The 57671-nt window shown below is 44.2% G+C and carries 59 protein-coding genes, 3 pseudogenes and 1 riboswitch; of the genes and pseudogenes, 14 read left to right on the top strand and 48 right to left on the bottom strand.

All coding sequences use genetic code 11. The annotated features are described in order from the left end of the window. Positions 1–17: 17 nt before the first annotated feature. The gene (locus HPY28_RS00295; protein WP_174229834.1) at positions 18–1964 is read right to left on the bottom strand and encodes a hypothetical protein; all 1947 of its coding nucleotides are present in this window, start codon (positions 1962–1964) and stop codon (positions 18–20) included. 120 nt (positions 1965–2084) lie between these two features. Between HPY28_RS00295 and HPY28_RS00290 the strand changes: the two genes are divergently transcribed. Next, positions 2085–3317 carry a hypothetical protein gene (locus HPY28_RS00290; protein WP_174229833.1) on the top strand — a complete coding sequence of 411 codons (1233 nt, stop codon included), beginning with the start codon at positions 2085–2087 and terminating at the stop codon, positions 3315–3317. Between the two features lie 121 nt (positions 3318–3438). Here HPY28_RS00290 and HPY28_RS00285 read toward each other — a convergent pair whose 3' ends face one another. From HPY28_RS00285 to HPY28_RS00265, 5 genes are read right to left on the bottom strand one after another with little or no spacing between them, the layout of a single operon-like run. Next, entirely contained in the window at positions 3439–4374 is a 936-nt protein-coding gene (locus HPY28_RS00285; RefSeq protein ID WP_017248886.1) for a DUF4261 domain-containing protein, read from the bottom strand. 45 nt (positions 4375–4419) lie between these two features. Beyond that, positions 4420–5061 (bottom strand): hypothetical protein, encoded by a 642-nt coding sequence (locus tag HPY28_RS00280; RefSeq protein ID WP_174229832.1) that lies wholly within the window; start codon positions 5059–5061, stop codon positions 4420–4422. 32 nt (positions 5062–5093) lie between these two features. Beyond that, positions 5094–5495: a hypothetical protein gene (locus HPY28_RS00275; RefSeq protein ID WP_069844923.1), complete on the bottom strand. Its 402-nt coding sequence runs from the start codon at positions 5493–5495 to the stop codon at positions 5094–5096. Between the two features lie 32 nt (positions 5496–5527). After that, positions 5528–5986 (bottom strand): DUF2628 domain-containing protein, encoded by a 459-nt coding sequence (locus HPY28_RS00270; protein ID WP_174224488.1) that lies wholly within the window; start codon positions 5984–5986, stop codon positions 5528–5530. A 16-nt stretch (positions 5987–6002) separates the two neighbouring features. Further along, complete coding sequence (locus tag HPY28_RS00265; protein WP_173621904.1) at positions 6003–6434, bottom strand: hypothetical protein; 432 nt, start codon at positions 6432–6434, stop codon at positions 6003–6005. 150 nt (positions 6435–6584) lie between these two features. Here HPY28_RS00265 and HPY28_RS00260 point away from each other — a divergent pair, with 150 nt between their 5' ends. Next, a complete protein-coding gene (locus HPY28_RS00260) occupies positions 6585–7343 on the top strand; it encodes an SDR family oxidoreductase (RefSeq protein WP_017248891.1) in 759 nt (252 codons plus the stop codon). A gap of 47 nt (positions 7344–7390) precedes the next feature. Here the strand turns inward: HPY28_RS00260 and HPY28_RS00255 are convergent, their stop codons facing one another. From HPY28_RS00255 to HPY28_RS00225, 7 genes are all read right to left on the bottom strand, one after another. After that, positions 7391–7756 (bottom strand): MerR family transcriptional regulator, encoded by a 366-nt coding sequence (locus tag HPY28_RS00255; RefSeq protein ID WP_017248892.1) that lies wholly within the window; start codon positions 7754–7756, stop codon positions 7391–7393. A 76-nt stretch (positions 7757–7832) separates the two neighbouring features. Then, positions 7833–9032 (bottom strand): MFS transporter, encoded by a 1200-nt coding sequence (locus HPY28_RS00250; protein WP_173621906.1) that lies wholly within the window; start codon positions 9030–9032, stop codon positions 7833–7835. Between the two features lie 253 nt (positions 9033–9285). Further along, complete coding sequence (locus HPY28_RS00245) at positions 9286–11799, bottom strand: DUF4097 family beta strand repeat-containing protein (protein WP_174229831.1); 2514 nt, start codon at positions 11797–11799, stop codon at positions 9286–9288. A gap of 558 nt (positions 11800–12357) precedes the next feature. Beyond that, on the bottom strand, positions 12358–13119 hold the full coding sequence (locus tag HPY28_RS00240) for a CsxC family protein (RefSeq protein ID WP_174229830.1): 762 nt from the start codon (positions 13117–13119) through the stop codon (positions 12358–12360). A 98-nt stretch (positions 13120–13217) separates the two neighbouring features. After that, positions 13218–14093, bottom strand: a complete 876-nt coding sequence (locus HPY28_RS00235) for a hypothetical protein (protein WP_173621908.1) — start codon at positions 14091–14093, stop codon at positions 13218–13220. A gap of 218 nt (positions 14094–14311) precedes the next feature. Then, positions 14312–14971 carry a helix-turn-helix transcriptional regulator gene (locus HPY28_RS00230; protein WP_174229829.1) on the bottom strand — a complete coding sequence of 220 codons (660 nt, stop codon included), beginning with the start codon at positions 14969–14971 and terminating at the stop codon, positions 14312–14314. A 13-nt stretch (positions 14972–14984) separates the two neighbouring features. Beyond that, entirely contained in the window at positions 14985–15599 is a 615-nt protein-coding gene (locus HPY28_RS00225) for a superoxide dismutase (protein ID WP_174229828.1), read from the bottom strand. A 224-nt stretch (positions 15600–15823) separates the two neighbouring features. Between HPY28_RS00225 and HPY28_RS00220 the strand changes: the two genes are divergently transcribed. Beyond that, complete coding sequence (locus tag HPY28_RS00220) at positions 15824–16546, top strand: EAL domain-containing protein (RefSeq protein ID WP_174229827.1); 723 nt, start codon at positions 15824–15826, stop codon at positions 16544–16546. Between the two features lie 28 nt (positions 16547–16574). Here the strand turns inward: HPY28_RS00220 and HPY28_RS00215 are convergent, their stop codons facing one another. From HPY28_RS00215 to HPY28_RS00150, 14 genes are all read right to left on the bottom strand, one after another. After that, a complete protein-coding gene (locus HPY28_RS00215) occupies positions 16575–17117 on the bottom strand; it encodes an NAD(P)H-dependent oxidoreductase (RefSeq protein WP_174229826.1) in 543 nt (180 codons plus the stop codon). A 91-nt stretch (positions 17118–17208) separates the two neighbouring features. Next, complete coding sequence (locus tag HPY28_RS00210; protein ID WP_017248902.1) at positions 17209–17646, bottom strand: MarR family winged helix-turn-helix transcriptional regulator; 438 nt, start codon at positions 17644–17646, stop codon at positions 17209–17211. Positions 17647–17764: 118 nt separating this feature from the next. Continuing rightward, complete coding sequence (locus tag HPY28_RS00205) at positions 17765–17953, bottom strand: alpha/beta-type small acid-soluble spore protein (protein WP_017248903.1); 189 nt, start codon at positions 17951–17953, stop codon at positions 17765–17767. 64 nt (positions 17954–18017) lie between these two features. Then, a complete protein-coding gene (locus HPY28_RS00200; protein ID WP_174229825.1) occupies positions 18018–19412 on the bottom strand; it encodes a DNA primase in 1395 nt (464 codons plus the stop codon). Between the two features lie 7 nt (positions 19413–19419). After that, on the bottom strand, positions 19420–19890 hold the full coding sequence (locus HPY28_RS00195; RefSeq protein WP_174229824.1) for a MarR family transcriptional regulator: 471 nt from the start codon (positions 19888–19890) through the stop codon (positions 19420–19422). Between the two features lie 154 nt (positions 19891–20044). Then, positions 20045–20311 (bottom strand): hypothetical protein, encoded by a 267-nt coding sequence (locus tag HPY28_RS00190; protein WP_174229823.1) that lies wholly within the window; start codon positions 20309–20311, stop codon positions 20045–20047. A gap of 116 nt (positions 20312–20427) precedes the next feature. Beyond that, on the bottom strand, positions 20428–20886 hold the full coding sequence (locus HPY28_RS00185) for a GreA/GreB family elongation factor (protein WP_035291094.1): 459 nt from the start codon (positions 20884–20886) through the stop codon (positions 20428–20430). A gap of 221 nt (positions 20887–21107) precedes the next feature. Further along, entirely contained in the window at positions 21108–22265 is a 1158-nt protein-coding gene (locus HPY28_RS00180; RefSeq protein WP_174229822.1) for a diguanylate cyclase domain-containing protein, read from the bottom strand. Positions 22266–22414: 149 nt separating this feature from the next. Beyond that, the gene (locus tag HPY28_RS00175) at positions 22415–24607 is read right to left on the bottom strand and encodes a M56 family metallopeptidase (RefSeq protein ID WP_174229821.1); all 2193 of its coding nucleotides are present in this window, start codon (positions 24605–24607) and stop codon (positions 22415–22417) included. Positions 24608–24621: 14 nt separating this feature from the next. Further along, a complete protein-coding gene (locus HPY28_RS00170; RefSeq protein WP_173621970.1) occupies positions 24622–25005 on the bottom strand; it encodes a BlaI/MecI/CopY family transcriptional regulator in 384 nt (127 codons plus the stop codon). A 165-nt stretch (positions 25006–25170) separates the two neighbouring features. Continuing rightward, positions 25171–27285 carry an RCC1 domain-containing protein gene (locus HPY28_RS00165; RefSeq protein ID WP_174229820.1) on the bottom strand — a complete coding sequence of 705 codons (2115 nt, stop codon included), beginning with the start codon at positions 27283–27285 and terminating at the stop codon, positions 25171–25173. A 78-nt stretch (positions 27286–27363) separates the two neighbouring features. After that, entirely contained in the window at positions 27364–27939 is a 576-nt protein-coding gene (locus tag HPY28_RS00160; RefSeq protein ID WP_174229819.1) for a TetR/AcrR family transcriptional regulator, read from the bottom strand. Positions 27940–28085: 146 nt separating this feature from the next. Next, positions 28086–29675: a catalase gene (locus HPY28_RS00155; RefSeq protein ID WP_174229818.1), complete on the bottom strand. Its 1590-nt coding sequence runs from the start codon at positions 29673–29675 to the stop codon at positions 28086–28088. Between the two features lie 80 nt (positions 29676–29755). Then, the gene (locus HPY28_RS00150; RefSeq protein WP_371813433.1) at positions 29756–30496 is read right to left on the bottom strand and encodes a 2-phosphosulfolactate phosphatase; all 741 of its coding nucleotides are present in this window, start codon (positions 30494–30496) and stop codon (positions 29756–29758) included. A 114-nt stretch (positions 30497–30610) separates the two neighbouring features. On the opposite strand from HPY28_RS00150, the gene HPY28_RS00145 reads away from it, so the two are divergent. From HPY28_RS00145 to HPY28_RS31030, 3 genes are all read left to right on the top strand, one after another. After that, on the top strand, positions 30611–31057 hold the full coding sequence (locus HPY28_RS00145; RefSeq protein ID WP_017248915.1) for a hypothetical protein: 447 nt from the start codon (positions 30611–30613) through the stop codon (positions 31055–31057). A gap of 443 nt (positions 31058–31500) precedes the next feature. Next, positions 31501–31770, top strand: a complete 270-nt coding sequence (locus tag HPY28_RS00140) for a hypothetical protein (RefSeq protein ID WP_020477524.1) — start codon at positions 31501–31503, stop codon at positions 31768–31770. After that, a complete protein-coding gene (locus tag HPY28_RS31030; RefSeq protein WP_354142434.1) occupies positions 31767–31874 on the top strand; it encodes a hypothetical protein in 108 nt (35 codons plus the stop codon). The genes HPY28_RS00140 and HPY28_RS31030 overlap by 4 nt, the downstream gene beginning before the upstream one ends. A gap of 140 nt (positions 31875–32014) precedes the next feature. Here HPY28_RS31030 and HPY28_RS00135 read toward each other — a convergent pair whose 3' ends face one another. Beyond that, positions 32015–32218, bottom strand: a complete 204-nt coding sequence (locus HPY28_RS00135) for a cold-shock protein (RefSeq protein WP_007729289.1) — start codon at positions 32216–32218, stop codon at positions 32015–32017. A gap of 430 nt (positions 32219–32648) precedes the next feature. Here HPY28_RS00135 and HPY28_RS00130 point away from each other — a divergent pair, with 430 nt between their 5' ends. Both HPY28_RS00130 and HPY28_RS00125 read left to right on the top strand, forming a co-directional pair. Next, complete coding sequence (locus HPY28_RS00130) at positions 32649–32993, top strand: rhodanese-like domain-containing protein (RefSeq protein ID WP_254613036.1); 345 nt, start codon at positions 32649–32651, stop codon at positions 32991–32993. A gap of 84 nt (positions 32994–33077) precedes the next feature. After that, positions 33078–33230, top strand: a riboswitch (cyclic di-AMP (ydaO/yuaA leader). 7 nt (positions 33231–33237) lie between these two features. Further along, the gene (locus HPY28_RS00125) at positions 33238–34011 is read left to right on the top strand and encodes a CAP domain-containing protein (RefSeq protein ID WP_173621920.1); all 774 of its coding nucleotides are present in this window, start codon (positions 33238–33240) and stop codon (positions 34009–34011) included. Between the two features lie 64 nt (positions 34012–34075). On the opposite strand, the gene HPY28_RS00120 is transcribed toward HPY28_RS00125, so the two are convergent. The 3 genes from HPY28_RS00120 to def form a co-directional block, all read right to left on the bottom strand. Then, the gene (locus tag HPY28_RS00120) at positions 34076–34231 is read right to left on the bottom strand and encodes a hypothetical protein (RefSeq protein ID WP_017248920.1); all 156 of its coding nucleotides are present in this window, start codon (positions 34229–34231) and stop codon (positions 34076–34078) included. A 100-nt stretch (positions 34232–34331) separates the two neighbouring features. Then, complete coding sequence (locus HPY28_RS00115) at positions 34332–35342, bottom strand: homoserine dehydrogenase (protein WP_174224476.1); 1011 nt, start codon at positions 35340–35342, stop codon at positions 34332–34334. A 19-nt stretch (positions 35343–35361) separates the two neighbouring features. Next, positions 35362–35883, bottom strand: coding sequence for a peptide deformylase (gene def / locus HPY28_RS00110; protein ID WP_017248922.1), 522 nt, complete (start codon positions 35881–35883; stop codon positions 35362–35364). Between the two features lie 178 nt (positions 35884–36061). Between def and HPY28_RS00105 the strand changes: the two genes are divergently transcribed. Continuing rightward, a complete protein-coding gene (locus HPY28_RS00105; protein WP_017248923.1) occupies positions 36062–37369 on the top strand; it encodes an aminotransferase class I/II-fold pyridoxal phosphate-dependent enzyme in 1308 nt (435 codons plus the stop codon). A gap of 505 nt (positions 37370–37874) precedes the next feature. On the opposite strand, the pseudogene HPY28_RS00100 reads toward HPY28_RS00105, so the two are convergent. The 16 genes and pseudogenes from HPY28_RS00100 to HPY28_RS00035 form a co-directional block, all read right to left on the bottom strand. Further along, positions 37875–39041: pseudogene (locus tag HPY28_RS00100) on the bottom strand (NAD-dependent succinate-semialdehyde dehydrogenase). 134 nt (positions 39042–39175) lie between these two features. Then, positions 39176–39964: an enoyl-CoA hydratase/isomerase family protein gene (locus HPY28_RS00095; RefSeq protein ID WP_238144441.1), complete on the bottom strand. Its 789-nt coding sequence runs from the start codon at positions 39962–39964 to the stop codon at positions 39176–39178. Positions 39965–40256: 292 nt separating this feature from the next. Beyond that, on the bottom strand, positions 40257–41585 hold the full coding sequence (locus HPY28_RS00090; protein ID WP_174229816.1) for an ISL3 family transposase: 1329 nt from the start codon (positions 41583–41585) through the stop codon (positions 40257–40259). Positions 41586–41604: 19 nt separating this feature from the next. Continuing rightward, the gene (locus HPY28_RS00085; RefSeq protein ID WP_174229815.1) at positions 41605–42786 is read right to left on the bottom strand and encodes an MFS transporter; all 1182 of its coding nucleotides are present in this window, start codon (positions 42784–42786) and stop codon (positions 41605–41607) included. A gap of 79 nt (positions 42787–42865) precedes the next feature. Next, positions 42866–43114 (bottom strand): ArsR/SmtB family transcription factor, encoded by a 249-nt coding sequence (locus tag HPY28_RS00080; protein WP_371813406.1) that lies wholly within the window; start codon positions 43112–43114, stop codon positions 42866–42868. A gap of 219 nt (positions 43115–43333) precedes the next feature. Continuing rightward, positions 43334–44677, bottom strand: a complete 1344-nt coding sequence (locus HPY28_RS30810) for an enoyl-CoA hydratase-related protein (protein WP_217444683.1) — start codon at positions 44675–44677, stop codon at positions 43334–43336. A 1017-nt stretch (positions 44678–45694) separates the two neighbouring features. Beyond that, positions 45695–46462, bottom strand: coding sequence for an isocitrate lyase/PEP mutase family protein (locus tag HPY28_RS00065; protein ID WP_174229814.1), 768 nt, complete (start codon positions 46460–46462; stop codon positions 45695–45697). Between the two features lie 439 nt (positions 46463–46901). After that, positions 46902–47003: pseudogene (locus HPY28_RS30290) on the bottom strand (class I SAM-dependent RNA methyltransferase); the annotation flags it as partial. 17 nt (positions 47004–47020) lie between these two features. Beyond that, a complete protein-coding gene (locus tag HPY28_RS00060) occupies positions 47021–47503 on the bottom strand; it encodes a GNAT family N-acetyltransferase (protein WP_017248931.1) in 483 nt (160 codons plus the stop codon). Positions 47504–48185: 682 nt separating this feature from the next. Next, entirely contained in the window at positions 48186–49385 is a 1200-nt protein-coding gene (locus HPY28_RS00055; RefSeq protein WP_017248932.1) for an MFS transporter, read from the bottom strand. Between the two features lie 178 nt (positions 49386–49563). Then, on the bottom strand, positions 49564–49692 hold the full coding sequence (locus HPY28_RS30655; RefSeq protein WP_256436619.1) for a hypothetical protein: 129 nt from the start codon (positions 49690–49692) through the stop codon (positions 49564–49566). Positions 49693–49863: 171 nt separating this feature from the next. Further along, positions 49864–50133, bottom strand: a complete 270-nt coding sequence (locus HPY28_RS00050) for a hypothetical protein (RefSeq protein WP_174229813.1) — start codon at positions 50131–50133, stop codon at positions 49864–49866. A gap of 22 nt (positions 50134–50155) precedes the next feature. Next, the gene (locus HPY28_RS00045) at positions 50156–50578 is read right to left on the bottom strand and encodes a GyrI-like domain-containing protein (protein ID WP_254613035.1); all 423 of its coding nucleotides are present in this window, start codon (positions 50576–50578) and stop codon (positions 50156–50158) included. A 136-nt stretch (positions 50579–50714) separates the two neighbouring features. After that, on the bottom strand, positions 50715–50843 hold the full coding sequence (locus tag HPY28_RS30650) for a hypothetical protein (protein ID WP_256437557.1): 129 nt from the start codon (positions 50841–50843) through the stop codon (positions 50715–50717). Positions 50844–50884: 41 nt separating this feature from the next. Beyond that, the gene (locus HPY28_RS00040) at positions 50885–51826 is read right to left on the bottom strand and encodes an alpha/beta fold hydrolase (protein WP_174229812.1); all 942 of its coding nucleotides are present in this window, start codon (positions 51824–51826) and stop codon (positions 50885–50887) included. 131 nt (positions 51827–51957) lie between these two features. Further along, positions 51958–53229, bottom strand: a complete 1272-nt coding sequence (locus HPY28_RS00035; RefSeq protein WP_174229811.1) for an MFS transporter — start codon at positions 53227–53229, stop codon at positions 51958–51960. A 212-nt stretch (positions 53230–53441) separates the two neighbouring features. On the opposite strand from HPY28_RS00035, the gene HPY28_RS00030 reads away from it, so the two are divergent. Both HPY28_RS00030 and HPY28_RS00025 read left to right on the top strand, forming a co-directional pair. Next, positions 53442–54023, top strand: coding sequence for a TetR/AcrR family transcriptional regulator (locus tag HPY28_RS00030; protein WP_174229810.1), 582 nt, complete (start codon positions 53442–53444; stop codon positions 54021–54023). A 483-nt stretch (positions 54024–54506) separates the two neighbouring features. Beyond that, positions 54507–54719, top strand: a complete 213-nt coding sequence (locus HPY28_RS00025; protein ID WP_174229809.1) for a transposase — start codon at positions 54507–54509, stop codon at positions 54717–54719. Between the two features lie 182 nt (positions 54720–54901). Here HPY28_RS00025 and HPY28_RS00020 read toward each other — a convergent pair. After that, a pseudogene (locus HPY28_RS00020) lies at positions 54902–55214 on the bottom strand (DinB family protein); the annotation flags it as partial. A 158-nt stretch (positions 55215–55372) separates the two neighbouring features. On the opposite strand from HPY28_RS00020, the gene HPY28_RS00015 reads away from it, so the two are divergent. The 3 genes from HPY28_RS00015 to HPY28_RS00005 all read left to right on the top strand — a co-directional run bounded on the left by HPY28_RS00015 (position 55373) and on the right by HPY28_RS00005 (position 57291). Beyond that, the gene (locus HPY28_RS00015; protein WP_174229808.1) at positions 55373–56176 is read left to right on the top strand and encodes a MerR family transcriptional regulator; all 804 of its coding nucleotides are present in this window, start codon (positions 55373–55375) and stop codon (positions 56174–56176) included. Between the two features lie 44 nt (positions 56177–56220). Next, the gene (locus HPY28_RS00010) at positions 56221–56811 is read left to right on the top strand and encodes an NAD(P)H oxidoreductase (RefSeq protein ID WP_017248942.1); all 591 of its coding nucleotides are present in this window, start codon (positions 56221–56223) and stop codon (positions 56809–56811) included. Between the two features lie 156 nt (positions 56812–56967). Further along, positions 56968–57291, top strand: coding sequence for a hypothetical protein (locus HPY28_RS00005; RefSeq protein WP_174229807.1), 324 nt, complete (start codon positions 56968–56970; stop codon positions 57289–57291). The last annotated feature ends 380 nt before the right edge of the window (positions 57292–57671 follow it).

The following is a 57671-nucleotide window of genomic DNA, read 5'->3' as shown; positions in this document are numbered from 1 at the left end:
TTTCGCGTTTTCTTATCTCAATCTTTTTGCTTTCGCAGTACTTCCGCGTACTTTTCGATGGATTCCTGTTCCATGAGCCGAATCAAATTCATCGTCTTCCTTTCCCATTTCTCGATTTGTTCCTCTTCATAAAGTATTTCAATAAATGGTTCGTACAAGCACGGGCTTTTGGTTGCGACAGGATGTTTTCGGTCCACTAAATGAGCCCACCCTAGATATCGCTGGCAAATCAAGTATGCGACGGCGCCTTCATCAGTCTGTAGGAGCAGGTAGTCATGGGATAGCTTTGCCAGAATGCGTTCTGTATGATCAGAAGCCAAAGGTGATTCAGAAAGATCTTTTCCTAGACGGCTCTCTAAATGAGTGAATGCAGCTTTCAACGTTTCGTCATTTCTTTTTGCCATACCAAAGCCTCGCTCCACCGTATTCCCGATTTTCTTATCCCATTTCACGCGTTTGATTTGATCAATGGCATACTCTACATTCCGATTTTTCCAGGCTTCAGCTGTTCTGTGATACACATCGAATGGATCTTTACCAGCCCTCGCCTGCCAACTTGAGGGATGAAAGGCGCTGCCACCAACCTCAATAAGTCCATGATCTACACGTATACTTCCTTCGAGTGCATATAGTAAAAGCATAGGTTCATAGATTCGATAGATGTGAGCAGCGATCTCATTCCCTTCTTTGGCACAAGTCATATAGTACAGCGTTAACTTACTAACGGTTTGTGCATGGTTACCCCTCATTCTTGTCACGACTGTATTTTTCTCATCGATATCAAGCTCAGCCGGTACACCTGCTGCACGATAGGGATGAAAGTACAATGGATGCACGTTCATTGGATGAGCTTCGATGAATACGTGGATCCTTCGCAAATATTCATGGAACAGTAAATGATCCACGTTGTTCTCAGCTGAAGTACTTCTATGATGATGGTGATTTGCCAAGCTGGCTATATACGTGATCAGCTTTAGAATCCGTTCATCTCCATTGCACAAAGCAAACTCCAGCAGACTTTGATCAAAATCTTCGATAGGTAGTACAAGCCCAGGAAATTTCAATAAAAAGTCTTCGATTGGTCGCTCTCTTTCGTAGGTTTTCTGCCCCGTGACATACAAATAGATGTCTTTCGCTTCCTTTACCTGGGGAACGGTGATCCTGGAATAATCACAGGTTCTGTATAAACGAGATTGAAAATGAAACATTTCCATCGTATTCTTGACTTCGGCACATTCACGATCATATTGGTAGGAGCAATCAAACGGAAACCCACGCAGAATGGAATAACTGCTAAGACCGAGCTGCGTAAGATCAGCGACTTCCATCGCATACGCCACCGCATATATTCCACTTCCATTTCGAACATGAACATATAACCGGCCATCATGGCTCTTCCACCACTTTTGATATCCCTGACTCGCCTGCTCAATAAGAATAGGTTTCTGTTCTATACTTGAGAGCCAATGCGCAACGTCTGACTGTTCTATCCATTTTACTATCCATTGTTTTTTCTCTCGTAGCAGGCTGTATTTGACACTTTCACTCTCTAACAGTTCCTCGATATTTTCGGCAATTACTTGAAATTTAGTATAGTGTAGCGTATACAATCTGCCGTCCTCATCTATATAACCAGCCTTACTCAACCGATCATCCATCACATGAAAACAAGCTACCACCATTTGTCCTTCATAATTTAAAACCGCTGGTAATCTGCATTCCTCACCATCTCGATGAGCAAAATCCCCCCATATATCTATGCAAAAACTATTGTCGATCTCACCCCCAAATGAATAGCTCAATCCCCCGTACTTTTCCTGCACATCCAACAAAGCGTTAAAGGCTGGAATTCCATGCTGTTGGAGGATTTTTTTTACTTGCTCTCTGTCCGTAATGGTTTCCCTTCTTGTACATTGCCGAATAAAAGCCTTCGCTGTTTCTGACAATTTGTCACCGTCAGGCATATTCGTAGCCTCCTTTCGAGATTTTGGATTTCATTTTTACACGAATGGTAACATTTGTCACAGTTGAAACGTCATAGATTACGGCCCAACTCATCAACCTACTAGAAAGGAATTCCTATCGTGAAATTTTCTACCCTATTAAAAACCATGCTCGTTCTGCTCCTCACCTTCTTCTCTACTTCGCCAATCAAGGCTGAAGAGCAGGAAGACCCATTAAATCCACCGCAATTACCAGTTGTGTATCAAAACCTGCAAATCCCGTCTCATTTGACAGAGCCATTCTTTCTTTTCACGAAGCAACCACTTTACAAGCACGATTCACCTCCAAAGGCTTACACCATGTCATTGGTTTCACCGTCTGGAAAAGTAATAAAAAGCAATTATCTCGCTTATAAAAGTGAAGTGTACCCGCTCCGAAATGGGTACGGTTATTTTTATAATGGCAGCTTTTTTAAGCATGTGGAATATTTGGTCTACGATAAGCAGGGCAACGTTTCACCGATGGGTACCTGTTGCGATGTTGCTTTCAAGCAAATACATGGGGAATGGTTTACGGGCACGGACTATCCGGGAAACCTGCCGTATCTGTACAATGCCAAAACAGGGAAAATTACCAAGAAGTTTTCGGACGCGGATCATCCATTCTACTTAGCCGAACCGACTACGAAAACGTTTGATCCGTATTACTTGCCCTATGGTGAAATGGTAAAAGACGCAAAAGGGGACGAATACTACAAGATGGGCATGCGAACTATTCACGGAAAAATACTGAGCAAGCCATTTTTCGATGAATATTTCGGGTATGGTGAAGGCTGGCATCGAGTGAAAATAAATGGCCAGACACATTTTATCAGCAACGAAGGCAAAATTATGCTGAAGCCGTCTCGTAACTATAAAGTCGAATCGAATATGCACAGTGGAGCATTCATTGTCTCAGGCAAGCTGGGGAACGAAGAATTTTATGTGCTGATGAATAAAAAAGGACTCATTGTTTCCAAAAAGTATGCGTTTATCCACCCAACACCCGATGGTCACTTTCTGGCTGTGACGAAAACCAACAAGCAATATACCTTTGCCGAAATAAATGCAGCAGATAAAGTCGTCTCCCCTCAACAATATGTGCTAAATAAGCCAGAACAAATGAAAGAGCTCAAGCAGACGGGACAATTGTTTCATACTGATTCCCAGATCATTGCGAACACAGCTAACAATCAAAGCTTCAACTTTCCACATCAATTGCTGATCACCCCTACGAATGAGACCGTTGCCATCGAGTACACCATCTCGGGGACCAAAAAGATTGGCGTGTATACGCATGACGGCAAGCTGATCTATGAGGAGATTATCAAATAAGTAGGTACAGTGAGCCTGGCTTCTCTTAAATTCTCATACTAACAAATAAAAGCACGACAATGCCCTGAAACAGGGGGATGGTCGTGCTTTTTCCTATTAAGTTCCTTGTACTACCAAGTGATTATTCCAATCCAGCAGGCTTTTCCCTACCATCCAACGGATACCACCGAAGCACATCACGCGGTGGGCTTGCCAACCCTTCCTCCAGCAAGACACACTTCCAAATTTCTTCACCCGGCCCATCGGTTGTATCTCCGTCATTGATAACAGGACCATTCTCATATACATAGTTCGATATATTCCGCAGGAAACTCGCGACCTCATTCGGATCGTAGGCATCCCCATTAAATACCGCCTCATGATCGATCGCATCCAACTGCTGCATGCCGACGGTATCCATCAAGAGCCATCCTTCTGGAAGATTGAACAACCGGACATTGGACCACAGCTCCAGCGGAAGGAGCTGTATTTGCTCATAGCGTAGATTCAGCTCTTGCATCAGCTCGCCAGACGCGAGGCACTCCCCATTCGGATTAAAAAAGCAAAGGGCTTCTGGCATTTTCATCAGCGACTCAGCAATGGCAGTGACAGTCATCAACTCCGGGAGCGCTTCATAATCCGCAGGCAGTACAGGAGCCTGATCGTTCGACTCTCCCAACACGAAAGAAGAACGAATACGGAGAAACGCTTTGTGCTCGGATGCAGCTTGCCGCCCTTCAGGATATCCCCACGACTGCTGAGCTGCCCGCTCCAGGCTATTCGAGAATGTAAACGGTCCGAAAAAGCCCATCGACCAAGCGCCAAACAGCATCGTATCTTCTGCCGGGTCTCCCATACTATCCGGCCAAGGCTTATCGACGACGTCGACCTGAATATATCCGTTTACTTCTGGACGATACGGAATAAGCAAGCTAGGGCCGCTGAACACCCATTGGTCGAACGTTTCCATGATGTTGGCAATTTCAAATTGATCCTTGAGCATGTCTGCTATTTTGTGAATCGGAACCGCCGTTGACAGCAAGACGGCAACCCCTTGAGAATACATACCTTTTGGCATATCGTCATCTTCTTTCCATTGTATTTTTATCAGTCATGGCGTACTTTACGTAACTGTAAATCCAATCGCTTGAAGCTCCTTCATCGCGAGTTCCAGATCAACTTCCGGATTCAGCTCCGTAATCATTTCTTCGGTAATGGCAGTATTTGAAAACGTGTAACCAACTACATCAAGCGAAACCTTCACCTCGTAGTAAGCCTCTGCCCACTCTACATAGTCTTCTGGAATATCATATATCATCCCAAGTAAAAAATCTGATCCGTCATCCAGCCCTTGCGGATTATGTACGTCTCCCGTTTTCCACACGTGATCAGTAGATTCTCGCCATAAGCAAAACGTAACATCCTCTTTGGTAAGCGCTTCGTCATCGAGTCGATGAAGCAAAGCGGGAGGGACTTGCTCATAGATGCCAGGCCAAACCTCGTATTCTTCCCTGGCATGAGGACTCATTTCCGATTCATGATCAAACCCTTTTACAATAACGCCCTCGGGGGTGAACAGGATGTAAAGATCGTCGCCTGCTCCGTTGTTAATGCTCGCGAATGCTGTGTTTTCATCCCATTGTGGATCGAACTGATATCTGCGCAGCCATTCCTCTTGACACATTAGAATATCCAGAGCACTCAAGACGAGCATGCGCTGTTTTAATACTTCAGGTTGTAGGAAAGTATTTGGCCAACTTTTCATTTGCATCCACCTTTACGATTTAGATACTCCCCCTAATCCCAATCCAAAAAACCTTCCACGGACAACTTTTCCTCCCCGCATTCGGGACAAGTCGGCGAATACCCGTGATCCAGCTCCTTGTCAATCGGTATAGATGGCATTTTCTCTGAACACCGTGGACAATCATAGCTTTGTAAATACGAATCAGTGTCCGACTGCAAGTGCAAATAGTGGGCATTTAGCAGGTATTTGCATTTTTCGCAAACATATAGACCATGGAAGCAGTTATACTTTGTACGATCGTCCTTCATAAATTCTCGGATTCGCTCCTTGCCAGCTGGATCCTCGAACCATTCTTCGATTTCGCTCAAATAACCATATCTGAATCCAACGCCCATGTACACATTTTGGTTGTATGAGCAACGTTCACAATGCAGCTTATAAGCTACACCCATGCTATCTCCCTCCCCATGTGAGAAAATTCTCTTCACGATGTGAGTAGTACATCTAGCAGACTAAAGCCAATATTGACCAACACAACCACAACTACACCGCGAACACTAACGCCACCAAGCTTTCGTGTATCTTCTATATCAAGCATGGCGTTTTTACTGTGCGCTTTTTTTATTTTCCGAACAGCCGACACATAGTATAAAAAATTGCTGGTTAGTCCAAATATCGCTCGTTGAAATAATGCAAAGAGTATGTACACTTCATTAAAGGTAGCATCATCGAGTGCCATTGCACCTAAGGCAAAACCCACAAAGAGGTTCACCAAATAAATAACGGTCGCCCATCCATACATCTTCCGATAGGCAAACCATGCTACGCCAAAAAGTGCTGCTCCCCAATTCCATGAGAGTCCTTTCGCCCGCCAAGCCTCCAGATAGTACTTATGATGGTGGACATAGGCGGACAAGAAATTCAAGGTAAGATGTGTCTCCAAGCTTTCTCCTCCAAAGCTATTTATCTTTATCTCGATCCTCTTTTAATTGACTTATCCATTTTTCTATTTGTTCCTCATCGAAAATGATGATTTGGCTTCCATTCTGAGGTCTGTCCACCCAACATTCTCCGATCTCAATTGCTGTATCGATTGTCTCCTCGTCTGTTTTCGTAAATAAATCTTCTTCATCTGAGCGCCATCTAGACCAAAACAGCCAACACCATTTTGCCATTTCTTCATGGGAAAGTTTACTTGTTCTTGATTTTTCAAGTAGTCGAAGAAGACTCTCTTTGTTGTGAGGAAAATCCTCCAGGTTGATCATGAACACGACAGCCACTTCCATTTCAAATTTGAATCCAAGCCGCAACGCCCACTCATTATACCAAAAATAGCCAAGCCATTCGACTGCAACCCAATTGTTGATGGGATCGTGATATGCATTTTCCATCTACGCAAACAGACACTCGTTGGACGAGCCTAGTGTCTTTTTATGTCTACCTTCTAAATACTGATGCCAAATCTCACTTGACCTTCACATTAGCGTGAACGTTTAGACTACATGCAGAAAGATAACTCATTCACTAAAGGAGGAACAAAAATGAACAACTATACAGGGAAAAAAGCAGTCGTAACTGGAGGTACACATGGCATGGGCTTGGCCGTGGCAAAAGCATTGCTGGCAGGCGGCGCCGAGGTCATCGTCTCTGGTCGCAATCCGAAAAATGCCGAAGAAGCAAAACGTGAGCTGGGCGAACGGGCACATGTTGTGGTGTCTGATGTATCGAACATGAAGGATGTGCAAGCATTCGGAGACGATGTGGAAAAGCATTTTGGCAAGATCGATTTTCTCCATGTGAATGCAGGCACTTCCATTCTGGAACCGTTTTTGGAAGTCACTGAGGAGACCTACGATCGGATTTTTGAGGTAAATACGAAAGGGGCATTTTTTACCGTCCAACGCTTGGCGCCGCTTATTCATGAAGGAGGTGCGATCGTTTTTACATCTTCTGTAGCAGATGAAGGCGGCTACCCCGGCATGAGCGTTTACAGTGCATCCAAAGCGGCATTGCGTTCCTTGGCCTCCGGGTTTGCGGTGGAGCTGCTAGACAAGGGTATTCGCGTCAATGTCGTGAGTCCCGGTTTCATTGATACGCCTTCCATGGGAGTTGCCGGATTCACAGATGCAGAACGCGCTACCTTCCAGGAGCTTGGCGATAAGGTTACACCAATGAAACGTCATGGTTCATCAGAAGAAGTGGCGAAAGCCGTGCTTTTCCTCGCCTTTGACGCTACCTTTACGACTGGTGCGAGGTTAACTGTGGATGGTGGTATCGGGCAAAACCTACATTCGTTGTAATAAGACGGCCCCGAAGCAGCTGATCACTTCGGGGCCGTGACTATGAACTAGCTCGTAACCTTTTTTCCACGGGTAATGGATATTTGCCTCTCGAGCGTTTTCTTCCACTCCTGGAGTGCCTCAATCTGTTCGTTCACTTTTCTGAGCTTTTGTTCGTAAATCGCCAGCATTTCCTCGCAATATTCGTAATCATCGGGAGATGCTGCTTCCCCTCTGAACAACGTTCTGATTTCATCCGCCGTTAACCCCAGCTTCAAGTAAAGTTGAATCATCTTGACGCGCTTGACTGCCGATTCATTGAAATGGCGGTAATCATTTTCTAATCGCTCTGCCTGTAGCAAGCCCTTTTCTTCATAATGACGGATCGACCGGGTACTGACATTGGTTAATTGGGATAACTCGCTTATTTTCACGGAGCAAAGGACCTCCTCGTATGAGTATGCTATCCCCATTATATGCCAGAATGTCAGGTATCCATATCGTTTTTGATTACGAATCTATCATTGTATTTTCGTTGATTTTTGACCTGCTTTTGACGAAAAGCAATGTCGCTCCCATCAGCATCACAACTAATGCTACTACGGCAAAAGGCAGGTGCTTATTCAGCTGGTACAGGCTTGTGCTGAGAATCGGTGCGATGACAGCGGAAATTCCTTGGACCGATGCCACAAGTCCCGCTACGCCTCCTTGCTGTTCACGAGCAACAGCAAGGGAAGCCCCTGCCATAAACCCTGGCATCATAAGCCCAGCTCCAACACCAAACAAGAAAAATGCTACGTAATAGACGATCACATTGATAAAGAAAAGAAAGAGAGCCAAGCTGATTAGTAAGAGCACTGCCCCAAAAAGAATGAGCGATCTTGGTTGCCATTTTGGATTTTTCATTTGCAGTCCTTGTGTGACAATCATCGCTACACCAGAAATCATAAGGCCTACTGATAACATTCTGGCGGTTTCCTTTGTTGTCAAAGACAACTGATCCTGAAAATAAAATCCTCCAACGACTTGTAAGGTGATAATGCTGAGCATCGTTGCCAAACCGGCAAACAAATATAAGGGGAGACCTTTCTGAAAAGGTTTCACCTTGGGAGGTTTTTCGTGAATAATGGGTTTTTGAGCTGGAATCAAGAAGCACACGATACCTAATGCGACAATCGGCAACACTGCACCAATGTATAACGGCCAAATCAGACCGATTAGCGCAAAGGCGGCAGCAATCGCTGGACCAAGAACGAGACCCATCCCATTGGCTGCACCGATTAAGGCCATTCCTGCCGCTCGACCATTTTCGCTCGTGACATCCGCTATATACGCCTGCGCTGCAGATGGAACCGCTGGGATAAACATACCGATCAATCCGCGTGCCACAATAAGCAATACAACGAGTAGCCCGCCACTTATTACCTGCGATAATCCTGCGTACATGGTCGCTGTGAACAAGACATAACTCACAAACATTCCGAGGAAACCAATGACAATGACCGCTTTCCTTCCTTTGAGATCGCTTAACCGCCCCCAGACAGGTGCCATCACCGCCATTGCAATAGAACCGAGTGAAATAATGAGGCCAGAGTGAATTTCACTGAGGCCTAATTCACGTATAAGCGGCGGCATTACGGGGGCAATAATCATCAACCCCACCATCGCCACAAATACACTCAAAAATATACTAAAACGGATTCGAAACATCGCACATCCTTCTCCTTCCAAAGCGCACGCTTTTTAATAAAAATGGTAAAAGAAATGCGTGACCGCTACTACCTAAGAACGGAGAGTTTATGCCCCGAAACGGATTTTGTTTGTGGTTAGTCTTGGGAAATAATAAAAATCCATCACGAAGTTCTGAAAAAAAGATAGCCTTCACCTAATTTGCTTTTGCAAGGTGTAGGACTATCTTTTAAATGGTGCTCTTCTCCAGAAAACATAAGCTAGAAGAAAAAGTTTATATGTGAACTCCAGAATTTTTTACATGATAAATAATATTTGATCGTTCTATAGAGTCAATATCAATAGGCGGGAGTAAAATACTATCACCTAGAAGGGTTAACGAAGGAGTTTTTGCGTTAGCTGAATTGGTAGCATTGATATGAAGTGCACTTACCCCGACATAAGTTCCATCAACTATTTCATCCATTAATTGGCTGTCTGTAAGGATAACTTTATCAGAAGTGACATTTCCTGTTGATTCAATATTTACATTTCCACTCGACATAGAAATAGATTCACTTACATCTAAAATTTCATCCATTAATTCACCATCTTTTATGAGAACCTCGCTTAGTTGAGACCCCTTTTTGTCGAAATTTCCTGTATCATTGATAGAAACATTAACGCTACTTCGTATACCATTAGCTGCATCTACTATCTCATCAACTAATTCACCACCAATAATTTCAAGTTTATTTCCAGAAACTTTAGCCGATGAGGTCATGGTAAGATCCATAACCGTATTGGTAAAATCATCCTCAATATCCACAGTTTCATCAATAAGTTCACCTTCGATAATTTTTACTTCTTCACAATCTATATTACTAGTATTGTTCAGATTTATTTTTATGGTAGACGCATTAGAAATTTCACTATCAATTACCTCGTCAACTAATTCACCTTCTTCAATAAACAACTGTTTCCCATAAAAATTGGAAGAATCATTAAAATTTATTTGAATATTCGAAGTATAATACCCCTCACCGTCTAAGGTTTCATCAATTAACTCACCTTCATAAACAGATAATAGGGGACTAGTAACATTTGAAGTCCTTAATAAATTTACATGTACAGTTGAAGTATACATATTTTCCATATCAAGCATTTCATCAATAAGTTCACCATCTTTTACTTCTACCTTAGTCAGTGCATTAACGTTTCCAGTATCAACAAATTTCACTTCAATTTCACAAGAATTAATGTCTTCAGAGTCAATTAATTCATCGATTAATTCACCATCCATAATGGTAATTGATTTTGATGATACGTTGCTAGAATTTTCAATATTAAGATTTATTTTGCTATTCGAGATGACTCTACCATCTACAATTTCATTAATTAATTGCCCTCTATATATTCTAAGTCTTCCCATATTTTCCCCTGGTTTCGATTTAATATTAGCGCTATTGTTAATATTCACATTAATATCTTCAGAGTTAATAGTTGTGGAACCTGAATCAGAAAGTACGTTTATAACACTTTCAATCAAACTTCCACCCCCAATATGTAATGTAGAGTCATTATTAGCTAAAGTAACATTTGCTGAATTATTGATATTTACGTTTACACTACTTTTAGAAGCAATCGTCCCAATTATTAAATCTTTAATGAAAGCAGGCTCTATAGAAGATGTATCTTCAAGAAGATTATCATTTTCATCGTAGTTTTTTTCTCCTACAATAAGAGTATTGAAAAGTTCTACATTGGCGCTATTATCAATATTTATCGTAACTGAGGCGCCTTCCCCTATATTTCTAATTAAACTAGGGATAAGTGAACTTGAGTCTGTATCAAAATGAAAATTATCAAATGTTGAATTTTTATAGTTTGAAATAGAAATGACTATATTTGAATTTGGTTCTATATCAATTGGTGTTGGTGAATGAAATGGAGTTTTTTCGCCACCATCTTTTTGTATATAAATGCCCTCATACCTATTACTCATTGAACTGAGTCTAAGCGAGGGAGAAGGGATAGGCAGTTCTTTATCATAGGTTACGTTTCCAGAGCCAGTTTCTTTAAGAATTAAGTCCCCGACTCTTTCAACATTTATATCACCGGATCCATCATCAATAATAACTTTTTGTGTAACATTTTTAACAGTAATAGTACCAGCATCATTTGTAATATCAACATGACCATGGACTCTGCTAACATAAACATCGCCGGATCTATCTACTATTTTTATGGAACTATTCACATTTCTTAAGTCAATACTACCAGAGCCATCCTCTATATCTAATGTTTGATTTGAGCTTGGAGCATCCAAAAGGTTACGATTATTGACTTTTATATTCCCTGATTTGTCTTTTATTGATAAATTACTAGTATTTTCAATATAAATGTCTTCTTCATTATCCATAATAGATACTTCTCCAGAAAGATCATATAATTCAAGGATGCTTTTATTATCAACAATTTCGATATTTAAGTAGGGTGGCAAAGTAATTAATAAATCGATTATTTCTTTTTTTTCAACCTTTCGATTTATTGATAAATATGCTATATCCTTATCTTGCGTTAAATTAAAGTCTATATTATCAGGATTATTGATAGTTGTTAAATGAGCATCTATAGAACTAGCATTAGGAGTGCCTCGAATCGTAAGTTTGTTGATTGAAGAATGAATAACCAATTTTGTTATATTGTTTTGAGATATAGGCAATTGTTTGGCATAGGTAAGATCTGGAGTGATAAAGATAGAAGTCAAAAATAAGATAATAAGAAGAAAAAATGAGATTTTTTTCATAAAGCCCCTCCTGGTAAAATTTGGTTTTTAAGTAATTATATAATTAAATGTGTAAGGTGAGGGGTATAAAAATGTTAATTTTAAGAATAATCACTCTTTAGACAAAGAAACATCCCTGCTGAGACGGCAAACTTCAACCCATGCAGCGTGATGGAGCGGACCATTGCTTTCGATGTTACGACTTGATCATTCAGCCTGTTTTCAAGCAACCATGACTGCTGCTGGACAGGCTTGACACCAACTGCACCAACTGTAATCAGGTAGCCTACTTCATTCTGTGATTGTGATGCCGCTAATGAGGCTACCCTTGCCCCGTTTCGGCTTCTTGTCGATACTTTTCCCGTTCAGAAGAGTTGGACCCGTGTACCAACACAATTGCAGGATGTTTACCTGAAGCATTCGGAATCAGAAGCGTACCTTCCAATACCATTGTTCCGCTGGCATTCTAACGTACTGAAGTGCTTTGTTCATTGGGTCGCCCTTCCTTTCCATAAAAAAAGAGACTGCCCAGTGCCATTATCGCTTCTGGATAGTCTCATAGGTTCTATGTTGTTTGTACTACCATTTTTTCTTAGGAGGACAAGGTGGCGGAAATGTCGGTTTTGGTGGGGGTGTTGTTGGAATAGGAACTTGTTGATCTTGCAAAACCTTCAGACCAATACGCAGGACGATTTTTTCACGAACGGTCGAGAATGTTCTGGTTGTGTCTTTGCAACGCTTACTTTCCAAACCGATGTCTAATTCGGTGAATTCCGTGAATAACAGATCACAAAACGGTCTCTCGTTGTAAACTTTTCGATTGCCGAACAAACCTACGTTAATCTTTGCCGCATGACCCGATTTATTCAAATATTCGCCGTGTGACTCAAAATCTGGTGCCAGTTGCAAAGTCGGTCCTGTAGCCGGAAAGGTCAGATCCGTACAGAAATCGAATGGAATCAGCGCCGTTGTATGCCGTACATCACCGCATACAGCAGTTCCCGTTGCTTGATCGACTGTGGTGTACTCGATATGTTTGCGAATAAAACCACTGACAAACAACTTTGCAGACAACGGGCTGAATGTGGGAACTAGCTCACATTGCTCTAGAATGACACTCTTTAATACCCGAACGATCTCCAGTGCAGGCTTCTCCAAATGGACATTAGCCTCCACACATACGACAGCAGCCGTTTCTGCCAACGTTACAGGTACTTTAATCGTTTTAGGAAAAGTGGTTTCGGTTGAAGCCATTCCAAACATACGGGCGTTTTCCACCCTGCAGCTATTTTGCGTTACTTCAGTTTGGCCACATTTGCAGCCATCACCATGTATACCCATTTTTACTCACTCCTTTATTAGCCACCTACTCTCTTTATATTATATGGACTAGATTCAACATGGATTTGGCTAATGCCAAGCGTTATCGGCCCTTTTTTCTAGAACAGACTGTTTACCTTCTTCGTTATGTATGGGGGCGGAACGGGAACCAACTGCTTCCGATACCACCATACACGACCGCTAATGGTTGCCAAGCCGCTGAACCCCTTCCATCCTGATTGCGAATGGGTGAGCGGATCTGCCGTGATGTTGATTTGCCAGTCCCCCGTTTCTACCCATCTATTGGTCGGACAAGCTGGTGCTGTAAGGAGAATGGCACTTGTTCCTACATTTTCTTTGGGCAAGGAAGGTCGTAATACTGTCGAGGTAAAGGGAATGCGAATCGTTTCATGCTCTACTTTTTGCGAATGGACAGTGAACCCCAAACCCTTGATTTCCACCTCACCTGACAGCCAGACAATCTTTTTGCTATCATCGTGGCGAACGTGTTGGACATCGATCTTACTTTGACATTCCATCTCTTTCCAATCAAGCTTCCAGGGCACGCGTAAGGAATGGACCCATTCTACGTCCCAAATTTCTTCTAGGAAAGCAACCTGCATGAACGATTGACCCGCCTTTTCCACGTAGACTACCTTTGCTTGAATCAGTTCTTGCTGAGGTCTGTTGTTTTCTTGCATAAGATCCTTGGCATCCATGGAGGTGGGAGAAGTGGACTGTGGTGTGACTTGTTCAGTAGCTGTCTGATTGACCGGAGTCCGGGGCGCGTGGTTTCGTTTGCCCTTCGGTTTCTTGGAGCGATACAATTTCTGCTTATCCATGGCACCTACCTGACGCTGCATCTGTTCCTTCGGTGCGACAAAGAGGAGCGGGAGTGATGCACTCGACTTTTTCAAGGTGCCTCGATGGTTAAGAATTGGCTTTCTATTCTTAGGATTTTTCTTGTCAATCGGCATGTCCTCACTCCTTTCCATCCAAATACTCCTCCCTTTATCCATACGTGATCGCCCGTCAGGTTGTATAGACACTTGCCCTTTCGGTAAACAATTCGTCTTCCCATGACAAAAAAGAACAACCCTCTCCCTAAAACCCGAGAAAGACGTTGCCCCGCCTTGCCAAAATGATGAATTACCGACCGCCCCCCTTGCTTACAAGAAAAAGACATCCGCCCATGTAACGGATGTCTTGCTCACTACGATTCTTCATGGCTGAGCTTATCTTTTATCAGGTAACGGCATTTCACTTGTCCTTCCGCCATACACGAAGTGCGTTCTACATGCGCGTCTACTAGCGACTCAAACAAGGAGATCTCGCATTGACATGCTTGGCGATAGCCAATGGCTACTTGTAGGAGAGGACAATTTGCTTCTTCGAGCGTATACAAACCATCTCTGATTTTTTCCAAGTGAGGCATGTATCCTTCTTCCTTTTGTATGCTCGCCAACGTTTTCACTCGCTGGTCAAAACCTTGACCTCTCATTATCTCTCGATAGGTTTGCAGCATCCGCGCCTTTCGCTTCTCAAATAATTGATCGACGAAAGTTTCCCCATACAAATCCTGAATACCCGCCACCATCTCTGTAGCTAAATCGCTGTAGTGACGCGGAAATAATTGTTCAGCAGTATTCGTTAGATGATACACATAGGCTGGTCTGCCTGTTCGTTGGCGAACGATTCGAGATTCGATATACCGTTCCCTATGCAAAACCTCTAAATGCTTACGCACCGCGACTTTAGTTATGCCGAGATGCTTTGACAGTTCCTGTACACTAACCGAACGGCGCTTCTTAAGCAACACCAAAATTTCTCGACGTTTTTCCTGTTCTTGAAAATAGACCGCATGTCTGTTCATGGCTGGACCTGCCTTAGCGGATTGCTTCGTTATACAAACGATTGACTTCCTCCCAGTTGACCACATTCCACCACGACGAGACAAAATCAGGGCGTTTACTTTGATACTGCAAGTAATAAGCATGCTCCCACACATCTACGACCAATATCGGCGTTTTCTTCTCCATAAAAGGAGTATCCTGATTGGGCGTGCTCGTCACTTCCAACTTGTCTCGGTTGACAACGAGCCATCCCCATCCTGAACCGAAACGACTGACAGCTGCTTTTGTCAATTCATCCTTCATTTCCTCAAAACTTCCGAAATACTTGTCGATTCCTTTCGCAATATCCCCTGTTGGTTTCCCTCCGCCAGTCGGACTCATGATCGACCAATACAAGCTGTGTCCATAATGCCCACCCCCATGATTTCGAACTGCCATGCGAATGTCTTCCGGGATATCCTCCAAGTTACTGATTAGTTCTTCGACCGAAGCATTCCTGAACGGCGAGTAGTTTTCTAGCGCCTTGTTTAAGTTGGCCACATACGTTGCATGATGCTTTCCGTGATGAATTTCCATCGTTCTCGCATCGAGGTAAGGTTCCAGCTCATCATAGCGATATGGCAGTTCCGGTAACGTAAAGGCTTCCATTTCCTATTTCCTCCAATCTTGATTGTCGGTTACAAGCCTAGTTTACAAGATGAAAAATATTTTGTACACATCCAATTTTGTTTCCTTAATGCAAAACTCAATTGCGCATGAAGCTTGCATTGCAAACAACACCGCTATATTGTAAAATATCGACAACTTATCTTTCCTTAAGGAAACAATTTTTCTTCAAGTCAAATCTTTGGTGCAGGAAGGAATATGATTCCATGAACGTTGTATTGGCAAAGGAACCGCCATATCCTGTTTTTCAGCCCCTGGTGCATCTGACGACAGGGCAATTTTTCGGGTACGAAGCACTTCTTCGATCCTCTACACGCCACTCACCAGCATTCCTTTTTCGAAAGGCTCGTGCAGAAGGACACTTGTATGAATTGGATACGTTGTCGATGAAAACAGCAATTGAATCATACTTTACGAGTGTGACTATTCACGATCATGTCCCGCTCTTGTTCATCAATGTGTTTCCTTCTACGTTGTTGAATCCTGCTTTCCTATCGTTTATTACCGAGGGCTTGTTTGGGTCGTGGAACAGTCGAATTGTCTTGGAGATTAACGAGGCCAATGAAGAAGACAAGATGTGGGAGATAAGATTGTTGGGACAAAAAATACGTGAGCTGCGTCAGCATGGATTCCTGATCGCATTAGATGATATCGGCTCGGGTGCCGCGTCATTAAAAAAGATTGTGGAGTATGAACCAGATATCGTTAAGCTCGACAGGTACTTCGGCAAGCAATTGTCCTCCATGCCGAATAAGCAAAAGCTCGTCTCGCTTTTCGTCCATTACTGCCAAGATCAAACGCAGCTGGTACTGGAAGGAATCGAGGAGCCGGAAGACTTATCTGTCGCTTTGGCACTTGGCGTACCTGTTGGTCAAGGGTTTTTGCTGGGGCACCCAGAACCACATCAAGCCATACAAAAAAGACGATGAAAACTTTCTCATCGTCTCTCGTGTCTGATTATTTTCCTACCGGCTCCATGGAAGCGTTCAGTGCATGAGCCACATATTCTTCTGCACTGTGCTGAATTTGTTCATCCGAAGCCCCCAATACCCCTTGGAACAAGAATGGTTTCAAGAATTTCATTCCCGTTAAATTCGCCATCGCATGCAGCGGTTTGATCAGTTCGCTGATGGAATAGTAGTTGTATCCTTCACGTTGATAAGCGTCCCCAGGTCCGCCCGTAGAAATCGCGAGGAGAAGCTCTTTTCCATGCAGCTTGTCTCCGTCAGATCCGTAAGCCCAACCATACGTCAACACAGCATCCTGCCACTGTTTCAAAAGGGCTGGTGTGCTGTACCAGTAAAGCGGAAATTGAAAGATGATACGGTCGTGCTCTTGCATCAGCTTTTGCTCTTGTTCAACATCGATCTGGAAATCTGGATAAGCAGCGTATAAATCGTGAACCGTTACGCTTTCTTCTTTTTGCATTCTTTCCCTCCATGCTTTATTGATACGAGATTGAGACATGGTAGGGTGTACTGCGATGACGAGAGTTTTCATGGATATCCTCCAAACGTTATTTGTTTGTACATACAAATTACCAGAAGGGGCAGGACACTGTCAACGCTCCTGCTCCTTACAAATGCTGGAATCAAGAATCAGACTCGTTCGTTTCCAGCATTTCGACTGTTTCGTGAATCATCTGTGTGACTGATTTTGCCTGAGCTTCTCCAAGCAATGCCACATAGCTTTTGTACATATCTGTAATGGCTTCCTCTATGTTCACTTGAGCTTCCCGCCCTTTTTTCGTAGGCAAAACGAAGATGTTTTTCCCCTCTACTTCTCGCTCCAGAAATCCTTTTCCAACGAGTTTATCTACAAAACGAGTAATCGTTGATGGTGTCATATGAAGAATTTGCGCCAATTGGGTCGGGGTCACTTTCTCCTTTTCGTTTACAGCCAACATGAGATACGCATGAGTAGGAGAAAACCCATAACGCTGGAAGGATTCCTCCGCCATTTTCGTGATCACACGGGATAAACGATTGGAAGTGAAAAACAAACAGTGATGCAAATTGTCGCTATTCAAGCCAAGAATCCCCCTATTGCTGTTCTTCGGTCCATGCGACTATCTCGTCGCTCCCCCCTAACTATACGCGATATTTCGGACAAATGTAAGCGAAAGAAAAATCCCTCACAAGGAGGGATTACAGACGAAACATTTGTTGTTCCGCGTATTGTACTAAACGCTTTGTCATTTCTCCGCCGACAGAGCCATTTTGGCGTGCCGACGTATCTGCGCCCAACTCGACTCCAAATTCAGCAGCGATCTCGTACTTTAATTGATCAAGTGCTGCGCGAGCTTGTCCAGAAACTAAGGAATTCGAACGTGCCATTGCTGTTCACCTCTGGTTGTGATTGATGGAGTGATGGTAGTATATGCAGATTATGGGAGTGTATTCAAACATGCTCCGAGCTTAATCTTTGTTCTTTAGAAACCACGCCACTCACCATGTAAACTGGCACGCCTTCCTCCGGATACACTTTTCTCGCAATGTTCGTTTGCTCCCATTTTTCTAATACCTTCGCCGCTTCATCCATGGTGATTCTGGCATTGTAAGCCAACTCGTAAACAGCTAAAGCACCGCCCTTCTTCGTAGCTACTTGCAGTGCGATTCGCTCCATTCTCTCTAGCTCCGGTTTTTGTGTGAAGACAAAATGACCGTAGATCCCTCCTATGATGGTACAAGCGAGAATGAAAATAAGGCTGTTCCAATGTACAAGAGCATAGCCGCCTACAAAGCTGAATAAAAATGCTAAACAGCTAAACAGCAGAAATCTCGACCTTTTATCGATCCATTCAGGGATCGGATCATACTCTTCGTCATATTCGCACACTTCCGACTCATCCGTATAATTCGGAAAGAGATAAATGATTCCCCCGTCTTCTTGATGCGTAATCGAGCAGTAGTTTCTTTTGTGCCATTTATCGATCATGGGCTCCATCGATTGATAGCTTTCATGCGTATAATAAGGAATCTCTTTCGGATTGAGTTCCCCTTCCTTATCCATGACATACCTCAAAACATCGTGTTCCGAATGGCGTTGATCCGCTTTTCGATGGGAGGACAATAGGTAACGTCCGATAAAAACGAGAAAGATAAGTGCAGTAATTGCAGCATAGAGATACTCGCTCACGTTTAGTAAGATCTGTTCTTCGGAGATCACAATCAATGTGCCGATAACTGTAATTAATACAGCACGAACGATTCTTTTTTTGCGTATGCGCTGCGATTGTTCCAGCTCTTGTGTTTCCTCATCATCATATTCTGTGTCCTCCTCATCATACTCTGAGTCCTCATCATCATACTCTGAGTCCTCATCATCATACTCTGAGTCCTCATCATCAGCCTCCTCGTTGTCGTCACTTTCATAAGGCATTTGTCCATATACGTGATCATCCAACTGATAGACGGCCATATTGCCAAGTAAGGAGGAAGTCCTCAGAACCTTTCGGTGTTCCATCTCTTTTAGAATTTTCTCACACTGCGATAGCGGCAACTGCGATTCCAGAGCAAACGATGCAACAGAGACGACTCCATGATTACGATTGGCGACCGTCATTGCAACAGCTTGCTGTGTTCGTTGCATTTGCTTTTTTTCCAGCCTTTTTCCTTCCATGTAAAACAACGCGTAACCAATGGAAATGAGACTCATAAAGATTGCTAAGAAGATTGTGTTGTCTAAGACTCGATAGATTCCATCAATGACAAAAAAACCAGTAAGCAAAGCAAGGATGAGAAAAAAGCCAACAACATAAAAAAGAATCACTAACCTACCAAAAAATTTAATCATTCGCCGCTCATTCCTCACCTTCAGTAAAGCCCGCGAAATAATAGAGAATGTCACCCTTTTCAGTTACACTTAGCTCAGCGAAACCGTCTTTTTGAAGCTTACTTAAAATATTTTGGGCTTTTTCTATCGTAAGAGTAGATTGGGACGCGATATCCATTGGCGTCACATAGCCCTGCTGATCACGCGCAAGAGAAAGAATAAACAGGATATTCTCGGACTCGAGGCTGTCAAAAAACTTGAGCTTCTTGAGACATTTTGACTTTGCCCTTTTGTATTTAATTTCAAGTGGCAGTCCCAGGATGAAACCAAGTGCCATGGCATATACCCCATAATGTAAGGCTGTCATTTTATAAGGAATGTACGTTTCATATCTGTCCCCATATAATGAGAGCAGAAAGGCTTCCACATAAGGTTGTAGGATCGGCTGTAGCCAGAGAGATAACAACCAAATGAAAATCATTATCCCAAGAACAATCATGAAATCCCTTCTTTTCACTCTATTTTTCCGAAATATCGTTCGACTAAATTTTACCTGAATAAATATAAAAAGACACTAACAAATTGCTAGCGTCTAGGGACCCATTTTTCCATGTTTCTCGAAGTATAATGAAAGCCTGCAATCAGTCCTACTCTCACTTGCTTTTTTTGATTTCTCCAAAACAAACCCTAGAAGGGAGATTCTTTACATCCTCATTGTGATAAGCATGGATGATATCCGGTACATACTCTTCCGTCAAGCGGATGCCTGCCAGAATCATTTCCTTTTCTTCTTCTGACACGCTGAATAACGAGTCACCACATTTTTCGCAAACCATCACCCACCGCGCCTTCAGCTTCTGCAGGTGATTCATATCCCATTGCACGTCCTGATCACATGTTGGACAGGCAATTGTTTTCATCGTCTTTTCCTCCTGTACGCACAGCATGCTTTTCTTGCATTTTACTTAAATGGACAAGAAAAGACACTAACATCGTGTTAGTGTCTTTTTACATGATCGATGCGATGGGTAGATTTCTAAGGTGACGAGAATCCCCCCATATATGTAAAGCTTATCTCCCGTACCTGCACCTGTTGCCTGCCAACCGGACTTTCCAGCACAACAGAATCGTGTGGAGCCGCTAGCAGCAGCTGCCTGCCTATGGGCGATAAGAATGAAATTCTGTTGTTATCCGGGTCAATGTCTGTGGGATACACCACAGTAAATGACTCCTCAAAATGATCTTCTTCAAATAGCACTTTTACGCTGCTGCCTAATAAAGTAATTGCTTTAAGCGATTGAAAGAGTGCACTGTCTTCTTTTGCCAAAAGGCTTTCGAGTGTTTGCTTGTAACGCTCGACAATCTCATCGATGGATTGCTTTTCTTTTCCGTAGTTCCGTACATATTGATCGTAAAAGAGTGAATACTGCTCGTCAAAAAAGACAAGCTGGTTGATCAGATGATTTCTGGTGCCATTCAAAATACTAGGGTTCATAGTAGATTTCACCCCCCAGTTGAGTTTCATAGACATGTTTGATAAACGTAATGTTCTTCATCGGAAAAACCCTCCTTAAAAAAATAGCCCCCGAAGGGACTCTCATCATTGTATCAATAATTTCAAAATGATTCCATCGACTGTTTAGAAATCTCTACTTCCGTTGCGGGTAATGGGCGTTTGAATCTGTGGCTGGTAGTACAAAACCAGCTCGTCATTCTTTACCGCTTTCTCAAATCCCTCTCCAGTTCGATACGCATCAACACTTGGTCATCGAGCTCATTGGTAAAAAGCTGAAATCCGTTTTTGCCGTTTTTCTTCACTCCGTACATGGCAGCATCAGCATTTTTGAGCAATTGCTCTTCACTACTTCCGTGATCGGGATACACGGCTACTCCAATACTCGCCGAGACGTAATAATCTTTTCCTTGCAAGCGATAGGGGATCTCGATTTCCTTGACCACTCGATCAGCCAACGTCGAAAACTCGTGATCATCTTCAACATTTTGGCAGATCAGTGCGAATTCATCACCACCCATACGAGCAATCATCACATCGAATCCTTCCGCGCTTTTTTTGATCCGATCACTCACTTCTTGCAAAAAATGATCCCCATACATATGGCCCAGAGAGTCATTGATCATTTTAAAACAATCGATGTCCAATACCAGCACAGCAAATCGCGTATCCTGTTCGCTATTGTTAACAATCGCCTCCTGCAAGGCTTGATGGAGCTTCCTTCTGTTCGGCAAGCCGGTTAAATCATCGTGAAACGCCTGATATTCCATCATCGATTTCGCGCGATGCTCCAGCGTACGTATCTGGTCTTCGTACGCCTCCAGGACCAATTGCTGCTCAAAGCTGAGCAGCTTCGTAATGGCTTGAGCCAGTTTTTTCGAATCAGGATAATCGTCTTTCCGATCATCTATCATTCGCATGAGTGTGCCTAACAGGTTTTGAAAAGAACCCATGTACCACTTGGGAGGAAGCCCGATTTTTTGATGAACCATCGCTATCTTCAATCGTTTTTCAATGAAGGCAGGATCGATCCGGCCGTCAAACATCTCGATTAAATGATTCATTAAGGTTTGACGTAAACGTTCAGCGGTTGTGTGCTCCATCACGATTTGTTTCAAAGAGTCCACATGGAGAATCGATTCATAAAAAGAAGAAGTAATCTGCTCAATTTCAGTCTCAATGACAGGACGAAACGCTGCGATTAATTGCAAATCCTCTTCCGTCAAGTTAATCATGTTCATTTGTGCGATAACTTCGGTGTTTCCTTCTATTAATATCCGTGCAGAATCGTCTGCCGGCGAAATCGACGGTTGGCAGCATGCAGCGCTGTTTTCCTTGGACGAATTTGATGACTTCTGCATTTACATAGATTCTCCCTTTCCATAGAACCAACGTACTTATAGGCTCATGCTTATTCATAAATATTCATTCGACATAATTCTACATTGTCCTCTCATCGGGGAAAAGGAAAGAGTCTGCACGATTTATGTACAGACTCTACATGTTCCCGCTACTTTTTCAGATCAATCGCCTTTTCCTTTACCAGAGCTGCTACCAATTGCTGTTGCACGTCCGCTTCTACTTCTTTGAACGTCACTTTCAAGCAGACATCTTCTTTTAACCAAAAATAAGTGTGGTTGTCCTTATCCTTTGGGCTACTAAGTGTATCATCGACTTTATACGGCGCTGTGCGAAATACTTCTTGGCCACTGATGTTCAAAGAAGTGACAGGAACTTCAAATTTTGCACCGTCTATTCTCTCAAAAGGGACCTTTTTTGTTTTTCTTATGTTTTCCACAATGGATTTGTCCTTGATTTGGGCAAACAACACGATCGTTTTTGGTTTTTCAGGATTTTCAAACGTGAGATGAATGGTGCGCTTGTGTTTATCCTCTTCGTTTTCAGGGTAACTAAAATTGAGCTTTTTGTTAACATATGCTCCTGTTGCCTTGTATCCTCCAGGCAGCTCCAACGGAAAGACTGGTGCAAAACCGATCATTCCTGAGAAGTACTCCAGATCCTCTAAATCATAGATATCACTATTCAGAAAGTCGTAGTTTACGTATGTTTTTCTCAATTCTGCATTTGGAGCTTGAAACGATTCAATTATTTTTGCGATCTCCTTATTTTCTAATGGAGCTTCCCCCTTTATATAATAATAGAGACCCTCATCGCTCCAGAGATAGACAACGTCTTTAAAAACTGAGCCCTCTTTAGTTGTTGCCGTTCTTGTATTAACCTTTACAGATTTTCCTTTCAGGGATATCTGTTCTTGTGAGAGTGTGGAGTCGACGCTACTCTTCGAAGTTCCATCATCCGATATCACTTTAAAAGATTCCATCGTGTTCTCGACTGTGCTCACTCCGATCATGAGAGAGATGTTCTCACTTTGGAACAAGTGTATCACTGTATTTTCCGAAGGTTCTGATTCGCTCGAGTGAAGGATATTGCTGTTTTTGTACGAAACCTCCGACGGCAAATAAGATGGAACTTTGAAAGAAAAACCAGCCAGCCTTTCAGCCTTTTCCAGCCTATTGGTCACCTTGCTGGATGTATTGCCAAACAAAGGACGCAATTTTTCGTCTTGGTTTACAGCCACCTGGAGTGGAGTAGGCTCTGCTGCGTTGGTTAACGTCACTACACTAATGGCTAACCCGCAAGCCACCGCTAAAGCCGATAACGGGTAGGAACCTTTTTTGAACTTTGAAATCATTTGAATTCTCCTTTTCATCTGATCAGAATGATGGGAATGGTGAAAATAAAGTGGATACGACAGGGGGCGTCTCTCCGAAATCCGTCGCGCAAAAGAAAGCAGTGTCATGCCATAGGAAATCGCTTCTTTCTCCCCCAATACCTCCAAAACGTATTCATCACACGCAAGTTCCATATCTGCTTTCATTTTGCGAATCCATAACCAGACGAGCGGATTCATCCAATGGATAGCGAGTGCGAGAGAACCTAGGAAGCTCCACAACAAATCTTTGCGTTTGTGATGAGCGAGCTCATGCGAGAAGACGTGGTACAACTCGGCGTCTGACAACGATTGATATACGTCCCGCGGACAATAAACCCAAGGTGAAAACAGATTAGAGATTAACGGGCCCTTTGCCAGTGTCCCTGTATAGACGTGTATTTTCCTTTTTACCCCAAACTTCTTTCTGCAATCATCCATGATGGAAAACACTCTCTCATCCGTCACTCGCATTAAAAAGCGTTCTTTGTTGTGTATCTTGTACAGATAGGCGAATAGCCTCGCCAACAAAAAGACTACTCCGACAAGCCACACTACTGTGAGAACTTGGATATAGATTGGATGCGAGGAAACTGCATTCATCCCTTCATCCTTAGCTGCTTCGGTTTGTATCTGATTTTTCTCGTTGTCTTTTAATTCGTGGGAGACTTCTGAGATGACGACAGGAAGTTGTGTGTTTGGCATTAGTTGTGGTTCTGCGGAGAAAGAAAGCGGCTGGGCAGCCGACATGCTGTTACTTGCCCAGAAAACCCAGGTAAAGAGGCTGAATGAACTCTCCGGTAGCACGGGGATCATTAGGCGTGCCAAAACGATGAACCATAACAAATGATGCATGCGCCAGCTAATCGCTTGGCTAACTCCTTTTTTTATGGCTACCAACAAAATAGCTACCAGGCTTGCCCCCAACGAGGCGTAGCACATCCACAAAAAAATACTCCCTAGAATATCCATTTACAGGTCCCTCATCATTGCTTTTTCTTTTGTTTTTCCGTCAATATTTTTTGCAGCTTGTCTATTTCTTCGTTGGATAACTGCACATCTTCGAGAAAATTGGTCATCATCGTGCCTACAGCCCCATTAAAAACACGTTTCAAAAAGGATTCGCTTTCAGCCCGTTTGCATTCAGCTTCTTGGACGAGTGGGAAATATCGGTAGCTACGGCCAGATTTTTCATAGCTGATTGCTTTCTTTTTGAGCAACCTGTTCAAAAACGTGCGCACCGTCTGCTCTGTCCATTCGATATCGGCTGGTAAACGCTCAATGATTTGCTCTGCTGTTGCTGGATGATCTCTCCAGATCACCTTCATGATTTCCCACTCGGCCTCCGATATTTTCGGAATGTTGTTCATCACGTCATCACCTCTTAGATTTACAAATGTAAATTTAACCTCTGCTAAGATATTACAATTGTAAATTTAAACTGTCAACCATCTTTTTCCATATCTTCTAAAAACGGCAAAATAAAAAGCACAGTGGAAAATGAATGCTCCCACTGTGCCGATTCTTCCCGTCTGTTATTGTCTGACCATATCTGGTTGAAGCTCACCTTTTCCGTATGGATTATCGCCAATCAATACGATCTTATCATCTTCAGTGACCAGTACATGATAATGCGAGCCTGGTCCTTCGATCGCATAGTCGTACGAAGAGGAAATCAGTCTAACAGGCGCAGCCACTTTTTGTTTTTTTAGCGGTTCCCATTCGTGTTCAAAGATTTGCCCATCCTTCGTAATCCGCAAACGTCCGCTCATCATGGCAATGTCTTCTTCCGTTTTGGGTTCCAACTTCACTTTGATAGCTCCTGCGTCATTTCCTTCGCTCTCAGGGTAAACCTGCATTTCCTGAACCTTACCTGCTTCGTTGATCGCCCAAACTGATGCGATATCCTTTGTATAACGGACAAAATACTCTGGTGCAAGCTCACGAATTCCTTCCAAACCAGCTATCTGTTCAAATGAAGTGAACGGTTCATCATTCTTCCGTTCTGCGTACAATACCTGACCATTTTTCGTCACAGCAAAAAACGTATAAAGATTGGTATAAAGCTTGGTCACATCCGCTGCCAATTTTGAATCGATCTTGAGGGTTTCCACTTTTTGTGGGCGCAAGTTCGTGATGACATATACCCCTCCGCGTTCAGCGGAATCAAAACTGAATTCCACCGTCAGGAATTGGTCATCTTCCGTACGTAACAAGAGATGCTCCTCTCCACCAACGAAATCCTTGATCCGAGAAGGCAGTGCCAATGTTTCACAGCTGCTAAATTCACTGGTCCACAACTGGATTTGTCCGTTCTCATTTAAGGTAACCGGAGAATCCATGATGCTATCCAATGTTTTTACTTTCGTAGGTCCTTTCACTTCATATGGCACTCGATCCGCGCCAAAACTCCATACAGAACCATCCTTTCGGACGAAGTACGGTCGATTCAGCTCAGTTACTACTTGTTTTACATCACGTAATTCGCCCAATTCTGTCCATTTGTCAAAGGTAACAGGGATTCGTCCCAGCTGTCCTGTCATATTGCTGCCAAATGAATAGACGTTTCCTTTTTTATCGAGAGCAATCACATGGTCGGTTCCTGCTTGTACGTCTGTCATATCAGAAAGACCCGCTATTTTGACAGGCTCCTCGAGCTCATTTTCCAGATTCGCACCGAGCATTCCAAGTGTATTATCTCCCCAGCCCCAGACAGTTCCGTCCGCTTTTACGATCAAGTACAATCCTTCTCCGCCAACTGCCATCCGTGTGGCACCATCTGCATGAGCGGCACGCACTACTTTTTCATTTTCTTTTGTATTGTAGCTATACACTTCGCCTTTTTCTGTTTGGATTAAAGCGCGATCCGTGTAATCGACGGCTATTTGTTTGACTTTCCCTGGGATATCCATTACCTGCAGGTTTTCTGTGTTCAGCTCTCCGGATTTGCCATCGAGATAAAGAAGCTTCCCTTGGTCATCTATGGCAAACAAGGAAAAGGCTGAGCTATACATGTCACGGATATTCGAAAGCTTCGTCACCTTTTCTGTTGCTTTCGCTCCTTCTTCCCATTTCAGTACGGTACCGTCTTCTTTCAGTAAAAAGAGTACGCCTTCATGAAGATCGAGCTGCTGAATGTTCTTGATTTTATCCAGACCGGCCAGTTTTTCTGGTGCTTTCTTTTCATCGATCTGCCATACATCACCGGCGCCCGTCAGGACATAATCCGTCGTGACTTGCTTGGCATTTTTGAACCCTGCTAGCTTGTGCGGTTCATACTTCTTGTCAGATTGATAGCCCCATTTCCACACTTGCCCATCCTCGGTGAAGGCATACGAAATACCTGGCCTCCACCCATAGCCTGCTTCATCAAAAATGACGCCTGTTGCAATGGCAGTAATCCCTTCCAGCACCGGCTTATTCTCCAATGATTTCCAAGACTTCGCAGTTATGTCCGAAACATCCGCTTTCGTGTCATCTTGACTGCAAGCCTGTAGCTTCACCTCGGTATTGCCTATCGTGCCAGCCGATGTTTCTACTTTAGTGGAACCTGCCTTCGCAGGGGATGCAGCAACGACCCCACCCGTCGTCAATAAGGAGAGTACCGCGGCATAGCTCAACAGTACTACCCATTTCTCTCTTCGTATCATTATGAATCTCCTCGCCATCGTCTAATGTAAACATTTGTAAGACGCTGGCAACTCGAATTGCGTCACTGTTTTTTTCAATTACTTTAGCACGCTTCTCACTGTTTCAGTCCAGATATCCCTCTGATCTAGCTCAATCCCCATCAGCATGTAATTACTGATATTATCAACGACGAGTGCTAGAATATGAGCTTTTGCTACGACACGATCAGGCGTGACGACACCTAACTCTATCCCTCGCTCTAATAAGGAGGTAAAGCCCTGCAAAAAATCTTCTTGCATCATACGTAGCTTGTCACGGTACTTCTCTTTTTGACTGACAGACAGCAGAAATTGATTGAAGACACGTAAAAAGGCATAATCCTCTTCCTCGCTCGGCAATAGCTTCAACCCAGATTCGATAAGAAGTTCCGTGAAATTGTCAGCTGTAAAATCTGTAACCGTAAAAAAATGAGAGAATGTATAATTTCCAAACAGTTGTTCAAACAAATAATCGAGAAGTGCGTCCTTTGATGCAAAGTGGTAGTAGATCGCCGGCTTCGTGATCCCTACTTCTGTAGCGATCATCGTCAGGCTCGTCTTTTCAATCCCATGCTCCGCGAATAATTGATAGGCTGCTTCTACAATATGTTGATGTGTTTTATTATCTTTTGACATGAAATAACGTCTCCTTTGGCAAATCGATCCCATACGTTTTAGCCTACTGATTGTTAAGTCAAATTGCAACCGGATACAAAAAAGAGCTTTACCATGGCTTCGGCAAAGCTCCGCTGTTCATTCAGTCTTATTGTTGACTCGGGTCATCAGTAAGGCTTGGACGGACGGGACTTCTGTTCGGCTTCCTTGACAGCCGCCCCGGGATTCGTTGCGCCCATCGGTCCGCCCATCTCTTTGCTATTTCCGCCATTGCCCTGTGCGACTCCAGCTTTCAAACGCTGACCGTACTCTTCGTCACATTGCGAGAAGAATCCAAGCATTTTTTCTTGAATGCGAGGATCACAGGAGAGGAGTGCATCCGTCAGATTGGCAATGAGATCTTCTCTTTCCCAGTCTTCCATGAGGCGATAACGTTCTCCCGCCTGTTTGAAATCGTTGGTGCGATCAATTTTTTGACGAACGACCTTCCCTTCTACTTCTGGCTGATGATCAGGAGCGGCTTGCTTGGCTTCCTGCAATCCGCCAATCGTCGATGGCTCATAGTTAATATGCCGCTGCGCTCGATCTACATGGTACAGCATTTGACCGCCTTCCTGGTTGGTAGCGACATGCTTTTTGGGAGCGTTGACCGGAAGCTGCAAGTAGTTGGCGCCAACCCGATAACGCTGCGTATCGGAGTAGGAGAAGGTCCTTCCTTGCAGTAGCTTGTCATCAGAAAAATCAAGTCCATCCACTAAAACACCTGTCCCAAATGCTGCTTGCTCGACCTCTGCAAAATAGTTGTCCGGATTTTTATCCAGTACCATTTTGCCGACAGGAAGAAACGGGAATTGATCTTCGGGCCATATTTTCGTTGGATCAAGTGGATCAAAATCGAGCTCAGGGTGATCGTCATCACTCATGATCTGGACGCACATTTCCCACTCCGGATATTCTCCTCGCTCAATCGCTTCGTACAAGTCCTGTGTGGCATGATTAAAGTTTTTCCCTTGAATCTCTTCCGCCTGTTTTTGTGTCAAATTTTTAATCCCTTGCGTTAACGGCTGCCAATGGTATTTGACCAGGACCGCTGTTCCTTCATGGTTTACCCACTTGTACGTGTTTACGCCAGAGCCTTGCATTTGCCGATAGTTCGCTGGTATTCCCCACGGGGAGAACAAAAACGTGATCATATGCATGGCCTCAGGCGTGTTCGAGATAAAGTCAAAGATCCGTTCCACGTCTTGTATGTTTGTGACAGGATCAGGCTTGAACGCATGTACAAGATCAGGAAACTTCATCGCATCCCGAATGAAAAAAACTTTGAGGTTATTGCCAACCAGATCCCAGTTCCCGTCCTCTGTATAAAACTTCACCGCAAACCCACGTGGATCGCGCAATGTTTCGGGAGAATGTGTGCCATGAATAACCGTAGAAAACCGTACAAACACAGGCGTTTTTTTCCCCTGCTCCGAAAACAGCTTTGCTCTCGTGTACGTAGAAATCGGCTCATCACCAGCGGTTCCATATGCTTCAAAATAGCCACGCGCTCCTGCTCCTCGGCTATGCACGACACGCTCAGGTGTTTTCTCCCGATCAAAATGTGTGATTTTTTCCAGAAAGTCGTAATTCTCCAGAACCGTTGGCCCGCGATTTCCAACGGTCCGCAGGTTCTGGTTGTCTGTAATCGGATGGCCTTGGCGATTCGTCAGGATATTTTCTTCTGACTGGTTGATGGACTTGCTGTTGTCATCCATATGAATCCTCCCTGTCCAGTTTTTCTCATGTATGGTTCATAACCATGGTTACCGAATGAGGGATTCTTTATGCGAAAAGACTAATTAGCTTCGTAAGCAAAATCATCGTTAAGCACTGGAACCGTGAAACTCTGATTCCATTCCGCTGCAAGTGCGACATCTTCCGGGTATCCCTTGCTGATCAGTTCTTGGCCAGAAGCACATTTCTGCAAATAAGCAAGAAGATGATCTTGGGCTGATCGGAAAGCTGCCACCGCCATTTTGGCCTCTGGTGACAATCGATATTCCTCCAATTCGTGAAGCAGCGCACCTGCCGCAATCATATCCTCAATAGCGGGTCGCAATGCTCCATTTCCCCATCGTTCACCGCAAGCAATAACCGTCACAGTTCCTTTCTGCTGTTGTATGTATCTGGCGACGGATGATGCATTTCGCAAGCACGCAGCGATTACCTTCGCACCTGTTTTCTTTGCCAGCAAGGTACAGGTCGATCCATTTTGCGAGGGCAACACCATTCTACTTCCCATCGGAACCGTTTTCAGACAGGCGGGTGAAAGGGAGATTGGTTCTCCACGTTTTCCAGCAAGAAGCGCTACTTTTTGTTTAGCGAATGCTACGGCTGACTCATCCTTCACCTGATAAGGATAGACGATCCCTCCACGTCCCGTTACGATATCGACACACGTGCTGAAGGAGAGCACATCGATAATGACGATCATATCCGATGCTGCCCCGACCTGTTCCACCCCTTCGTATCCCCAATCAAATCGAGCCGTATAGTTTAGTTGTTTGCATACAGGCGTTTCTCCCAAAACCTCCACCATCCTCTATCAAAAATAGTTACTCGTCCCCTTACGTTCGCCGTTACAAATCAAGGCAAGAAACAATATCGTATTATTGTCCCACTAGAATACTCAAGAATGGAGTGAACATGGATGTCTGAAATCGAATACGACGACGATCAAGGTGTTACGGAAAAAAGAAGTCACAGACGCCCACGAAGAAATACTGTGAGAACAACTGGTATTTTGCAAAATAACCTCGCTGTTGCTCTCACCGCTCACCTCGACCTCGTAAATCTGAACACAGAAGAGGTTGAAGTACGTGTGCAAGTATTGAACTGGGGTAATGCAGTTACGCAAACGAATCCAGTTAGCACCTTGCTTGACATCACGCAATTTATCCCTGCGAATACTCGCACTGCTTTCAATGCGCTGGTCCCCGCTTCTTTCCACTATGAAGTGCGCCTTACCGTAGCAGAAAACAACAGAAATGTCCTTCTCACCACTTATGGCCGTACTTCTATCGGTGGCGGTCAAGTTGTTGGTCTTTCAGTTCTTGACAGTCAATTCCAAACTGTCGAAATCGAAACTTGTATTTAACTACTTTGTAGGAAGAAAATGAGGAATTATGGTGGGACGCCATAGTTCCTTTTTTTATCCATTCGCATGCAGGAACAGGCGCTGAGGACGATCCCAACGCCTTTTATAATGCTCCCATAGACTGAGACACGGGAGGTTAAAAAATAAGTTATAATAAGAGCATGGAAAAACGGAACCAATATACCTCAGAGTTTAAAACAAAGGTTGTCCTGGAGGTCCTCCGGAAGGAGCAGACCGTGAACGAAATTGCTGGCAAGTACGAAATGAGTCTCTAAATGAAGCAAAACCCGATCAATTTTACGCCCATACTATCGAAAAAATCGCATCCTAAAAACAAATAACGAATTCAATCGTCGATATATCGTACTTGAGGGTAATAATAATGTGCTTTATGACTTAACTTCTGATGTAATGAAAAGATAATTTTAAGGGGGAAGAAAGTGGTGAATAATCAATGTAATTTAAAATGGGCTGATTTAAGCGATCCAGTTAAAACGATAATAGAACACATTGATATCAATTGTTGTGATGAAGATTTTCAAGTTGGAACTAAACTAAATATACCGTATTTTAAGGGGAGATTCACTCAAGAAATGGCAGATGCAATTCTCGAATATCAATATTCAACTGAAAATTTAAACGAAAATTGTTATTCTGCCGAACTGCAAGATGGTGTATTGATGATAAAATTCGTTAAGAGTTCAGAGAGATAGCTCGTTATGTCCAATTTTATAACCAGGAGCGCCCTCATCAATCTCTAAATGAAGCAAAACCCGATCAATTTTACGCCCATACTATCGAAAAAATCGCATCCTAAACACTAGGACTACGAAAAGGAGGACATAACTTATTCCTCAAAAAATCGTGTCTTGACAACGGGGAGCATTACATTTTGCTTCTACGACCACGACAAAAAAGAAACTGCCCTCGAATGGACAGTTTCTTTTAAAAGGAGACTTACAGTTTTACTACGTTCTCAGCTTGTGGGCCACGGTTGCCTTGAACGATGTTGAATTGAACTTTTTGACCTTCGTCCAAAGTTTTGAAACCGTCACCTTGGATTGCGCTGAAGTGTACGAATACATCGTCTCCGCCTTCTACTTGAATGAAACCGAAACCTTTTTCTGCGTTAAACCATTTTACTGTTCCGTTCGTTTGCATTTAAAAAAACCTCCAAAAATTCAATTTGAATATGCTAGTCATATTTACCGAAGCAAATAAAGCTCACATATCATGAAGGAATACCAGATCATGTGCTATGATACGCCTTCATGATACGTGAATTTTACCTACTCAGCAAATATACAAATGTCATGGGACGGAACTGCAAAATTAAAAACTAAACCTTTTGAAAACCTAAAACAATGAAAGCCCTTCCTCTCTTCCATCCTTGCGGCTCCGATGACCGCGCCAGTGTGAATCGGGGATTCAAAAATGTTATCCATCAGCATACAAACACCTCGATGAATGATTAGGTATCAATTTTTCAAGTAGCAATCTCATTCTACCATGGTTGTCCAAAAAAAGCAACCGTTCACCCTTATAATGGGAAGGCGATACTCTGTTACAATAGCATTGGGAGGGATTTCATTTGCAAAATCATACTTTGACAACCATTCAATTATCAGAAATGCTTGAAAAGAAAGTGCCTGTACTATTAGTGGACGTACGCGACGTCGAAAAATTTATCACCGGCAGCCTCGTTCACGAAAATGCATCGACCCGAAACGCACCCTATCTTCTAATGAAAGAACAGGACAAGCCGTTCGATGAAGAAACCGAAAAACTTGCGCAAAATGTGCAGATTGTTACTGTATGTACAACCGGTAACAAAGCTCAAAAAGCTGCCGCTCTTCTTCGTGAGCATGGTTTTCAAGCAAATGCATTGGAAGGCGGCTTAACCGCATGGAAGGAACAATCAAACGGAGCGAAATGAGCCTAATTTATCAACGATTCTAGCTTTTTGCCATATATTACTCCTTTATTTCGATTGGGATTGTCTGATATCGTTGTTCATGCCAAACGAAATAAGCCGAGACTTTCTGAAAAGGAAGTGCGGGGGACTTTTTAGTGGATGAGCAATTCCACATGGGGTGAATCGCCGAATTGGCGTAGGGTTGTTTCCTCAACCCGAATCCGACAACTAACCTCGTAGGCAAAAAAAAGGAGAGATTTGTTTAATGAAACGTTTTGGTTCTGTTACAATCGCGATGACTCTTGGTCTAGGCTTGGCTTTGACAGGGTTTGCTTCTTCTGCTTCCGCAGCATCTAACTGCCCATTGAAGAACGGACAATTCCAATTCAATGTGGGTCAAAATATGGGACAATTCCAAAAAGCACCAAATGCACAACAGTTCTTTAACTTTTATCAAAAGCAAGGCTTTGTTCCTGGCCAGTCACAAGCAGTACAGCCGATGCAACCTGTTAAGCAAGGACAAGCTACACCTGTACAACCATACCCAATTCAACCAGGATCTTTTCAATCAGCACCAGTTCAACAAACACCAGTTCAACCAGCACCAGCGCAACCTAGAAATAACGTCACTCAGCCTGCCGCTCCAGTAAATCAAGCGGAACAAGGAAAAACTGGTGATTTTGCGAAACAAGTCGCGGATTTGGTGAACCAAGAACGTGCAAAAGCAGGTCTCAAACCAGTTCAAATGGATGCAGCATTGTCCAAAGTAGCTTTGGCAAAAGCACAAGATATGTCTGCTAACAACTATTTTGACCACAACAGTCCAACGTACGGTTCCCCATTTGACATGATGAAGCAGTATGGTATTCAGTACTCGACTGCAGGTGAGAATATCGCCATGGGTCAACAGAGTCCACAAGAAGTTATGCAACAATGGATGAACAGTGAAGGTCACCGCCAAAACATTATGAACCCTGCGTTCACAAAAATTGGTGTAGGCGTCACAAATGGCTACTGGGTACAAGAATTTATCGGATAAAACGCATTGTACGAAACGAAAAGCCGGTGTCTCTTAATCGAGACCCGGCTTTTTCGTGTAGGCATCATTCCTGCTGTGCTTCGGATGCCTGCTTTTTGGGGGTACAGCAGCAGCTATCCTGCTCATTTACCAAAGCGACGTTCTTTTGATTCATTTTTTGCTTGGTTGGGTAAGCAGATACTTGCTGCAGCTCGGCATTGACATCAGACGATTGGTTCATCCGTATGGCCCCCTTGCCGTTTTTTGTGGTGCATCCTTAGTATGCTCGCGGTTGTAAAGGACTCATTCCTAAGGAACACTGGAAGCACATGCAAATGAACCTATCTGCTAATGATATGTTCAAGGTCTTTTAAGGCAGCCGCTGCTGCCGCGACAGGATCTGACTTTCCTCCAACGACCAATAAATCCCCCATGACATCTGTTTCTACCCGTATGGCTTTTGTCGTACCTGATACAGATGCAAATGGATGGGTAAGATCCACTGCACAAAGCTCCACTGCTATAGAAAATGTGCCATTTGCTTCCTTTTGGATGGTTCCGATCAGCTTGGGAATCTTCGTATGCTTTTTCCATTTCTCGATTTGTAACGAGGTTATTTCGCGAATACTTGCGCGTGCGATATCAGTCAGATTTACTTGCGCACCAAAAGCGGCGTTTGCCAAGATCGTGAGCTTTGAAGCTGTATCCCAACCATCGATGTCGTAAGAAGGGTCCGGTTCGGCAATCCCCAACTTCTGAGCGAGCTCGACTGCTTCCGCACAGGTGAGCCCCTCTTCCATCATTTTTGTGAGCACGAAGTTAGTCGTTCCCGTAAAAATGCCTTCGACTCGTTTCACTTCACAGCCTGCCAAGTTATACTGCAATAGATCGATCGTCGGCAGGGCTGCTGCTGTAGCTCCACTCACTTTCAACGCGACGCCATGTTTTTTGGCTAGAGCGGCTAAGCCAGCATAATCGACAACAAGCGCACCTTTTGAAATCGCGATTGCATGTATAGCATTTTCCAATGCATAACGAATAAAAGTAAGACCGGGTCCTCCCTCTTTTTCAGAAGGACCAGCCTCGATGAGCACATCCGCTTGAACCGATTGGATAAATTCCAGCGCGTTCCATGATGGGTTCTTTGCTTGTTTTGTATGTGCATAGTCTTCCCATTTTCCTGAATCAATTCCGTTCTCATCATAGAGACCGGAAGCCGAACGAACGACTCCCACGAGTCTGACATCCGCTTGATATAGCTCGCGGTATCGGTCCCGTCGCTGCTCCAGCAGTCTGGCTACCTGCTGTCCTACTGTTCCAAAGCCTGTTAACATAATATTCCAACGCTTCATGAGTCAATCTCCTTGCTATTTATGCTCTGTTTCTACTTTTAGCCTGTATCCGGTGCAAGTCCTTGCGATTCAGTTTCTTTCCTGTTTTTGCTGAGTAGAGCTCTTCTGTATGATCAATAAACAAAATTCCTTCCAAATGGTCCATCTCGTGCTGAATACACCGAGCGAGAAAATCTTCGGCTTCGATTGTCTTTGTTTCTCCTTGGCGGTTCAGCGTCTGAACTTTGACATAATTCGCCCGACGAACGATTCCAAACACACCCGGTATCGAAAGACAAGCTTCTTGCCCTTCCTGCTCACCTGATTTTTTCATCCATACCGGATTGATCAGTTCAATCAAGCCGCTACCACAATCCATCACAACTAAACGCTTCGGGATGCCAATCTGTATCGCGGACAAGCCTGCTCGACCTTTCCCAGCGTAAATCGTTTGGGCCATATCATCCAAAATCTTTTCAACCTGTGGAGTAATGGACGGTACTCTTTTTGAAGTTTCACGCAAGATAGGGTCCCCCAGGCGAACGATCCTGCGTTCAGCCATTTCCTTCTCCCTCCCGCATTACTCAGTTTTCGATTTCAAGGTAGCAAATCCGTTCCTCGCTGTCAAAAGGAACCTCGCAAAATCTGAAATATCCCGCTGGGCAAGGGTGACAAATGCATGTAGATACGCTATCTTTATTGGTAAACATAGATGTTTTCAAATGAAGAGGGAGGCTATCATGCATTCATTGGCATCAACGCTGAACCAAACCATCCAGCGGGAAAACCCGCACGTGTATGAAATGCTGTCTGACATCGCGAAACTGATTTATTTCCCAAAAGAAGGGATTCTCAGCCAGTCGGCAGAAGCGAAAGCAAAAGCGAAAAAGTACAACGCGACCATCGGGATTGCACTGGAAAACGGTCAACCGATGCACCTTAAGGTCATCCAGGATAACCTGTCTGCTTACCAACCAAAAGACATTTACGAGTATGCTCCCCCAGCGGGAAAGCCTGAGCTGCGTGCAGCATGGCGTAAAAAAATGATTGAGGAACAGCCTTCACTGGCTACCCATACGTTTAGTAACCCAATCGTTACAAACGCATTGACGCATGGCCTGAGCATCGTATCTGACTTGTTCGCTGACAGCGGCGACAGTGTCATCATCCCGGACAAAAACTGGGAAAACTACGAGCTTACTTTTTCGATCCGCCGCGGTGCGGAAATGGTCTACTATCCATTATATAACGACGAGATGAAATTTAATGCTGCTGCTTTGCGTGATGCGATTCTCGCACAAAAAGACAAAGGCAAAGCCATCGTCGTACTCAACTTCCCGAATAACCCAACTGGCTATACACCAGGTCCAGAGGAAGGAAAACAAATCGTCGCTGCACTCAAAGAAGGCGCCGAGGCTGGAATCAACATTGTCGCAGTGACAGATGACGCGTATTTCGGCTTGTTCTTCGAGGACTCGATGCACGAATCTCTCTTCGCTAGCCTGTGCGACGTTCACCCGCGCATTCTGCCTGTAAAAGTAGATGGGGCTACCAAAGAGGATTACGTATGGGGCTTCCGTGTTGGCTTCATTACGTATGCATCTCCATCCAGCGACTTGCTCAGCGCTTTGGAGCAAAAGACAATGGGAATCATCCGCGCGACTCTTTCCAGCGGATCTCATCCTTCCCAAACGTTCGTACTGCATGCAATCACAGCTCCGGAGTACAAAGCACAGAAGCAGGAGAAATTCGATATCATGAAAGGCCGTGCCAACCGCGTCAAGGAAGTGCTCGACAGCGGAAAATACGCTGACGTGTGGACTTACTATCCATTCAACTCTGGCTACTTCATGTGCCTCAAGCTAAAGACTGTCGAAGCGGAAACATTGCGCCAGCACTTGCTGGAACAGTATGGCGTCGGTACGATCGCTCTTGGTCAAACTGATTTGCGGATCGCCTTCTCTTGCATCGAAGAAGAAAACATTGCGGACTTGTTCGATTTAGTCTATAGCGGTGTGAAAGATTTGGAAAATGCAGTAACCAAATAACAAGCTCTATTGCAAATGCGTCTTGATCTCGTGTCAGGGCGCTTTTCGTTTTCTTCCAAAAAAGACCCCGATACCCAAGGAAGTATACTTGCGAGGGTTTCCGAGACCTTTCCATCATGCTATTTCCATTCGCTTTCAATCGACGAACGTATACTGTTCACAGAAAATAAAGTGTTAGACTGATGTTGTTGATCTAATCAGTTTTTTTCGTTGCAAAATCTACTGCCTTCGTAAAATTAGTTTTAGACTATCCTTGTTAAATGAGCCAGAGGCAGTCCAGGACACGATCATAAAGTCCTAGAATGCCTCTGTATCATTGACCTAACGAGCCCGTTCGTTTAATGTTCCGTGGTGGGTTGCTTCACTACCCAAAAGGAGCCTGTAGAAGATCAAGAGATTCAATAATACGTTGTTTCACCCATACATGTGTAAACTCTCAACTGCTAAACAACAAGTAGAAATAGAGAGGAAGGAAGAAAAACGTGAAATGTTAATTCTTACTCTTTTATACTCCATAAGAAACTAATTTTGTTTCGAGGAATCCTTCAATCCCCCATTTTCCGCCTTCACGTCCGAGACCACTATTTTTTATTCCGCCAAATGGTGCTTGTGTTTGCGGAGGAACAGAATCATTGACACCAATAATCCATATTCTAATTTTTCTGGAAAGGTTAAGCATCGTTTAACATTTTGTGAAAAAATATACGCTGCTAACCCATAATCACTGTTATTTGCCATGTTAATAATTTCTTCATCATCTGTAAACGTAACAATTGGAACGACAGGACCAAATGTTTCTTCGGTAAAAATTTTCATATTTGGGCTTACGTCCGCTAGAACAGTAGGGGCGCAAAAGTAGCCCTCATCATAATCCTCACCTGTTAAACGGTGTCCACCCATTATGATGGAAGCTCCTTTTTGCTTTGCGTCTTCGATTTGATTTAATACTTTATTTAATCCGGCTTCGTTTACTAAAGGTCCAATTTCCGTTTCAGCATTACAACCATCCCCAACAACGATCCTCTCCATTCGTGTAACCAGTTTTTTCGTGAACTCATCAGCAATACTCTCATGAACATAAAGTCGATTTGTACTGATACAAGTTTGTCCTGCATTGAGGAATTTGCTTTCTACTAAACCTTTTACGGCTAAATCAATATTTGCATCCTCAAAAACGATAAATGGTGCATGACCACCGAGCTCTAAAGAAACGCGTTTAACTTCATTAGCAGCTTGTTGATATAGCAACTTTCCGACTCTTGTAGATCCGGTAAAGTAATCTTTTTTACCATTTTGTTTTCCATAAATTCTTTTCCAACCTCTGTTGGTTCACCTAGTACAACGTTTGCAACACCTCTTGGAAATCCGGCTTCCTCTATGAGCTCAAATATGCGAATTGCAGTTAATGGTGATAGCTCAGAAGGTTTTAAAATGACAGTACATCCTGAGCAAGAGCCGGTGCAAGTTTTCTTGCAACCATACTAATTGGAAAATTCCAAGGAGTTATAGCAGCTGTAACACCAACTGGAGCCTTACCCACATGTAACCTTTTGTTTGCGAAGGTGGAAGGGATTGTTTCACCATACACCCTCTTTGCTTCTTCAGCATACCAATTGAAATTGTCTGCAGCACTTAATACTTCGACGACTCCTTCTTTAATAGGCTTACCCATTTCGTTAATGTACATTCTTTTTACTCTTGGCATCCAATTCTCTCCTTTTAGACGAATCGTTATTATCATGAAGAAAACACTCACTGATGAGTGTTTTCTTCTCAATTTTCTAACTTTTATGATTCGTTACTATTCTATCTCCCTTTATATTCCGGTTTGGTTTTTTCAATAAAAGCTTTGGTTCCCGTTCTATAGTCTTCTGTTGATGCAATTAATCCAAAAAAATCGGCCCCGAGGTGTGCAGATTCTTCTAGTGTTACATTTAGCCCGCGGTGAAGGGCTTCCCACGTTAGTGTAACGGCTATTGGTGATTGAGCTAAGATTTCTTGTAATAAGTTCTCGGCTTCAGGTAATAAATTCTCAGGCTCCACCACCCTATTTATAAGACCAAACGTATATGCCTCTTCTGCACTTATAGAGTTTCCTGTTAGTAATAACTCAGCAGCACGACCTTTTCCCACTAATCTTGGTAATCGAGTAGTTCCGCCAAATCCAGCTACCGCACCAATACGAACTTCTGGATGACCAATTCTAGCATGATTGACAGCAATTCTAAGCATACAAGATTCGGCTATTTCAAGACCGCCACCTAATGCAGATCCGTTAAGGGCAGCTACTACTACCTTACCTAAGGATTCAATTTTACTAGTGACTTCAACAGCTAGTTTTGCAAAATCTCTTACCTCAAGAGGGGTAGCGGAATTAAGGAATTTAATATCAGCACCAGCAGAAAATACTTTTTCTCCAGTACCTGTTATAATAACCGCCTTTACTTCTTGGTCTTTTTTTGCTTTTTCTAATGCAACTGAAAGCTGTTCAAGTACTTCTCGGTTTAAAGCATTTAATGATTCAGGTCTATTTAGCGCAATGGTTGCAATACGATTTTTAATCGAATAAAGAACGACATCATTATGTGACATCATACATCTCTCCATTCTTTTGTAAGGTTATAGGAACTAAATGGTACTAATTTAATCTCGAAAATAAAATCACCTCTTATTATAAAATTTTTTCACTTGATAAGTATTGAGAACTCTCTGTGTTTTAGAAACGTTTAGTACTACTTAAGGCTATAAAAAATGAGTCATGGATAATCCTGGTGTATGATTAGAAATATATAGTACTAACATTCCAGAGTCAATACCCCTTTACACAAAAAATTCGTACTACTTCATTTACCTTTGAGGAGAATTTCTCTCAGAAGCGGAAAAGGGCTTAGAATTCGCCCTTCTCTAATTTTTCAATCAAGGTGGAAATGTAGATACCACGAAGCTGTTCGCCACGCTCACGAACCACACCGACGGGAGGCGCATTATCGAACATCGGGAAGTTGTAATCTCGGTGTTCGTAGTCATCCATACGCTTTTGATATTTACGATCCTTTGCAAGCCCCTCTGTAAAGAGAATTTTGGCTCGCAGGGCCTCGAATGAATAGCCCCTACCCAAACGGTTAATGACAGGGATAAGGCTGTTCAGAGATTCCGTATAAGCGTTAGTAATGCGGTGGTCGAAGTAAGCGAATATCTCTTCGTCCCAATTCATCATGGCCTTTGTAAGAGGCTCAAAAGCGGATTGGAGTTCCTTCGGTATTTTGGCTTTCCAATCGTTATATTTGATAAATGCCTTTTGTCTTGAATCGCAATCCCAAATATCGAAGAATGATTCCTTCAAGCTATACGCAATACCGAGAGTGGGGTGATTCTTCGTCCATAGTTCAAGCGTTATTTTATCCATCTCTGTAAGCTCTTTATGGCGTTTCAGAAGGATAAATCGGTCGTGCATGAGCCCACGCCGTTCCGTTGGTGATAAACCACCTCTAATCTGTTTGCGGATGGTTTCTAACACTTGGTTCGCCATACGGACAACGTGAAACTTATCGACGATGATAGTAGCCTTTGGCATAACAGCCTTCACAGCGTCTTTATACGGTTTCCACATATCCATCGTGAAATACTGTATTCGCCCTTTGTTCGGAAGACGTGAGAGGTATCCAACAACTGTTTCCTTATTTCGATTAGGTAGAATGTCCAGTAATGTTCGTTCTTCAATGTTGGTTAATACGCAACGAGGCTTGATTATTTGAATTTCATCTATGCCAAGCCAATTAGGTGTTACAAACCGAAATGTTTCTTCGAGGTGGTTAATGTAATCGCGAAAGATATTGCGGATCGTCTTTTCGTTAAGCCCCACTTCTTCTGAAATACTGACGAATGTACGCCTAAGGCTTTGCTTCTCTACGTAGGACAACAAACGCTTTGTACAGTTCCGCGTTGCGTCAATGGTGTGGTCCAAGCGTTCCCAAAAGGTCTGAGAACATTCACGACAACGATACCTCTGACGCTTTATGAGTAGCCCTACATGCTTACCGTGAATAGGTAAGTCCATACAAACATGTTCCCTGTTACTGTGCTTGTAGAGGTTCGCTTTGCATCCACAATGAGGGCAAGCTGAAGGTGGAGAGTTCGTCACCACTTGTATTAGAAAATCATATTTATTCTCACTAATACTTAGGATGTTGAATTTAGGAAGATTTAGAATATCCATTTGAATTTCTTCTATGCATTTATGATGCATAGTCCTTTTTTGTTTTAGCGTGATTAGTCAAAATACCACTTGCTATAAAAGAGAACAACGAACCGGCAAAGCATATTGCCGCAAATATGCCTACGGCGGAAAAACCGTTAAATGTCGCATAAATCAAGCCGGCGAACCAAGAGCCGAGCGTTGTCGCAGCGTACATGATCGAATTGGCCAAGCTAGAGATCGTGCCACGAATTGTCGGATTTAATGAATTCAGCATTCCCATTATGAGCGGAAAGACGATTCCCATGTTTACGAATATGAAAAAGTATACCCCTTCGAAAGACGCAACCGATGGCAGGTGAGGCAAAGCAATAAAACATGCAATAGAGACGAGAATGCCCACAACCATCGTATTGAAACGATTCAACATTTTGATCACATAAGCACCGCTAAAGCTTCCGACTAAGTTCCCTAGCCCAAGAAAAAACATTACGTACCCCACTTGATCAACCGAAAGATGATAGCGGTCCGTCATCCATTTTCCAATGAAAGAAAAGGCAGCAAAAAATCCACATTGAAATAAGAAATGAGCCAGGAAAGATCTTCTCGCGATTCGGCTTGTCAATAACGGGACGTATCTTTTAAATATCGGAAGCTTGGTTCTTTGGTCTTGATTCGGTTGCATTTCGGGCAAAGCATAGGGGATGAATATCGCCACCAACAACGAGCACGCACCGATTGTAAAAAAAGGATAAGACCAATGGGTTGCAGCAAGCATGCCTCCAATCGGTATGCCGAACGCTTGGGAAGCAGCCAAGCCTGCCATTACGATTCCTGATACTTTGGCGGTCTTTGCCGCAGGGAACAGAGCAGGAATAGAGGCCCAGACTTGCGGCGCTGTGAATGCTGCGCTGATTCCGGCTAAAAAACGGAATAAAAACATCGTCCAAAATCCTGTCGCAAAGCCGCATAAAATGGTTGAAACCGCGAAGCAAACCATGCCGGAAAACATTACTTTTTTGCGATCCCATCCATCGGAAAGCGGTCCAGCTATCAGAGCAAATATGGCATATCCCAACGCATATGCCCCGACCATCCAACCGGCATATTCGGTCGGGATATGAAACAATTTCTGAAGAGTGGGGATGAGCGGAGAAATCAAAAATGTATCTGTACCGATAACAAACATGATGAGAAAAAATAATGCTGTTAACTTAATCATGCGATTCACCTTCTCCTATCGATCCTAGTTTTGTTGTACAAGAACTTTTGAACTAATGAAGAAAAAAAAGAATTTCTTTCTACAACGTATCAAGAAATCCCGGCAAGTAAGATTCAAAGGTCTCCATGTCGATACTCGTATACTTCGCTTGAGCTTCTTTTCGTACCTTAATCAATTTCGCCTCCCTTAAAGTACGCAAATGATACGAAGTATTCGACTTCGAAGTATTGCAAATGTCCCCAACTTCTCCGCAATTCATCTCCTTCTTCTTGGCGTATAGAACTCGTATGATTTCCAATCTTGTTTCATCAGCTAATGCTTGAAACATTTTGACCCTGTGCTCATTATTCAATGATTTTTGAGTAGTCATAAAACCATTGTACTAAGATATTGCTACAAATCAAGTCTTTAGCAAAATACCACCATATTCTCCGATTTATAAGTGAGATGTTTTGAGTTTGTCTCCACTAAAAAATCCGAATACCCCAAAAAAAACAGACTGGATTGCCTGTTTTTTATATATAGAGGTGAGCGGATGAGAAATATGTTAATCAAGAAGAAGAAAGAAGTTGTCTATTGTTTGTTTAATAAGTAAAGGGTCCTTCATCATTTCTCCGAGAATAAGAGAACCTTCTAATGTGCTTAAGAATAATAATGCCATCTGTCTAGGGTGAACAGTTTTATTGAATTCATTATTATCCTTCCCTTGTTTAAATATTTTTATGACGATCGGTTCAATTTCACGGAAAAAAAGAGTGATAGCATCCTTTACATCAGAAGATTGTTCGGAAGACTGGATGTACAAAGAAATGAATGGACAATTCCCACCTCCATTTCTTTCTATCAAGCCACCTAAAAGCAATTCAGTAAAATCACTTAAACGCTCTCTGACAGGTCGATGATCTTGCTTTGAGGCTTCTATCAGACAGGATTCATATAAACTAGTCCAATACTTTACAACAGCTAATTGAAGATCTTCTTTGCTTTTGAAGTGATAGTAAATATTGGATTTTGAAACTTTACTTATTTTCATCACTTCATCCATTGATGTATTGCCATTTTTCAAAAATAATTGTGCAGCGACTTGGATCACGTGTTCTTTATTTGTGATTTTACTATACACCGGTGTTGTCTTATCTATGAAGGATTTCGTACCGATTTTGAAGTCTTCAGTGGAAGCGACTAAACCAAAGTAATTCGCATCGAGTTGGGCAGACTCTTCTAATGTTAAATTAAGGCCGTGGTGCAGAGCCTCCCAAGTTAATTTTACTGCCATAGGTGATTGGGATAAAATTCCTCGAATCATATTTTCGGCTTCTATAAGTAATTTCCCAGGTTCAACTACTTTATTTACTAGTCCCATATTATATGCTTGTTTCGCGTTGATAGAATTTCCAGTTAGTAAAAGTTCTGCTGCTCGGCCCTTTCCGATTAATCGTGGGAGGCGAGTGGTACCACCGAAACCAGCTACTGCACCAATCCGAACTTCAGGATGTCCTAGTTGCGCATGTGATGCTGCAATACGCAGCATACAGGCTTCTGCAATCTCAAGTCCTCCTCCTAATGCTGTGCCGTTTATAGCAGCAACTACTACTTTACCCAAGGATTCTATTTTATGAGTAATCTCGACAGCAAGTTTCGCTAGATCTCTTACCTCAAGGGGAGTTAAAGAGTGTAATAGCTTAATATCCGCACCTGTAGAAAATATTTTTTCTCCAGCTCCAGTTATAATTACAGCTTTTACATTCTGATCTACCTTAACTTTATCTAAGGTTTCAGATAGGCTTAGAAGTAATTCTAAGTTCAAAGCATTTAAGGATTCAGGACGATTTAAAGTGATTTTTGCTATTCCTTCATCTTGGGAATAAAGAATGAGATCTTTCATGTTCATCGAAACACTCCGTTATCTCAATATTTACACTTCTATCAAGACTCAACTGTATGATGTTACTAAAGTATATATCAGATAGTTTACATCTTGATCATTATTTTAGAACTATATAGTTCCACTTGTGAAAAGTCAATCATAATAAGCTGTTTTTACCCTCACTTACTCGACTATTCAGTCAAAAAATTCAAACACGTATGAAATGATAATACCACATTTAAGAAGATAATTTATCCTCTGATCGAACGCTAATGGGGACAGCAAAAGACCATAACCTGAAGCCTGAACCCTGACCTCTAAACCCTTATCTGAAGGGAATACGCTCTCAAAGTGTGCGGACTAAAACCCAGAATGCTTTTAGCGGCCTCATACAACAAAACCCCTCCCAAGGCTAATTTTTATTAGCTTCACTATGTTTGGAAGGGATTCAATTGACGCTTATTTAGTTCTTTAGAAAAATTCAGTATAATTGAATTGTTTATTTGAAAGATGAACCGAAGCACTGCTTGGATTCACGTAAGCATAAATCCAAGGCGATACTACAAAATAACCAATCCTTGAAAGAAGAAGCCCCTTTTTCGGGGCTTCTTCTACCATATAGAGCCTGTCCCGCCCAGGCTGTTATTGTATAATGCATTCCCCCGACGATGATGTGCACCTTACTTACACCTTTCCCGATACAGACTGTTGAAAACATCGCCAAGCGAGTTCACACCTGTGTTACCACACTGCCACAAGACTTTGGTTCTCGTCAAATACACTGCAATCAATGAATCCAACGGTTTGTCCTTTCTTCATTACCTTTGCTTCCGCCCTGACCGTACGACTCCATACCAGTTTCAAATTTCTTCGGGATAGGAGTGGCTCTCGGTCGCATCATCTCAAACAGGAATTGATCACGGGGCAATTGCTACAGATTTTATGCCTAGCAGTTGTTTTACAGTTGATGATTGTATTCCACCTGTTATCGCATTTCGATGGCATATTAGAAGCTCGTTCATTTAGCTATCCTTTCTGCATTCAATCGAATAGCAAAGACGTATCCTGAGATTCATAAATATGAGCCGCGCACGTGTCCAATAACGTTTCAAGCTTGCGATATAAGGCGCCCCCGAGACTTAGACGCTTTACTCCAAGCTCCTGGAGCTTTTTGCATCTTGTAAGCCCTGGCGCAGACATAAGGTTTAGAGGAGCGGCAATTTGCACTGCAGCCGCTTTGATTTCGTTATCATCCCTCAATCCAGGAACAAAAATTCCGCTTGCGCCACTTTCCACATAGGCTTGCGCCCGGGCCATCGTTTCGTTTCTCGGATCTATATTCAGCAAATAGGTATCTGTCCTTGCATTAATATAAAAATCTTTATAGCCGCTCTTCTCTAGTGACATTCTTATTTTCGATAAAAGCTCGCATTGTTCGTTCAATGGTTTGAGACCTGCTTGATCCTTGTAAGAATCCTCTATATTGATCCCCGCAACCCCTATATCCGCAAGTTTCAATACATTCTCGACTATCGTTTTCTCATCTTTTCCATAACCCGTCTCTATATCGGCAGAAACAGGGATGTTAACATGATCCAATATCGTTTTTATGCGATTTAGTATTGTGTCAAATTCAATTGTTTCACCATCCGGATAACCCAAGCTTTTCGCTATTCCCCAACTCGTTGTACCGATAGCTTTGAATCCGGCTTTCTCCAGAGACAATGCAGAAAACAAGTCCCAAGCGTTACCTAACAATAAAAGCTCGTCTGATTCATGTAATACTTTAAACTCCTGAATTTTGCTCATACCTTTATCCCCTCTGCACCACTGAAATTCTTTGTAGTAAGTCCGAACGTGACAATACCAAAATGATACTGATCAGTCAGATTCAGTTTTGCAATAATTTCTATATTCTATCAGACGGATTTAATAAGCGCCGTGTTTCAAAAAAATGAATCGGCAATATAGTTGCAAAGCTTAGTGGAGATGTTATTCGAATTTTGTCGCATGAAAGAAAACAGATTCCCCTGTAAAACTTTGCTGACTCTCTTTCATCCTAAACCTCGTTCAAATAACACTTAAAGCTCATCTTCCAACTGCTTCCTTCCGGTATCAGGCGATTCGATCCTGTCGCACCCATCTAACGAATCTTCTCGAAAGGAATTTCCCGACACGGGAACCTGATCATCCTTTATAAGTGTATTTCATGAAATTCCCATTTCCATCCATGCTTTTGCAAGTCGTATCAGCTACGTTGGTACATACCCACCGGTTGCACCTTTTCTGTACGATAGCCTCCATATTCCAGCACGCGGAGATCTCGTGCTAACACTGACGGATTCGTCGATAATCTTGTCTCCATATTCATTTTAGTTTCAACTCCATAAACACATCCGCTCTTACATAGGGCATGGGCCCGATCTGCTCAACAGGAACGTGCTTGAACCCAACCGATTCGTAAAGATGAACAGCGTTCGGTAGCTTGGTGCTACTGCCCAAAAAGAGCGATGTTGCGCCAAGCCCGCGTGCGCGGTTAATGGCGGCATGGATGATTCTCCGTCCGTATCCGCGCCCCCGCACCTCGGGTGTAACGCTCATCTTCGAGAGCTCGAACACACCGGCTCCAGTCGGAACGAGTGCAACGCATCCGACGATCGAATCGCCATCGCGTGCGATGAGTACGTCTCCTCCTTTGTTCACGATGTTCTCCACTGGGTTATTGAGGATAATCTGGTCTTCCTCTTCGATGGCAAAGAGGAGGGCGATCCATTCCTCGTTAAGTGTTTTGAAGGCCTGAGCCTCTTCGGGGGTCTGCATCGAAGTGATCGTGAGCACTGTTTCAAGCATGCTATGTTTCCTCCTCTTGTATGTATAACTTCCACTAAAGAATTAACCAAACGACTGATCAATGTCAACAATTCAATTTTGACCATATATAATCTCTATGATTGGACGGTGGCAGCCCAATGGAACATCGATTTTTCGCTTCTTTCTTAATGGTCTGCGAAGAGCTTCATAGGGAAAGCAGCACAGTGTGACCCTGATGAGTAAGTGATTTGGCAAGCGTAGTAAACAGAATTCCGCCCCACACGATTCCCCCGTACCGGAGATAGCAATCAGCCAGCCTCCTACGGACTACCGATTTTGACACCAAGATTTGAGAAGGAGACGAACAGACTGTTTGCAAATTCCGGTGCTTCGGGTGCTGTCGCTGTCATCCAGATTTGACTGACGATAAGCCCACTTGTATGCACGGCTCCCATAGTACAACAATACCGACGAGCCATATGAGTGACGCCCCTGCATTTTGAAAAAGAATGTAGCACACCGTCAAATCGATCAGATAAAGTAGCGCCGTTCTCGATAAATGCTTGCCGAACAACTTGCCCGCATACCGGCTACCCTGCACACCATTGGTACAGAAGACGACAAATAAAAGACTGACTATCTTCCCGCTCATTTGTACATTTGCAAACACCCTTCTCTTATGTCTTAGTTCAATCGGGGGATCACTGCATCCTGCCCAGCGTTATGATGTCTTCCTCACCCCACGATCCAATACTACGATAGTAAAAGCCATGACGATAACCAGACCGGCTGAGGTCATAATGGCAGACAAACCGGCATTGTTAAGGACGAATGCACCGAGTACAGCTCCCGCTCCAGAAGAGGAATTGAACACGGTCGTATACACGGCAGACGCCGGTATGGCCTCCTTCCCACCAGTTCGCAATACCCATGTCTGGATACCGATAAAAAGTACCGAGATTGCGGCACCCCAGACAACGAGCAGCGCCAGCACTGGCCCAACCCCGGAACTTAGCCCGATCGTGCCCAGACCAATGAGCGATGCGAACATAAGCAACAGTGATACGGCGATGACCGGCTTCATAAAGCGGTCGATCAGCCCCCCGGTAAGCACATTTCCGAGCAAGCCGGCGGCCCCGAAGCCAAAGAGCAGAGCGGCGATCATAGCGGGGTCAATGCCAGGGACGTTTCTCAGAAACGGTTCGATGTATGTGAACGCTGCGAAATGCGCAGCTACCGTGAAGATTGCCACCGTATAGACGCGCCACAGCTTGCTGCTACGCAGCACACTGGCCAAGGTGGCGAATCCAACCGATCCTTCGGCCTTTATTTGCGGCAGTACGATGGCCATTAACAGCGCCGTGAGCATGCAGGCCGCGACGAGGATGCCAAATGCCAAACGCCAGCCCCATGTCTGTCCGATCAGGTTGAGCAGCGGAACACCCAGCACGTTCGCAATCGACATGCCGCCGAAAACGATCGAAGTCGCAAGTCCCATCCGGTTCGGAGGAGCCATCTGTGTCGCAAGCGCGGCCACCATTGCCCAGAAAACGCCATGCGATAGCGCTCCGATAACCCGCGCCAGCATCAGAACCGGGAACGAATGGGCGATCATCGCAAGTCCATTCCCGGCAGCCAGCACTACCATTAGCCCGATGAGTAGCGGCTTGCGCGGAAATCGGTTCGGCAGTACGGCGGATAGTAGCGCGCTGCCTGCGCCAATCAGCGCATAGGCCGTCACGATGAGTCCTACCGTTCCGGGACTGCGCCCAAGATCGGAAGCGATAGACGATAACAGTCCGATCGGAGCGAATTCGGTGGCAACAACAGTAAACATGGCAATGCCGAGAACAACGATCGCCAGCCAACTGCGAATGCTAGTTTTCGACGGTTCGGCTTGATTCAAAGCAACCTTAGACATAGTATCCCTCCGTATTGATCAGCCATATTAAATACCAATTGGTACATAATCTAGATAAAAAAAAGCAACGGGCAGCTGCTCTTATATCCGATGCAAAAGTCTTGCAAATAGTGGGCTGAGTGCCGTTACGAGTAGGCATTCGGACTGACTGCCGATTGCTGCCCTGGAGACGTTCCATTCACGAAAACTTTCTGTCCCTCATGGCTTTGCGGTCGAGACGATAGCTGACTACTGCCAGCAAGGACGCGGCAACTGCCACGATGCCTCCGGACCAGGATACATCGATCAGCCTGATGTTCGTTGTCACCCATCCTCCGAGCGCCGACCCGACCGCAATGCCGACATTGACGGATACGGGTGTAAGAGACGAGGCTAAATCCCGAGCAGTCGGAAAATGCTGGTTGGCCAAATCGATGAAATATAATTGTATCGTGGAATTCCTCGGCATAGAGGACCAGGGCAATAAAGGAGATGCTGATCAATCCCCTAACCAGCTACCAGCGTATTCGCGGAAACATACAGCGATGCGAGAATGACACCCTGAATCAGGAACACATACCGAAGCTTGCTGCTCCCATCCCGTGCGGCCAATTTCCCACCAATCAACGTACTGAAGATGGACACAGCCCCATAGAGTAGAAACACTAAGCTGATATACCGTTGCGGAACTCCGCGCCCCTTTCAGCCCCTTGGGAATGGTCACCGAGCTGGAAATCAAGGAAATAGCGCCCAACAAGGCGGTGAACACCTCTCCCCCTCCCACGAGTAAACTAAGCTCTCTTGACGGCAATCTGCACCTCAGCGACATAAGCTTCCGGATCGCCTGTCTGTTCATGAGGGATGCAAATTTCGCGCCGCGGCTCGTTTTCGATCATTCGATAACCATTTCGCTCAATCCACAGCGCCAGTTCCGTGCTTGCAGTGCAGCGGCTCGTCGTCCGACAATGATGGATCAGTGTGGCCATCAGCGGAACACCCAGTAACCGTTGGACCACAAAGGGCGGCTGGCTTACCATTTTATCGGTCAGTAGCCGGGCTGCTTCAATGTCCATATCGTCATCGCTTTCCAAGCAGTCATGCCACAAAACGATCTGCGACAAGGACGGCCGACCGGCATTGCCCAAATAATCGTCCAGCTGCCGAAACATCTCCGGAATTTGCCGAAAAGAAGTTCTTTGCCGATAAGACACCACCAATTGCGGTTCCACTTCTTTCAGCACGACATTATGCGTCACCTCCTGTTTTCCCTCATTCTCGATGGCATGTAGCCGGTCTTTGATGCGAACCAAACCGGTGCGAAAATGAGAAATTGATCGGAAAGTCGCTCGGTCAGATCGCGAAACATAAAGGAGAAGCGGGAAAGCAATGCGTAAAAGCAGAACCCGGCCGGTTGTTGTCTCCGGCTTCGCGATAGAAAATGTTCAGTCCGTCGATCTCTGTCGTACGATAATGAGTCACAAGAATCCTCTTTTGAGAGTCGGTTCCTTCGAGACCACGTTTCAGTTACGGTAGATGAAGTCTGCAATGAGACGTCCAACTTCATTCGGTGCATCTTCCAGGCAATAATGACCCACGCCTGCAAGCCGATGAACGGGAGCGTCGGGGAACAACTCCGTGAACAGCGGCAGAAAATGTTCAGCGTGCAGAGTGCGATCAGACTTTCCCCAAATGGCCATTGCTGGCTTGGTACGAATCATGCGGATGGCTTCGGCATTAGGTACTTCAAACTGGTGCGCGCCTGTAGCATACCCTTTTGCCCAGCCGATCGCGCCTAGACAATCCGACGGATCGGCAAAGTGCGAGCCGTAAGCCGCCAGCCAGGTGTCGGTAATCAGGGCATGGTTCTCAAAACCGTTCAGTTTGAGCGTGCTGAGAATATTAAAACCGAGTTGGCCCAACACGGCCTCGAGACTCCCGTCCTTCTCCGCTTGAACAACCCATTGGAACCAAGGCGAGACGACGACATTGGCGCTCAACCGGTCTCCGAGGCTGGACTGGCCAAACGGTGTCGGCCCATTGGTCGTGATCACCCTGCGGATGCGATCAGGATGGCGGGCGGCGAGTCCCATCCCCACTGGCCCGCCAAAATCGTGCATAATTAACGTGATTTCCCGCAGGTCGAGCGCAAGCACGAACCGTTCGAGATTGTCGATATGATCTTGCAACCAGTAGCTACGATTCAGAGGAGTCGCACTTTTGCCGAACCCCATATGATCAGGGACAATGACACGACAATCCGAGCTCAGGACTGGGATGAGGTGCCGAAACAGATAGCCCCAGGTTGGCTCGCCATGAAGACAAAGCACGGTCTCACCTCCGTGCGGCCCTTCGTCAACATAGTGCATGGCAAACCCGGGAGCGTCGGTGAAGTGCGGTGTGAATGGGTAGGTACCTTCGCAATCCGCAAACGGATCGCGGTTGAGGTTATAAGAATACGTCATGAGAAATGTTCCCTCCTTTGAATTGCCTCGGAAAATCTAGCTGGATGAAACAGTATAAAATCTTCCTACAGTCATAATTGACGAGCAGCATGATGGCGGTCAGTGGCATGTGCCAGTTCTCCGTTTGATGTCTAAGCGGTGGGCGTCAACTGACGGGTAAACGCCCAGAATAATAGTGCCAGAAAGCTGATGGCTGAGCCTAATAGGCATACACCACTCCAACCAGCCCACGCATAAACGACCGTCGAGATGAAAGAACCGACAGCGCTGCCGAGGGAATAGAAAATCATATATCCGGCCGTAAGCCGGCTATGAGCCTCGGGGCGCACACTGTAAATCATGCTTTGATTCGTGACATGTACGGCCTGTAACCCAAGATCGAAGACGATTACGCCGGCAATCAAAGCCCACAGGGAATGAATAGTAAATCCAATTGGTAGCCAAGATAGGGACATGATGAGCAGCCCGGTGCCGGAAACTTTCTGACTCCAGCCGCGATCCGCCATTTGCCCTGCCCGGGCCGCACCCAACGCTCCGGCGGCTCCAGCTAGACCAAACAGACCGATCTCCGTATGTGAGAGTGAAAAAGGCGGTTGGCTGAGTGGAAACACCATTGGCGTCCACAAGACTGAAGTCGAGGTAAAGATCAAAAAGGCGATCAAAGCGCGTATGCGCAAAATCGGCTCCTCCAAGAACAACATGAAAACCGATCGCAGCAATTGCGGATAAGCAATCTTTTCCTTCACCTCGTCGTGCGGCGGTAGCACACGAAACAACATAACAGTGATGAGCAGCGTCAACGCCGCTGAGAGGAAATAGATCGCCCTCCATCCCGCGAGATCGGCCATGAACCCCGCGATGGTCCGCGCCAGCAAAATACCGATGACAATGCCGCTAGTCACCGTCCCGACTACACGGCCGCGCTCAGCCGGCGTTGCCAATGCGGCCGAGAATGCAACCAGCACCTGCGTGACCACCGCGAGTAACCCAACCAAAGCGCTGCTGATAAAGAGCAGTGTGCTGTTTGGTGAGAAACCGACAGCGGCTAGCGCCGCAACAGATAAAGCTGACTGACCGACGATCAACCGTCTGCGGTTCAGCAAATCGCCAAGCGGCACCAACAGCAGAAGGCCAAGTGCATACCCGATCTGGGTGATGGTGACAACAACCCCGATAGTCGACTCACTGATGCCGAACTCGACTGCCATAGCGTCAAGCAGTGGCTGTGCATAATAAACGTTCGCTACAGCAAGCCCACAAGCAACGGCAAACAACAACGAGAGCCTACGTGGCAGCGATGAATGTGACGTGGAAGCACGAGCATCGGTTTTACTCGAGGAAGCCTTCCCGGCACTCCAGTTTTCTCCGGCACCTCCCTCCACTATGTCTTGAAGGTTTTTCATATCCCCTCACACCCTTTCTGATTGGATTGGTTAACCTTATTCAGTTACATACTGATAAGTATATTATACCAATCGGTACATAACTGGATGAAGTGAAATATATATTATACTTCCGTAATTTGTCAAGGGAAAACCGAAAAAATTTGACTATTCTTTTACCGCAAGATATGCTTTTAATGTACTGAACGATATGAAAAGGAAGAGGATAGCTTATGGTTCGCCCTCGGGAGTTTAATGAAGAGCAAGCACTACATGCCGCGATGGAACTGTTTTGGGAGAAGGGCTACGAAGCGACTTCATTAAGCGATTTAACGGCAAAAATGGGCATTCAACGCCCTAGTCTCTACGCCGCGTTCGGAGACAAAAAGGAGCTTTTTGAAGCTACACTTCGCAAATACAATCAATCCCACGCTTCTTATGTGCGCGCCCGACTGCAGAGCGTGCCGTCTGTCAAAGAAGCGTTTCGCGCTTTCTTTGCGGGCATTGTGGCGGAAGGATACGAGGAAGGTCCAAGTCGGGGATGTTTTTGCCTCAATGTCATGGTCGAGCTTGCTCCACATGATGCCAAATTTGAAGAGCTGACCAGAGAGCACCAGATGTATTTGGCGGCGATCTTTCAGGAAATCATTGAACAGGGTGTGCGATCCGGCGAACTGGGGAATCATGTGAGAGCCAAAGCGCTCGCCCAGACACTCGTCGTTTCAATGATCGGTCTTACCACGTTGATGAAATCCCGCCCCGATCGAACATTTGCGGACAACGCTGTTGCGACCATTATCGCCTTTCTGGAGTAAATAGTTTGTCATTTGAAGTGCTCAGCGATCCTTTGGAACTGATTTTGAGGTGTTCGAAGAAAATAAAGCTTTAAACTGATCCCGAATAATGAGACAACGGCAGCCTAGGACAAGAAAACCTGAAATATTCAGGGAGTGGCTTTGAACATGGCATGATTTCAAAGGCACTCTTACAAACATTTAATGCTCTCTTGTAACATTGGTTCGTACTTATACTGAGTTGCGACGGGTGCTATTGGATCAGCTGCGGGTAGTGCCGTATGGAATACAAAAGGATGGACTGGTGTCGCCAGTTTGGGTTTGGTGCTCGCTGCAGTTTCATTCCTTACTTATCTTTTGAATAGGCGCATACAAAAGTTCTAAGCCACTAAATGTTCCGCATTGAAATCAGATTCCAACTCTTAAAACCGGCTCCGCTTAACAGGGAGCCGGTTATTTAGTAACCTTAATTGGTCAACAAACACGCTCCCAAGGGGTTCTTAGATGTCAAGTCAAGAGTTACGAATGAACTTCAACTCCCGAATGAAAGTTAATTTTGATGGCGGCGATCTGACTTCGGACGCTGGTCTTCTTCTGTATAAAGAATTCGATCATCAAGTCGGTCTATCTAAGACTGTGAAGCAAATCCTTGTGGTCGACGATCCGGTTCACCATCGGAATCATCCGAATGACGAGGTGGTTCTGCTGAAAATTTAATAGAATGTGGCGGGTTATCATACCGACGACCATGCCGATGATTTGAGCTACGAGCTACGAGCCACGAGCCAATTCTACCCGCGATGCTAGGGAAGAAACGGCTGGCTTCGCTGCCGACGATATCTATGTTCAATGAAAAGGCAACGATCACTACCGCCAAGTCATTGGAAAACGTCAATGAAGTGCTCCCTCACCCGCTCGCTTTGTTCTACTGTCAGATGGTCCAGAATTGTCTGCATACTAGAGCAGCAATTGGAACAAAAGCAAATGCTGTTCACGGTCCAATAAATCGTATCCCAAGTCTTTTGCCCATGCGTTTTGGTCAAAGGAAATTAGTAGCGGCTCCACCTCCGCCAAGACTTTTCTCAGCCTGTGTGTGGACAAAATCTCGGAATCCGTCATATGAATAATAATTTGATGGATGCTCAATTTATCAGGTGCGGGCTTGAAACGAAGTTCCTCCTCGGCCAAGCCTTCAATGGCTTCACGGAGCATTACGGATCCGCGACCGTACTATTCAATCACCGCTTCCACTTTTGTCTCCTCCTTGTAATTGAACCTATTTTCCGCTTATTATATCATTTTAGTAAAAGTTGGAAAAAGTTAATCGAAGCCCGTAAGAAGAATTGAAAACAGAGGAGTGATGAAGCCAAATGGAACCCTATTTTCGAATCGGAGAAATATCCGCAATGTTTAACATCCCTCTGCAAACGCTGAGATATTACGATAAAATCGGTTTATTTTCTCCTGTCCATATCAATCGAGAAACAGGATATCGATACTATTCTTTGTATCAGCTTCCGCTTCTGCATCGGATTAAAAAGTTTAAAAGCATGGACATCCCCTTCTCTGAAATAAAAGAGTTAGCGGCGACACAGTGGAATGCTGACCGGATGGATCATGTTTACGCCGTCCAGCTCGAGCGGCTGGAACAGAAAATGAGAGAGATGCAATCGTTGAAAATAGAGCTCGAAGACAAACGCAATCGTCTCATGGCGTTGCGAGCAGAGCCAAAAAATCAGATTTCCGTTCGGCGATACGAGGCAAGAAAAATATTTTGCAAATTGATTGACGTATCTACATATAAGGAGCAGGAAACCGAATATTACCGCTCATTCCTGCCCTTTTCCAACCAGGTTGATTATATCAATACGGAACCCGGCTTTATTGTGACACAGCCCACTTTCTTTGATGAGCGAACGAATGCTTCCTATTTATTTCTCGTCAACCCAACGGTCGTTCCAGAAGGATTCCGGTCTCATCACATGGCAGAAGGCACTTATTTAACGCTTCTTATCGAAGATAGCCACGCAAACTCTCCTACCTATTACAGTTTGCTGCGTCAACATATTTTGGATCAAAAAATTGAGACAGTGAGCGACATCTACGAATTTTGTTACACCAGTGTGTGGGAATTGCAGGTTCAAATAAACTCCTTGACCCTACAATCATTGTAGGGTTTAGACTGAGGGTACTCTCAGATCAATTTGGAGGAACCCTTATGAAAATACTAGTTGTCGTTGCCCATCCAAGACCAGATTCGCTCACAGCGAGCATGGCGAAGCGGTTCACGGCTGGCTTGACCGAAGCAGGACATGAATTCGAAATCGCCGATTTGTATGCCGAAGGATTCAATCCGATCTTGCATACAATCGATGAGCCTGATTGGAGTAATCCGAACAAAGCATACTCAGACGAGGTGCAGCGCGAAATGGATCGGATCCGAGCAAGCGATGCATTGGCCTTTCTTTTCCCGATATGGTGGTACAGCATGCCTGCCATCATGAAAGGATACATCGATCGGGTGTGGAACTATGGATTTGCTTATGGCACAGGCAAATTGCCAGTTCAAAAAATAAGATGGATCACCATGGTTGGCGAGACTCAGAGTCAATTTGAAAAACGCAATTATCATTTGATGGTGGAGCATCACCTGAACGTAGGCTTGGCGCAATATACCGGCGTTCAAGATACCCATGTACACTTTATGTATAATTCATATGGAAAATTTGATGGTAGCTCGAAAGAAAAGAGCGAGGCTCATTTTGCCACTTTATTGAACGAGGCTTATCAGATCGGGCAAGCCTTTTAAGTTGAATTGGATGAGCAATATGCGATTTATGGATAAAGAAGTGGATACTACGCGGAACTCTTAAACGGCTCCCTTAGGTATCCCCAGTTTCCCAAAGAAGGTACTAAGGCTTACACGAAACCCAAAAGGGTTGAGACCCAGACGAAGCAAGTAGTTTTGGCACCAGGACAATATTTTGAGAATGGTTATTTCACCATTGACGGCAATAACAACTTGGTATTCGTTGATAAAAACTTGAAACGTAGGATAACTGATCAAGGTGTGGTTCAACTGGGAGCTACTTTTGATCTCTTCCACTCCGATCCCAAAACCAATGAATTCTCAATGGGAATTTATTATGTGAAGAACAACCAATTGTGGGCCTATACACCGTTTCAGGAATCTGAAAAACAAATGCTTTGCGACAATGTGACTCAACTTTCAGATCGTGACTTTTCTTTTCAAGGCTTTCCATCCTCGCGTATGCAAAAGTACCATTAAGTTTCACTTCCTTATAGGCAGGGGGCAGATCTTTAGGTTTCTCAATTTGGAACCCATCCAAATGAAAAGAAGTGGTCACCTCTTTTACCATGCGATGTCTTCTATCCCAATAAAAATAATTTTTAATCCGTAGAAAACTCTACCTGAGTTTCAAAACCTTCAAGATCTTACTTCAACAACCAAAGCGCTTCTCCACCTTAGTGAGCAACACAAGATTCTTGCCTGGTCGACAAAAACTGGTTATTTTGGGTGTAGTGCCTGTCAGCAAGTACGATTGCCCTATGTTCCCCTTTACTGATCAATTTCCACGGCACTTACTCCCCCCTTGTTTTACATAATTGGGCTTGAGTTATATAGGATTTTCTCAACTATCCTGCCCT

The organism is Brevibacillus sp. HB1.2 (assembly GCF_013332495.1).
Taxonomy (GTDB): Bacteria; Bacillota; Bacilli; order Brevibacillales; family Brevibacillaceae; genus Brevibacillus; species Brevibacillus porteri.
The sequence above is the reverse complement of the archived record's forward strand: the minus strand, read 5'-3'. Positions and strand labels throughout refer to the sequence as shown.

Excerpts from the sequence above, each read along its gene's own strand:
- HPY28_RS00295 (WP_174229834.1), bottom strand. The coding sequence starts at position 1,964 with ATGCCTGACGGTGACAAATTGTCAGAAACAGCGAAGGCTTTTATTCGG.
- HPY28_RS00285 (WP_017248886.1), bottom strand. The coding sequence starts at position 4,374 with ATGCCAAAAGGTATGTATTCTCAAGGGGTTGCCGTCTTGCTGTCAACG.
- HPY28_RS00280 (WP_174229832.1), bottom strand. The coding sequence starts at position 5,061 with ATGAAAAGTTGGCCAAATACTTTCCTACAACCTGAAGTATTAAAACAG.
- HPY28_RS00275 (WP_069844923.1), bottom strand. The coding sequence starts at position 5,495 with ATGGGTGTAGCTTATAAGCTGCATTGTGAACGTTGCTCATACAACCAA.
- HPY28_RS00265 (WP_173621904.1), bottom strand. The coding sequence starts at position 6,434 with ATGGAAAATGCATATCACGATCCCATCAACAATTGGGTTGCAGTCGAA.
- HPY28_RS00260 (WP_017248891.1), top strand. The coding sequence starts at position 6,585 with ATGAACAACTATACAGGGAAAAAAGCAGTCGTAACTGGAGGTACACAT.
- HPY28_RS00250 (WP_173621906.1), bottom strand. The coding sequence starts at position 9,032 with ATGTTTCGAATCCGTTTTAGTATATTTTTGAGTGTATTTGTGGCGATG.
- HPY28_RS00245 (WP_174229831.1), bottom strand. The coding sequence starts at position 11,799 with ATGAAAAAAATCTCATTTTTTCTTCTTATTATCTTATTTTTGACTTCT.
- HPY28_RS00240 (WP_174229830.1), bottom strand. The coding sequence starts at position 13,119 with ATGGGTATACATGGTGATGGCTGCAAATGTGGCCAAACTGAAGTAACG.
- HPY28_RS00235 (WP_173621908.1), bottom strand. The coding sequence starts at position 14,093 with ATGGAAAGGAGTGAGGACATGCCGATTGACAAGAAAAATCCTAAGAAT.
- HPY28_RS00230 (WP_174229829.1), bottom strand. The coding sequence starts at position 14,971 with ATGAACAGACATGCGGTCTATTTTCAAGAACAGGAAAAACGTCGAGAA.
- HPY28_RS00225 (WP_174229828.1), bottom strand. The coding sequence starts at position 15,599 with ATGGAAGCCTTTACGTTACCGGAACTGCCATATCGCTATGATGAGCTG.
- HPY28_RS00220 (WP_174229827.1), top strand. The coding sequence starts at position 15,824 with ATGAACGTTGTATTGGCAAAGGAACCGCCATATCCTGTTTTTCAGCCC.
- HPY28_RS00215 (WP_174229826.1), bottom strand. The coding sequence starts at position 17,117 with ATGAAAACTCTCGTCATCGCAGTACACCCTACCATGTCTCAATCTCGT.
- HPY28_RS00205 (WP_017248903.1), bottom strand. The coding sequence starts at position 17,953 with ATGGCACGTTCGAATTCCTTAGTTTCTGGACAAGCTCGCGCAGCACTT.
- HPY28_RS00200 (WP_174229825.1), bottom strand. The coding sequence starts at position 19,412 with ATGATTAAATTTTTTGGTAGGTTAGTGATTCTTTTTTATGTTGTTGGC.
- HPY28_RS00195 (WP_174229824.1), bottom strand. The coding sequence starts at position 19,890 with ATGATTGTTCTTGGGATAATGATTTTCATTTGGTTGTTATCTCTCTGG.
- HPY28_RS00190 (WP_174229823.1), bottom strand. The coding sequence starts at position 20,311 with ATGAAAACAATTGCCTGTCCAACATGTGATCAGGACGTGCAATGGGAT.
- HPY28_RS00185 (WP_035291094.1), bottom strand. The coding sequence starts at position 20,886 with ATGAACCCTAGTATTTTGAATGGCACCAGAAATCATCTGATCAACCAG.
- HPY28_RS00180 (WP_174229822.1), bottom strand. The coding sequence starts at position 22,265 with ATGCAGAAGTCATCAAATTCGTCCAAGGAAAACAGCGCTGCATGCTGC.
- HPY28_RS00175 (WP_174229821.1), bottom strand. The coding sequence starts at position 24,607 with ATGGATATTCTAGGGAGTATTTTTTTGTGGATGTGCTACGCCTCGTTG.
- HPY28_RS00170 (WP_173621970.1), bottom strand. The coding sequence starts at position 25,005 with ATGAACAACATTCCGAAAATATCGGAGGCCGAGTGGGAAATCATGAAG.
- HPY28_RS00165 (WP_174229820.1), bottom strand. The coding sequence starts at position 27,285 with ATGATACGAAGAGAGAAATGGGTAGTACTGTTGAGCTATGCCGCGGTA.
- HPY28_RS00160 (WP_174229819.1), bottom strand. The coding sequence starts at position 27,939 with ATGTCAAAAGATAATAAAACACATCAACATATTGTAGAAGCAGCCTAT.
- HPY28_RS00155 (WP_174229818.1), bottom strand. The coding sequence starts at position 29,675 with ATGGATGACAACAGCAAGTCCATCAACCAGTCAGAAGAAAATATCCTG.
- HPY28_RS00145 (WP_017248915.1), top strand. The coding sequence starts at position 30,611 with ATGTCTGAAATCGAATACGACGACGATCAAGGTGTTACGGAAAAAAGA.
- HPY28_RS00135 (WP_007729289.1), bottom strand. The coding sequence starts at position 32,218 with ATGCAAACGAACGGAACAGTAAAATGGTTTAACGCAGAAAAAGGTTTC.
- HPY28_RS00125 (WP_173621920.1), top strand. The coding sequence starts at position 33,238 with ATGAAACGTTTTGGTTCTGTTACAATCGCGATGACTCTTGGTCTAGGC.
- HPY28_RS00120 (WP_017248920.1), bottom strand. The coding sequence starts at position 34,231 with ATGAACCAATCGTCTGATGTCAATGCCGAGCTGCAGCAAGTATCTGCT.
- HPY28_RS00115 (WP_174224476.1), bottom strand. The coding sequence starts at position 35,342 with ATGAAGCGTTGGAATATTATGTTAACAGGCTTTGGAACAGTAGGACAG.
- def (WP_017248922.1), bottom strand. The coding sequence starts at position 35,883 with ATGGCTGAACGCAGGATCGTTCGCCTGGGGGACCCTATCTTGCGTGAA.
- HPY28_RS00105 (WP_017248923.1), top strand. The coding sequence starts at position 36,062 with ATGCATTCATTGGCATCAACGCTGAACCAAACCATCCAGCGGGAAAAC.
- HPY28_RS00095 (WP_238144441.1), bottom strand. The coding sequence starts at position 39,964 with ATGATGTCACATAATGATGTCGTTCTTTATTCGATTAAAAATCGTATT.
- HPY28_RS00090 (WP_174229816.1), bottom strand. The coding sequence starts at position 41,585 with ATGGATATTCTAAATCTTCCTAAATTCAACATCCTAAGTATTAGTGAG.
- HPY28_RS00085 (WP_174229815.1), bottom strand. The coding sequence starts at position 42,786 with ATGATTAAGTTAACAGCATTATTTTTTCTCATCATGTTTGTTATCGGT.
- HPY28_RS00080 (WP_371813406.1), bottom strand. The coding sequence starts at position 43,114 with ATGTTTCAAGCATTAGCTGATGAAACAAGATTGGAAATCATACGAGTT.
- HPY28_RS30810 (WP_217444683.1), bottom strand. The coding sequence starts at position 44,677 with ATGAACATGAAAGATCTCATTCTTTATTCCCAAGATGAAGGAATAGCA.
- HPY28_RS00065 (WP_174229814.1), bottom strand. The coding sequence starts at position 46,462 with ATGAGCAAAATTCAGGAGTTTAAAGTATTACATGAATCAGACGAGCTT.
- HPY28_RS00060 (WP_017248931.1), bottom strand. The coding sequence starts at position 47,503 with ATGCTTGAAACAGTGCTCACGATCACTTCGATGCAGACCCCCGAAGAG.
- HPY28_RS00055 (WP_017248932.1), bottom strand. The coding sequence starts at position 49,385 with ATGTCTAAGGTTGCTTTGAATCAAGCCGAACCGTCGAAAACTAGCATT.
- HPY28_RS00040 (WP_174229812.1), bottom strand. The coding sequence starts at position 51,826 with ATGACGTATTCTTATAACCTCAACCGCGATCCGTTTGCGGATTGCGAA.
- HPY28_RS00035 (WP_174229811.1), bottom strand. The coding sequence starts at position 53,229 with ATGAAAAACCTTCAAGACATAGTGGAGGGAGGTGCCGGAGAAAACTGG.
- HPY28_RS00030 (WP_174229810.1), top strand. The coding sequence starts at position 53,442 with ATGGTTCGCCCTCGGGAGTTTAATGAAGAGCAAGCACTACATGCCGCG.
- HPY28_RS00025 (WP_174229809.1), top strand. The coding sequence starts at position 54,507 with ATGTCAAGTCAAGAGTTACGAATGAACTTCAACTCCCGAATGAAAGTT.
- HPY28_RS00015 (WP_174229808.1), top strand. The coding sequence starts at position 55,373 with ATGGAACCCTATTTTCGAATCGGAGAAATATCCGCAATGTTTAACATC.
- HPY28_RS00010 (WP_017248942.1), top strand. The coding sequence starts at position 56,221 with ATGAAAATACTAGTTGTCGTTGCCCATCCAAGACCAGATTCGCTCACA.